This is a genomic window from Vagococcus fluvialis, from assembly GCF_003337315.1.
Taxonomy (GTDB): Bacteria; Bacillota; Bacilli; order Lactobacillales; family Vagococcaceae; genus Vagococcus; species Vagococcus fluvialis.
Genome location: NZ_QPJV01000005.1, coordinates 57672 through 115342, shown reverse-complemented (window position 1 = coordinate 115342; position 57671 = coordinate 57672). Strand labels below are relative to the sequence as shown.

Here is a 57671-nt window from a genome sequence, read left to right as displayed (position 1 = left end):
GCAAAATCGCATTGTTCGATTTACCAGTTTTAGAAGAAGTTGATGACGTCAAAAAAATGCATTTAGTAGGTCAAAGTCAGAACACCTTTAGAGAATGGAACCAAAAATGGATCGACATTTCTACCATATCTTTTGCAGAATTAGAAAGCCTCATTTTTGAAATTGAAAATTTAAATGAAACATTCCGTTTTATCAAAGTTAAAGAAGCGATTGAAGAAGCAGAAGGCACGCTTAAAAACATGGAAGCTGAGGTTGAAGAAATTCGCCAAGGTTTAAATGATTTAAAAGAAAGCGAAGTAAGAAACTCTGAAGCTGTACAACAAGCTTTAGATGCTTACGAAGCAATTAGCGAGTCTGTTACTTCTGATCCAGATAAGTATGGCGTTTCTTATAAAGAATTAGAAAAACAAATTCAAAATGTTGAACGTGATTTTACACAATTTGTTGCGCTTAATACAGCAGGTGACCCAATGGAAGCTCGCTCAGTATTAGAAAAAGCAGAAAAAAGAACATACGAGATTCAAAAAGTTATTGATCAAATACCACCATTGTTTGAAGTTTTAGACAAAGTATTTCCGAAACAGCTTAAGGAAATCAAAGAAGGTTATGCCTCATTAATCAAAGATCATTATGTCTTTGAAAATGATGTGGTACAAACTAATGTTGAAAAACTTGAAGGTAAAGTTCGCTCAACTCTAATGAACTTAGAAAAATTAGAAGTTGAAAATGTGGACAAGCTAAATGGTGAAATCGCAAAAGAAATCGATCAACTTTACGATATCATGGAAAAAGAAATTAATGCTCGCCATTATGTAAATGACAACAAAACAACTGTTGTTAATTTCTTAGAACATGCTGACAAAAACAATCACTTACTACTGATTGAATTAGATCATGTTTCTCAAAGTTATGTTTTAAATAACAATGAATTAGGTAAAGTTCGAGGCTTCCAAGCACAAATGCAAGAGATGCGTAAAGAGTTTGATGCCATTGAAGAAAAACTTAAAAACAAAGACGCAATCTTTTCACAAGTTGCTGCCTTTTATCGCGAGAGTCTAGATCAATTAAAAGATATCGAAGAAGACCAAATTGAAACAGGTCAAGCTATCAAGGACTTCGCGCCTAGAGAGCGAGATGCTATTAAGAAGATCGATGATTATGAATTAGAGTTGCGTACATTGAAACGTCATGTAGAGAAGCAACGTTTACCTGGAATCCCAAGCAGTTACTTAGAGTTCTTCTATGTAGCTGGTGAAAGAGTTGAAGAATTAAGCCGTGAGCTTAATAAGATTAGAATAGATATGAATCATATCGATCGTTTAGTTAGTCTATGTGAAGAGGATATCTCAACACTTAAAGAGAAAACTAACAACTTGATTGATAGTGCAGCTCTTACAGAGCAAATGATTCAACATGCTAACCGTTATCGCTTCTCTCATCCAGAAATTAAAAACGCGATTGATCGAAGCTTAAGCTTATTCTCAAGAGAGTATTTATACGAAGATGCACTAGATACCATCAGCGCTGGTATTGAACGCATTGAACCGGGAGTAACTGAGCGCATTAGAAACTATTATTTTGCTAATAAAGATAATATGATTTAGATTTATCTAAATCTTAAAAGAGAGTGACCCCATTCGTGTGTCACTCTTTTTTATTTGTTAAACTCTTAAGTTGAAGGTTGCGCCCTTTGACGTTATAATTAACATGAATTTTTAGAAAAGAGTGACGTGTAATGATATATTTTGATAACAGTGCAACAACGGCAATGGATAAAAGCGTCTTAGAAACATACAAACGTACTAGTGAAAGATTTATTGGTAACCCTTCAAGTTTACATCGACTAGGTGAACAGGGGGCTACTTTACTTGATAAAGCACGTGGACAAATTAGTGATGTGCTAGGTGTTTCAAAAGATGAGCTTTATTTTACAAGTGGTGGAACAGAAAGTAATAACTGGGTTTTAAAGGGAACAGCTATTGAAAAAAGAGCCTTTGGTAATCATATTATTGTCTCGTCAGTAGAACACCCTTCTATTAGTGAATCTGCTAAACAATTAGAACAATTAGGTTTTGATGTCTCATTTGCACCTGTTTTAAAAAATGGTGTGATAGATGTAGATGCTTTAGAAAAATTAATTACAGATCAAACCATTTTAGTTTCAACTGTCGTAATTAATAGTGAAGTTGGAGTAGTAGAGCCAATTAAAGCAATCAGTTCTATTTTAGAAAAGTACCCATCTATTCATTATCATGTAGATGCTGTTCAAGCAGTTGGGAAAATACCAACTGAAGATTGGTTAACAGATCGTGTGGATTTTGCTAGTTTTTCAGCTCACAAGTTTCACGGGCCGCGGGGTGTTGGGATGCTTTACTGGAAAAAAGGCAATAAATTAGCGCCTCTTTTAACAGGTGGTGGACAAGAAAATAATAAGCGTAGCACAACTGAAAATACACCAGGAATTGTGAGTATGGCTCGTGCGACTAGATTATTATTTGAAGACCGTGAGTTAAAAGAAAACTACATTAGAAGAGTCAGAAATTACTTAGAGGAAAACTTAAGCAAATTTGAAAAAGTAACCATTTTCTCTCCAACAGATGAAGAGATTAAAGCGCCTCACATTTTATGTTTTGGTATTAAAGACATCAGAGGAGAAGTTTTAGTTCATGCTTTAGAGGATAAGGAAATCTTTGTTTCAACAACAAGTGCCTGCTCAAGTAAGAAAAAAATGACAAGTAGTACTCTTCATTCAATGGGTGTTTCAAGTAAATTAGCTGAAACAGCTATTAGAGTGAGTTTAGATGAAAAAAATACCTTAGCTGAAGCTGAGCAATTTTTGATTATCTTTAAACAACTTTATGATAAATTCGAGAAAATCAACGGATAAGAAGGAGAAACCATGAATTATACAGAAATAATGGTTCGCTACGGTGAATTATCAACAAAAGGAAGAAACAGACGAATTTTTATTAGTCAATTGGCTCATAACGTTAAAAAAAGTTTACATGAGTTTGAAGAAGTAAAAATTCATTCAGACCGTGATAGAATGCACTTAGAATTGAATGGAGCAGATAGTGAGAAAGTGATGTCTCATTTATCATCTATTTTTGGTATTCAAAGTTTTTCACCAGTTATTAAAATTGAAAAAGATACAGATGTTATCTGCGAAACAGCTGTAGAGATGGTTAAAGAGATTTGGGAAAAGGGGCAAACCTTTAAAGTTCAAAGTCGTCGTTCAGATAAACAATTTGTTTGGGACAGTAATGACATGAACAGAGAAGTCGGAGCTGCCATTTATCACGGCATTCCAGGAATTGAAGTTAAAATGATTAAACCTGATATTCGTGTAGACGTAGAAGTGAGACGTGAAGCAGCATATCTTTCTTGTCTTACATTACAAGGACCAGGAGGGCTTCCTGTTGGTTCAAGTGGTAAGGGAATGTTAATGTTATCAGGTGGTATTGATTCACCAGTAGCAGGCTATCTAGCGATGAAACGTGGACTTGAAATTGAGGCTGTTCATTTCTTTAGCCCACCTTATACAAGTGAAAAAGCGTTACACAAAGCAAAAGACTTAACAGTTAAATTAACACCTTATGTAGGTAGTATTAAATTTATCACAGTACCGTTTACTGAGATTCAAGAAGAAATTAAAGCATCAGTTCCTTCAGGTTACTGGATGACTATTACAAGACGTTTTATGCTTAGATTAACAGATTTAATTAGAGAAAAACGTTATGCTTTAGCAATTATTAACGGAGAATCTTTAGGACAAGTAGCTTCTCAAACCATGCATAGTATGGTTGCGATCAATGAAGTAACAACAACACCAATTATTAGACCAGTTGTAACAATGGATAAAAATGAAATTATTGAAATTGCTGAAACCATTGATACATTTGAGTTAGCTATCCAACCTTTTGAAGACTGTTGTACAATTTTTGCGCCACCAGAGCCAAAAACACGTCCAAAATTAGAAAAAGTACTGCAATATGAATCTAGATTAGATGTTGAGGGAATGATTGAAAGAGCAATGGCTGGTTTAGTTGTTGAAGAAATTAAATCAAGCGATGACTTTTTAAATGCATCAACAAAAGAAATGGACGATTTATTTTAGAAAAAGGTTGTACCAAAAGCGCTCAGCTTCAATAAATAAGAATGGAAGCATAAAAAATGATTTGTCATTTTTTATGAATTATAGCTTATATCCGAAGAAGCTGCTTTTAAGATACCGTCTATAAAAAAGGTTGTGCCAGGAGTATTAACTTCTGTCACAGCTTTTTTATTTTTTGAAAAAAACACGAGATTGTTTTTAAATTTTAGTAACCTTGAGAGGAAATACACTTTTATTAGGCTTAGTTTTATGAGAATTAACAAAGAACACAATTCTTTTTTATAATATTTTCACAAATTCATTGAAAAGATTTTTTTTACGTGATACACTGAATGTGAAAGTTGTCACAATTTTGAAGAGGTGTTTACATGGAAAATCTAAAAAAAAATCAAGAAATCCCTAAAGCAACAGCTAAACGTATTCCATTGTATTTTCGCTACCTAAAAACTCTTGACCAAAGTGGAGTAAAACGAATTAAATCTAATGAATTTAGTCAAATGATTCAAATTCCTTCTGCGACAATCCGTCGTGATTTTTCACATTTTGGTGAGTTAGGCCGTAGTGGATACGGATACGATGTTCCCTATTTAATCGAAGTATTCAGTAATATTTTAAATACTGAAATTGAAAAGCGAATTGCATTAATCGGTGTCGGAAATCTAGGAAAAGCCTTAGTGAATAATAACTTTAGAAGAAATGCAAATCTAAATATTGTTGCGGCATTTGATTCTAATCCCGAAGTTATTGGCACTAAAGTTAATGATATCAAAGTTAACGATATCTCTGAGATTAAAGAAGTAATAAAAAAAGAAGGTATTACAACAGTTATTACGACGGTACCAAGTAACAAAGTTCAACAAGTAATCGATGAGGCTGTAGAAGCAGGAGTAACTGCGATTCTAAACTTTGCCCCAAAACGCCTGAAAGTTCCCCACAACGTTCAAGTTCAGTACATCGATTTAACAACAGAATTACAAACTTTAATCTATTATGATGAAAATTATAACAACCCGGATTTAAAAACTTTGTAATCTCAAGCAACTCCTTTGTCTTTTAAGCTTTCTTTATCTATACTAAAGAAAGAAAAAAGATAAAGGAGTGTTTTTTTATGCAAGTAACGTTAAAAGGTAATCCAGTAGAATTAGAAGGGGTTCAGCCAATTAAAGGTGACAAAGCACCAAACTTTTCTTTATTAGATTTGAATGACACATTAGTTGAGTTATCAGCTAGTATTAACAACCCATTAATTATTAGTGTGGTTCCAGATATTGATACAAGTGTTTGTGCTTTACAAACGAAACGTTTTAATCAAGAAGCTGCTACAGAAACAGGTATTAATTTTGTAACGATTTCTAACAATACAAAAGAAGAGCAAAGTAACTGGTGTGCAGCTGAAGGTGTAGAGATGACTATGCTACGTGATGCTGATTTAGAATTTGCTAAAAATTATGGTTTATTAATTCCAGCTATTGACCGTTTAGCAAGAGCTATCTTTGTTGTGGATAGCAAAGGCACGATTGTTTATGAAGAAATCGTACCAGAAGTTTCTCAAGAACCAGACTACGCTAAAGCCTTAGAAGCTGCAAAAGCTTTGATTTAAGTTTGACTCGTTGACTCTTTCATTGTAGAATGAAAGCAATAAATGATGCTTAGATTAAGAGGAGTAATACTGGTAAGAAGCAAAAAGAGAGAAAATCCATTGGCTGAAAGATTTTCCTTAAAACAGTATGAAGGTAGCTTAGGAGCAGAAAAGTTTTTTCCGAGTTGCACTCGTTAAAGTGCTTTTAAGTGACAGTACTATTGTGCTGTAATCTAGGTGGTACCGCGAGATATTCGTCCTAAAGTAGAAATACTTTAGGACTTTTTTTATTGCGAAAACAACAAGTAGGAAGGAAAGATACTATGACAGAAGAAAAAAATTTAGCACCCAAATTTGATCCGAAGCAAGTTGAGGAAGGGCGTTATCAGAAATGGTTAGATACAGATGTATTTAAACCAAATGGAAACAAAGAGGCAAAACCTTATTCAATCGTTATTCCACCACCAAACGTAACAGGAAAACTTCACTTAGGTCATGCTTGGGATACAACTTTACAGGACATGATTATTCGTCAAAAGAGAATGCAAGGTTTTGATACGTTATGGGTACCAGGAATGGACCATGCCGGTATTGCCACGCAAGCAAAAGTGGAAGAAAAATTACGTAGTGAAGGAATTACTCGTTATGACTTAGGTCGTGAAAAATTCTTAGAAACAACCATCGAATGGAAAGAAGAATATGCAGGACATATTCGTGAACAATGGGGAAAAATTGGTCTTTCTGTTGATTACTCTCGTGAAAGATTCACATTAGATCAAGGTCTTTCAGATGCAGTTAAAAAAGTATTTGTTAAATTATATGAAAAAGATTTAATTTACCGTGGAGAATATATTATTAACTGGGACCCTCAAGCAAAAACAGCTTTATCTGATATTGAAGTAATTCATAAAGATATCGAGGGCGCATTCTACCACATGTACTATCCATTAGCAGATGGTAGTGGCAAATTAGAAATTGCGACAACTCGTCCTGAAACGATGCTTGGAGATACAGCAGTTGCTGTTCACCCAGAAGACGAAAGATATAAAGATTTAATTGGTAAAAAAGTTATTTTACCTTTAGTTAATAAGGAAATTCCAATTATTGCTGATGAGTACGTTGAGATGGACTTTGGAACTGGTGTGGTTAAAATAACACCTGCCCATGATCCTAACGACTTTGAGGTAGGTAACCGTCATAACTTGCCACGTGTTAACGTAATGGATGCAAGCGCAACTATGAACGAATTAGCTGGTAAATATGCTGGAATGGATCGTTTTGAAGCACGTAAAGCAGTTATTAAAGATTTAGAAGAATTAGGTTTACTAAAAGAGATTGAAAAACATGTTCATAGCGTTGGTCACTCTGAAAGAACTGGTGTTGTTGTAGAACCTAGACTTTCAACACAGTGGTTTGTAAAAATGAAACCATTAGCTGAAATGGCAATTAAAAATCAACAAACAGAGGACAAAGTAAACTTCTTCCCACCAAGGTTTGATCAAACATTCTTAACTTGGATGGAAAATGTTCATGACTGGGTTATCTCACGTCAATTATGGTGGGGACATCAAATTCCTGCTTGGTACCACAATCAAACAGGTGAAATATATGTTGGTGAAAATGCACCAGAAGACATTGAAAACTGGACACAAGATGAGGATGTATTAGATACATGGTTCTCAAGTGCTTTATGGCCATTTTCAACTATGGGTTGGCCAGATGAAGAAAACGAAGACTTTAAACGTTATTTCCCAACAAGTACATTAGTAACTGGTTATGACATTATTTTCTTCTGGGTAAGTCGTATGATTTTCCAAAGTTTAGAATTTACAGGTCAACGTCCATTTGAAAATGTTTTAATGCATGGTTTAATTCGTGCCGAGGACGGACGTAAGATGAGTAAATCTTTAGGTAACGGAATTGACCCAATGGATGTTATTGAAAAATACGGAGCAGATGCTCTACGTTGGTTCTTATCAAATGGTTCAACACCAGGACAAGATATGCGTTTTAGCTATGAAAAAATGGACGCTTCTTGGAACTTCATTAACAAAATTTGGAATGCTTCTCGTTTTGTTATCATGAACTTAGAAGGATTTAACTACGAAGATATTAACTTAGAAGGACATAAAACAGTTGCTGATAAGTGGATTTTAACTCGCTTAAATGAAACGATTGAAAAAGTAACAGTTTTCTTCGATCGTTTTGAGTTTGGTGAAGCGGGACGTGCGTTATACAACTTTATCTGGGATGATTTCTGTGACTGGTACATTGAGATGAGTAAAGAAATTCTTTACGGTGAAGATGAAGCTCAGAAAAATATGACACGTAGTATCTTAACTTACACACTAGATAAAATCTTGAAATTACTACACCCAATTATGCCTTTTGTAACAGAAGAAATTTGGGAAAATATTCCTCATACAGGTGATTCATTAGTAACAGCTGAGTATCCAGTTGTGGTACCAGAATACACAGATGAAGCTTCAGCAAGAGGAATGGAAGTCTTGCAAGAATTAATCCGTTCAGTGCGTAATATTCGTTCAGAAGTAAATACGCCAATGTCTAAACCAATCACATTATTGATTAAAACAAATGATAAAAAAGTAAACTTGTTCTTAAATGAAAATACAAAATACATTGAACGCTTCTGTAATCCAGAAGAATTAGTAATAGCTGATTCAGTAGATGCACCAGAAACATCAATGAGTGCTGTTATTACAGGGGCTGAAATTTTCTTACCACTTGCAGATCTTATCAATATTGATGAAGAAATTGCTCGTCTTGAAAAAGAATTAGATAAATGGAGCAAAGAAGTAGAACGTGTTCAGAAAAAATTATCTAACGAAAGATTCGTCTCAAGTGCCCCAGAAGCCGTAGTAGAAGGCGAAAAAGCCAAAGAAAAAGATTACTTAGAAAAACAAACAGCCGTAACAGAAAGAATTAATCAGTTGAAAAAGGTGTAAATTTTAGCGCTATGTTCTGAGCAATTGGAGAAAATAATAAACAATCTGCGTTTTTTAGATTGCTTATTATTTTTGAAATTGCCGAAAGAACAGCTAAAATTTATCCGTTAAAAAAAGGTGCAATAAGAAGTGTTCAGCTTCAAGTAATTGGAAATTAACTCAAACAATCCGTCTTTTGGATTGATTGAGTTAACTGAAATTACCGCAGAAGCTACTTATTATTGCCCGTCAATCAAGGTGCAATAACAACTTTTCTGCTCTGAGTAGTTGGGTTTGCCCGTAAAAAGTTTTTTAGATTCAAGTGCAACACTATTTAAATAAAAAAATTGGTGGTGTCTTAATGAATGTTGAAGAAACAATCGCTTGGATACACGAGCGAACAAAATTTGGTATTCGTCCTGGTTTAATTAGAATTGATGAGATTCTAAATAGATTAGACAATCCGCAAAATAAATTAAAAACAGTTCATATTGGAGGAACAAATGGGAAAGGCTCAACAACTACTTTTCTTCGTTGTTTACTAGAAGAACAAGGGTTAAGAGTTGGAACTTTTACTTCTCCTTATGTAGAGTGTTTTAATGAGCGAATCGCTATTAATGGTGAACATATTTCAGATGAGCGATTAGTTGAGTTAGTTGCTGCAATTAAGCCGATTATTGATGATATGGATACAGTTGAGAGCTTAAAAAATGCTGTGGAATTTGAAATCTTAACAGCTATTATGTTCCAGTATTTCTTAGATGAAAAAGTCGACATTGTATTAGTTGAAGTTGGTTTAGGTGGAACTTATGACTGTACTAATGTGATTACACCACTAGTTTCAGCGATTACAACGATTGGTTATGATCATGTTGATATCTTAGGTGATACGATTGAAGAAATAGCTGCTCAAAAAGCAGGAATTATCAAAGAAAATGTGCCAGTAGTTGTCGGAAAAGTAGAAGAGGCTGCTTTTGAAGTTATTAGCGCTTATGCTAAAAAAATGAATAGCCCTGTTTTCCGTTATCAAGAAGATTTTACTAGTAAGTACATTCAACCTGATTCTGAGTGGGGAGAAGTCTTTAATTATCGTTCTAATGAACTAGATTTATCTCATGTTGTCATCTCATTACTTGGGAAACACCAAGTAGATAATGCAAGTTTAGCTATTAGAATGTATGAGTTAATTTCAAAAGAGCTTGAGTTGCCTTTATCAAGTAAAGATATTGTTAAAGGGCTCAAAAAAGCATTTTGGCCAGGACGTATGGAAAAAATATCTGATGAACCTTTAATTGTTTTAGACGGAGCTCATAATGACCACGCTATGAAAGTTATGGTTAATAATTTAAAAACGGAATTTAAAGGCCAACATATTCATGCTATTTTTGGAGCTTTATCAACTAAAGATATTTCAGCAATGGTCAAAGATTTAACATCAGTTCCTAATTTAGATTTAAGAGTAACGGCCTTTGATTATCCGAAAGCATTTACGAAAGAACAATACGAAGAACTAGGCTTAACAGCTTTTACTGATTGGCGAGAAGCTTTAGCTGAGTCTTTAAAAGAGTTAACAGGGGATGATTTAATTCTTGTTACTGGTTCACTTTATTTTATCTCTCAGGTGAGAGAAACACTTCTAGGAGGAAATTAATTGAAAAAAGTAAGCGGCGTTATTTTTGACATGGATGGATTAATTTTAGATACAGAAGCGATTTATTGTGAAAGCAATGTGTCCACTGCTCCGGATTTTGGACTAACAGGTTTTGATAAGGAATACTACAAAGAAGAAATCGGTTTAAGTGAAGAACATGCCTATGCTAAATACTTAGCAGATTATTCTAACTTGCCAAAAGAAAATATTGATGGCTTTTTTAAAGCAAGCCGTCAAAAAGTAAGAGAAACATTCGCTTCAACAGGTGCTCCGTTAAAACCAGGTATTAAAGAAATTTTAACGTATTTAAACGAAGCAGGAATTCCATGTGTCGTAGCTTCAAGCAACACAGAAGAAGCGATTGAGCAATTACTTAATAAAGCTAATTTAATGTCGTACTTTAAAGATACAGTTTCTGGGGATGATGTCACACATGCTAAACCCCATCCTGAAATTGTAGAAGTAGCCCTAGCAAAGCTTGGAACAAAAGCTGAAGAAACGCTTATGCTTGAAGATTCATTAAATGGTATTCGTGCATCTCATACAGCTGGCGTACCTGTTATCATGGTGCCAGATTTATTAGCTCCAGATGAAGAAGCATTAGCTAAATCTTATGCTGTTAAAAAAGATTTATTTGAAGTTCTTGAATTTATTAAAGAAAGATAATTAAGATTCCTTCTTTCATCGTACATTTAAAGTGTAGGTGAAAGGGGGATTTTTTTGTCAGTGGGATTAAAGCAGTATCAACCTGAAATAAAACCAAGAGAAAAAGCTAAAAAATATGGTATTGAAGCATTAAGTTACCAAGAATTAATTGCGATTATTTTAAGGACAGGTAATAAGGATAAACATGTTTTAGATTTATCCAATGAGGTATTACTAAATTTTGATAATTTATTTGAACTAAAGACAGCTACTATTGAGGAGTTAAAAGAAATAGAAGGCATAGGGCCAGCTAAAGCAATTGAAATACAAGCAGCTATTGAACTGGGAAAAAGATTAACAATTGAAGAAAGACAGAAAAAGGGACAAATTTTATCTAGTGTAGATTTAGCAGAACAATTAATTTTAGAGATGAAAGATTACGAGCAAGAACATTTTATGGTGTTATATTTAAATGCTAAAAACGAGGTCATCAAGAAGAAAACACTCTTTATTGGGTCACTAAACCAATCAGTAGCACATCCTCGCGAAATATTTAAAATTGCAGTAAAAACCTCTACTGCAAGAATGATAATCGTTCATAACCACCCGTCTGGAAATCCAAATCCTTCTAAGCAAGACATCGCTTTCACAGAAAGGATTGTTGAGTGTGGAAGATTAATGGGAATTGATATATTAGACCATTTAATTATTGGAGAAAATAGCTATATCAGTCTAAAAGAAGAAGGGATTATTTAATAAAACGTTTTCTTTGTCTACTTGCATTTCAAGATTAGTTGCGTTATGATTGATGTGTAATTTGCTTTTGGAATAAATAGAAGTTGTCAGACATATCGTTTTAAACACCTCTATCGACCGAAAACAGTTATTACAAAATATCATTTAGTGCTTTACGGCACGAGGAGGAAATAAAATGGCTCAAGGAACAGTAAAATGGTTTAACGCTGAAAAAGGATTCGGTTTCATCCAACAGGAAGAAGGAAATGACGTATTCGTACATTTCTCAGCTATCGAAGGTGAAGGATTCAAGTCTTTAGAAGAAGGTCAAGCAGTTACCTTTGAAGTCGAAGATACAGATCGTGGACCTCAAGCAGCTAACGTACAAAAAGCTTAATTTAAACCTAACTAAACAAAAGTGTAAGTAGATTTTTCTACTTACACTTTTTTTCGTTGTATATAAAAACAGGGTGGGTCAAAAGTCGTTTTGCTCTAAGCAACTGGAGGAACTAAGGAACAATTGGCTTTTCCAATTGATCCTTAGTTGTGAAGTTGTTGAAAGAGCAGACTTTTTATCCCCTGACTAGTAAAGAAAGTTCAGAACAAATAAAAAGAGACTGACATTTGAGTCAGCCTCTGATTAATTTTAAAAAATGCTTCTGTTACAACCTTAGTTAGCTTCAAGGACAACTGGTAAAATCATTGGATGGCGTTCGGTTTTTTCCACAAGGAAAGGTTGAATCGCATTAACAATAACTTCATTTAACATAGCTTCATTACAATCTTTTTGTTTTAAAGCTTTACGAATGGTGTTAAATAATAAACGTTGTGATTCTTGAATTAAGTCGCCAGATTCTCTCATGTAAATGAATCCACGAGATAAAATATCTGGACCAGCAACGATTGTTTGGGTTTTGTAATCAACAGTAGCAACTGCTAAGACTATACCATCTTCAGAAAGAATACGTCTATCTTTAAGAACAATGTTACCAATATCTCCGATACCATTACCATCTACATACACATCGTCAGCATTAAAATGACCAGCTCTTCTTGCTGAATCAGCGGTTAAAGCAAGAACATCCCCATTTTCTAAAATGAAGCAATTCTCTTTTGGGACACCTGTAGCTTGAGCAGATTGGGCATGGACGTTTAACATACGATACTCACCGTGAACAGGAATAAAGTATTTAGGTTTTAATAAACGAAGTAATAATTTTTGTTCTTGCTGCCCACCATGACCTGATGTATGGATGTTATTCACTTTACCATGAATAACATTAGCGCCAGCTTCAGATAAAAGGTTAATCAAACGGTTAACACTTGTCGTATTCCCTGGAATTGGAGAACTAGAGAAAATAACCGTATCGTCTGGTTGAATTGAAATTTGACGGTGAGTACCGTTAGCAATACGACTAAGTGCTGCCATTGGTTCACCTTGAGAGCCAGTACATAAAATCATAATTTCATTTGCTGGGTATTGATTAATTTCACGACTATCAATAAATGTATCATCAGGTACTTTGATGTAACCTAATGCACGACCATTTACCATAGCATTTTCCATACTACGACCAAAAACAGCAATCTTACGACCTGTTTTAACAGCTGCTTCAGCAGTTTGTTGTAAACGGAAAATATTAGAAGCAAAAGTAGCAAAAATTACACGACCTTCTACTTTTTCAATAATACGTAAAATAGAATCACCAATTAGTTTTTCTGATTTTGTAAATTCTGGAACTTCAGCGTTTGTACTATCTGATAGTAAACAAAGAACACCTTCTTCACCAAGTCTAGCCATTTTATGTAAGTCAGCAGGCTCTCCAACTGGTGTAAAATCAAATTTAAAATCACCAGAGTAAACCACATTACCAGAAGGTGTTTTAACGATAACACCGTTAGCTTCTGGAATACTATGAGTTGTACGGTAGAAACTAATAGATGTTTTTCTAAATTTGATAACAGAATCTTCGTTAACTTCATGTAGTTCAGCATCACGGAGTAAACCATGTTCGTCAAGCTTATTACGAATTAATGCCATAGCCAAAGGACCAGCATAAATAGGAATATTAGCTTGTTTTAAAAGAAATGGAATACCACCAATATGATCCTCATGACCATGAGTGATAACCAAAGCTTTTACTTTGTTTAGATTTTTAAGTATGTATTGATAATCAGGAATCACGTAGTCAATTCCTAATAGGTCATCCTCAGGAAATTTAATTCCCGCATCAATCATAATTATTTCATCTTGGAACTGTACACCATATGTGTTTTTTCCAATTTCACCAAGTCCACCGATGCCAAAAACACCTGTTTCATTGTTTTTTATTTGAACTTTCATAACTATTCAAACTCCACAAGTTTGAAATCAGCATTTTCTTTTTCATAGTCTAAGTGATTTCCATCTAATTCTTGGATTAATTCGATGTTGTATGGTGTGTTGTCTTCGATAATTTTTCTAGCTTCAACTGATGATGAAGCTTCCATATAAAGAGATACAGTTTTTTCTCTTTGTGGGCTACGTGCTTTGTCTTCTTGATAATATACTTTATAGATCATATAAAAATCCCCTTTAATTGTTTTTTTAGTGAGTAATTATTTTTAAACACAACAAACTGAGGTGCTTTCACACCTGAGTTTAGATATGGTTACATAAAAAATCAGCTAATTATGCAACGTGATGTCCTTTTTGTGTTTCATTAATATGATAAAAATTCACCGTCTTGAGATTGGATTTTAAATCCAACATTTAGATTTATTCTATCATAATCATAACAAGATGTATAGAAACATTCACTCAAAACAAAAACGAACAATCATGTAAATGATCATTCGTTTGTGATGTTTTTAATGTAAAATATCTTGGTATTCTGGATGACGATCAAATTCTTTTTTAGCAAAAGGACACAGGGGCATAACTTTTTTGTTATTTTCTCTGGCATAAGCGACACCTTGAGCAACAAGTTCATTAGCAATTCCTTGTCCGCGAAAAGCATTGTCAACAAAGGTGTGATCAATAATGATTAATGACTCTCCAGCGTTACTCCAAGTCATTTCTCCTGCTTCTGTGTTGTTATCAGTTAGAGCGACAAATCTTTGACCATCTAGTACATATTTCATATTTAATTCTCCTTAGAACGATATTTTAAAGCGCCTGTGGGACATTGATTAATGACAAATTCATTTTCTTCGTTTGTGCCATTGTTGGCAATAATCCATGGACGTCTGCCAACCTCAAAAACTTCTGGGTTTCCTTTAACACACTTTGCAGCATGTTCACATAAATCTTTGTTGTAGTAGATATCCATCGTGTCACCATCATACTTTCTGTAGCCTGATTCTAATAGTTCTTCTTCTGAGATAGTTGCTTTATTAGGAAATTCCATCGTTTAGTCATTTCATGTTGAGTTATTTTAATTTAATTATAACACGTTTTTTAGAATGCTATTCATAAAAATGTTATATTTGTATAGAAAAAATTATCTTAGAATAAAACAAAAAACCATAGGCAATAATGAAAAAAATATGGTATGTTTAAAGGAATTAATATTATTTTGTAGTTAGGAGATGATTGAATGAAAACAATGTGGCATTATGCCATGCGTCAAAAGGGACTCCTCTTATTAAATACAATATGTGTATTTGGTTTTGTTATTATTGAGCTTGGTCTACCAACACTTCTTGCTAAGATGTTAGACGTAGGGATTGTCAATAATGATTTTGAGTATGTAAAAAAAATAGGTGGCTATATGATTGTAACGATTGCAGTAGGGATCGTTCTTTATTTAGGACTTGCAGTAGTTGGGGCAAGATTAAATACTCGCTTAGTTCAAGATATGAGAAATGATATGATGGCAAACATTCAAGATTTTTCACATCAAGAATATGAAAAAATCGGTATGTCTTCCTTAATCACTCGTACAACCAATGATGCCTTTCAAGTAATGGTATTTATGGGAATGATTTTACGAATGGGCTTTATTACACCGATTATGTTTACTTCAAGTATTATTATGATTGTTAGAACGAGTCCATCATTAACAGCCTTTGTCATTGGAGCCTTACCATTTTTACTTGGTGGTATTTTAATTATTGGAAAACGTTCAGAACCACTATCTAATAAACAACAAAAAAATCTAGATAATATTAATATGATTTTACGGGAAAACTTAATGGGGTTACGAGTAATCAGAGCTTTTGTAAACGAACCTTTTGAAGAAGAGCGTTTTGATAAAGTCAATCAAGATTATACAGCCAGTTCTAAAAAACTATTTAAGTTAATGGCAGCAGCACAACCAGCCTTTTTCTTTCTATTTAATATTGTTATGGTGTTAGTCATTTGGTTTGGTAGTATTCAAATTAATGCAGGAGATTTGGCAGTTGGAAATTTAATTGCCTTTATCGAATATATTTTCCACGCACTTTTCTCATTTTTATTATTCTCATCAGTATTTATGATGTATCCTCGAGCTGCCGTATCTGCAAGACGTGTTCAAGAAGTTTTAGATATGGAACCAGCTATTAAAAATCCAGTAAGTGGCGTTAAAGAAACTGAAACAAGTGGTGTATTAGAGTTTAAAAATGTGTCATTTGCTTATCCAGGAAATTCAGAAAGTCCTGTGATTAGAGATGTTAGTTTTAAAGCCAGTCCTGGAGAAACTATTGCATTTATAGGTAGTACAGGTAGTGGGAAATCAACTTTGATTCAGTTAATCCCGAGATTTTATGATGTGACAAGAGGAAAGATCCTGATTGATGGTGTCGATGTTAGAGAGTATGATTTAGCGGCTCTTAGACAAAAAATTGGTTATATTCCTCAAAAAGCCTTACTATTCTCAGGAACAATAGAAGATAACTTAAAATACGGTAAACCTGATGCAACAGAAGAGGAAATGAGAAATGCTCTTGATATTGCTCAAGCAACAGAGTTTATTTCCCAAAAAGAAAAAGGATTACTTGAACCTATTTCAGAAGGTGGTTCAAACTTCTCTGGTGGACAAAAACAACGTTTAGCAATTGCCAGAGCCTTAATTAGGAAACCAGCTATTTATGTCTTTGATGATAGTTTTTCAGCACTGGATTATAAGACAGATGCAACACTTAGACAAAGATTAAAATCTGAAACAACAGAATCAACTGTTTTAATTGTGGCTCAACGAGTAAGTACAATTATGCATGCTGACAAAATTGTTGTTTTAAATGAAGGTGAAGTTCTTGGCATGGGAACTCATAGAGAGTTACTTAAATCATGTTCTATCTATTATGATATTGCTTCATCTCAATTAACAGAGGAGGAATTAGCATGAAAAAATCATTAAAAACAATGACTAGATTATATGCCTATATCTCTCCTTATAAAGGAACTTTTTTCTTTGCTATTTTAATGGCAATTACAGCGATTGCTTTAAACGCTGTGTTACCTTTTGTGACAGGTTTACCAACGACAAGAATTGCTCAAAATATTAAAAATGGTGAGTCTGTTGATTTTAATTATATTTTCAAAATTCTGGTTATTTTATTTATTATTGGTGCATTATGGAGTGCAGCAAACTTTTTATCACAATTGTTTATGACAAATGTGGTTCAACATTCGATGAGAGATTTAAGACATGACTTAGATCAAAAGATAAATCGATTACCAGTTTCTTATTTTGATAAAAATAAATTTGGAGATACCTTATCTCGTGTGACAAATGATGTCGATGCTGTCAGCAACGCTATGCAACAAGGGTTTATTGCGATTATTAACGCTGTATTAGGAATAGTAATGGCTATTACAGCCATGTTATTAATTGATACGAAATTAGCACTGATTGTGATGCTGATTATCCCGTTATCAATTATTATTTCAAAAGTTGTGGTTAATATTTCTCAAAAATATTTTAAACAACAACAAGATTCTTTGGGGAATTTAAATGGTTTTGTTCAAGAAAATTTAACCGGTTTTAGTGTGTTAAAACTCTATGGAAGAGAAGAAGAAACTTTAACAGACTTTAAAGAAGTTAATCAAAAATTAGCTCATAATGGTTTTAGAGCAGCTGCTATATCAGGTTTAATGATGCCTTTAGTAAACTTAACTGCATATAGTGCTTATATTGGAGTAGCTGTGGCAGGTTCTTACTATATTATTCAAGGAACTTTATTACTTGGTAATCTTCAAGCGTTCATTCAATATGTTTGGCAAGTCAGCCAGCCAATGGGACAAATTACTCAGTTATCCTCTGTGATTCAAAGTGCCACTGCTGCGACAAAACGTGTTTTTGAAATTTTAGATGAACCAGAAGAAATCATTAATGAAGTCGATATTCCTTTACCAGAAGTTATTGAAGGGAATGTTACTTTTGAAAATGTGTCATTTAGTTATGACCCAAATAAACCATTAATTCAAAACTTTAATGTAGAAGTTAAGGCAGGGCAAACAGTAGCCGTAGTTGGTCCAACAGGTGCTGGTAAAACAACTTTAATTAACCTCTTAATGCGTTTTTACGATGTAACTGAAGGTGCAATAAAAATTGATGGTATTGATACGAAAGAGATGAATCGTAGTGATGTGCGTTCATTATTTGGAATGGTTCTTCAAGATGCTTGGCTTTATAATGATACGATTGGTGAAAATATTCGTTTTGGTAAATTAGATGCGACAGACTATGAAGTAGTGGATGCAGCAAAGACAGCCAATGTGGATCATTTTATTCGAACAATGCCAGATGGTTATAATATGATGATTAATGAAGAAGGGGATAATGTTTCTCTAGGGCAAAAACAATTGTTAACAATTGCTCGAGCTGTTATCTCTGATCCTAAGATTTTAATATTAGATGAAGCAACTAGTTCAGTTGACACGAGACTTGAAGGATTAATTCAAAAAGCGATGGATAGAGTCATGGAAGGTAGAACAAGTTTTGTGATTGCTCACCGTTTATCTACGATTCGTGATGCAGATTTAATTTTAGTGATGGATCAAGGCCAAATCATTGAACAAGGGACACATGAAAGTTTATTAGAGAAAAAAGGTTTCTATGAAAAACTATACAATAGTCAATTCCAAGAAGAAGCAGAATAAAAGGTTTCAATATTATTTTGTAAGTTAATTTATTTACTATTTAAAATCTGTGGTATAAGCCAAAACTTATGCCACAGATTTTTTTAGTGTAATGACTCTTGACATTTTTACAATATATATATAAAGTATATATATATATTGTATTTTTAAAAGGAGAAACGAAAAGTGACTGAAATGAATAAATGGAATCAAGCTTTAGTATTTGGAGCAATAACAAGAGTAAAATTACAACATATATTAGATAAGTTAGCAGAAACAGAAGATTTAACAGGCCAACAAATGGTTGTTTTGCTAGGATTACGTAATAACGGTGTTTCTAGTGTTGGTAAAATTTCAGACACTTTTTTATTAAAACAAACTAACGTCTCATCACTAATCAAAAAAATGGAGCAAACTGGATTACTTATGAGACAAAGAAATGGAGAGGATGTCAGAATAGTTGACCTTTCTTTAACAAAAGAAGGGAATGAAAAGGTAGATCGATTGATTGAAAGAATTGAAGCAAGCTATCAGAAATTGAAAGATGATAACAGTGTTCAATTTGAATTTGAAGAACTAAGAAAAAGCTTTTTAGATATATCACAAATTATTGATTATTTTTACAAACAAGAATTTTAAGAAAGGGTCGATACTATGAATATTTTATTAGTATTTGCAGTTATTATTTTAGCTACAAAACTTTTTGATAGTATAGCAATAAGAATGGCGTTACCAGCAGTTGTAGGGAGTCTGATGGCGGGGATTTTGATAGGACCAGCGGGGCTTAATATAATTCAAACTAATAGTGGAATAGATATTTTTGCACATATTGGAGTTATATTACTTATGTTTTTAGCAGGATTAGAGTGTGACCTTGAGATATTAAGAAAATATTTCAAACCATCTTTAATTGTAGGGACACTGGGTGTGTTTGTTCCTTTTATCTTATTTAGCTTCGTTTCTATCATGTTTAATTTTCCCGCATCTGAAGCTCTAGCTATCGGATTGGTTTTTGGAGCAACTTCTTTAAGCATTACGATACAAGTTTTAAAAGAATTAAATTATGTCCAAACAAAAGAAGGAGCAGTTATTGTTGGAGCAGCTGTATTAGATGATATTATTGTCATTATACTACTAAACGTTATGTTAAATGTGTTTGCAGATGGATCAACTTTAAAAGCACTTGTACCATTAGTAATTGGTAATATTCTCTTCTTTGTTTTAATTTTCTTAATTCATAAATTAGTGATGCCTATATTAATTAAGTTAATTAAAACAATGGAAGCACCAGAAGTTCAAATGGGATTATCATTAGTCCTATGTTTAGCTTTAAGTGCATTTGCAGAAACTATTGGCATGTCTGATATTATTGGAGCATTTTTTGCAGGTATATTAATTTCTCAAACAGATGTTGCTCACATGATTGAAGAAAAAACTAATAGTTTGACACAATCAATCTTTGCTCCAGTATTCTTTGTGAGTATCGGTTTGAAATTAACGTTATCAGGTTTAAGTAATCATATCTGGTTAATAGTAGCCTTTACATTACTTGCTATTGCTTCGAAATTTATTGGTGGTTTCTTAGGGGCTAGAATGAATGGTTTTAATCCAATGAGTAGTGCCATTATTGGAACAAGTATGGAATCAAGAGGCGAGATGGCACTGATTTTACTTAGTTTAGGATTAGAAACAGGGTCCATTCAGTCTGAAATTTATGGAGCTCTAGTAATTGTTATAATTGCTAGCACAATTATAGCACCAATTATGTTGAAATCACTGATTATAAAAAGTCGTGAAACTTCAGTGTAGAAGATTTTACTACTGAGAGGCAAATCATAAAAGGAGAGGTTGTGACATATTTATGTCGTAACCTCTCCTTTTTTTATTTATTACTCTTTATGGGCTTCTACAGTAATTGTTTGGTTGCTATCTGTTGGTGTTTCTAAATAGTCATAATCAGCCGAAATCGTAATAGTTTTAAAGCCGGCTTTTTCTAATAGTAATGTAACCTCAGTTAGTCCGTACCAACGAAGTAAGAATGGTTGGAGTTCTGTTTTGATTAATTCACCATTTCTCCATTGAGAATAGGTGAGATGTGAAACAATTTGTTGTTTTAACCAATCGATCTCAACTATTTTTTTCTCTAAAGTAATTAATTCCTTGTCGCTAACTTCAAAGGTACTGATTGAAGTTTCATTAAGCTCTGGATAAAATGGTAAATCCAAATCAAAGATAAGTTTACCTTTTGAAGTTAAATGATTATAAAAGTTTGTTAAGACTTTTATAGCTAATTCTTCTGTTTCGATTAAGCAAAAAGTCGAAGTCGGCATAATAATACCTTCGAAAGTTTCATAGCCCAAATTAAAATCAATAAGGTTTCCTGTATGAAGTTCTGCTTTTAGTTGGTTAGTAACTAGGTTTTGTTGACACATAGCAAGCATATCAGAAGAGGCATCAATACCTACTACATCTAAATTTTCCTCAAGTAGTGGTATTAACATTCGTCCACTCCCAACACCGGCTTCAAGAATTTTCCCAGTTATCCCCTCTAGTCTTTCAATATAATAATCAATATCGCCATTAATTGAGGCACCGGCAGGTTTTGTCAGCTCATAAACTTTAGTGGCTAAAGAGCCGTAATTGTTATACATAGTGTGTGCTCCTTTAACAAAAGTAATTATAGTTAATCTATTCTTTATATAAATATGACACATTTAGAAGAGAAAAAACAGAGTGAGAAAGAAAAATAAAAGCATGTTATACTTACCAGTGATAAGAAATAGGGAGATTTTTATGGCAAAATATGAAGCAGTTGAAGTAGTAACTTTTAAAGAAAGACAGAATCGTTTTATTGCAACTTGTGTCAAACCAGATGGTAAAGAGATTGTAACTCATGTAAAAAACACAGGACGATGTAAGGAATTATTGATACCCGGCGTTGAAGTGGGGGTTAATTTTCAAGATAAAGCGACAAGAAAAACCAAATATGATTTAGTTGCTGTAAAAAAACAGGATGCTTGGTTTAATATTGATAGTCAATTACCTAATAAATTAGTTGAAGAAGGAATCAAGCAAAACTTGATAAAATTTGATATACTCAAAGGAACAATAAAAAGTTATAAGCGAGAGTTTACTCATGGTGATTCTCGTTTTGATTTTTTAATTGAAACAGATAAAAAAGAAAAATTATTACTAGAAGTTAAGGGAATGACTCTAGAGGAAAAAGCTCAAGGCTCTTTTCCTGATGCACCAAGTGTGAGGGCTTTGAAACATGTTTTAGGTTTAATAAAAGCTAAAGAAGAAGATTATTTAGGAGCTGTTTTATTTGTTGTCCAATTTGAAACAATCGATTATGCAACTATTAATAAAGAGATGCAGCCAGAACTTCAATTAGCTTTTGAGAAAGCAATCAACTCAGGTATTGAAGTTTGTGCTTATAATTGTATCGTCTCACCAGATACAGTAAAATTAAACAAAAAAGTTCCCTTTAAATTAATTTAGAAAAAGAAATAGGAGTAAAGAGATGACAATTGTAAAAGAATTTCCAACTAAGTGGCAAGAAAAATGGGAGCAAGAAGCTTTTAAGAACCCAACAAAAATCCAAGAGCAGATGTTTGAACCTTTAAAAAATGGAGAGAGTGTCTTGGGTATTTCTCCAACTGGTTCAGGAAAAACATTAGCTTACCTATTACCTCTTCTTTTAAATGTAAAAAAAGGTGAGGGAAATCAGTTACTAGTTTTATTACCATCACAAGAACTAGCTTCTCAAGTAGCAGATGTTGTAAGGGAATGGATTTCTCCACTGGATATTAAAATTCAAACCATTATTGGTGGGGCTAATGTTTCTCGCCAAATCGAACGATTAAAAAAACGTCCGGAAGTGTTAGTCGGAACACCGGGGCGTGTTTTAGAGTTAATTAAAACGAAAAAAATTAAAGCTCATTTAATCAATGCTTTAGTTTTAGATGAAGTAGATGACCTAGTTTCTCAAGAAGACTACAATGCAGCCAAAAGTATTATGAAAAGTGTGATGGCTGATACTCAAGTTGTTGCTGTTTCAGCTACTGGGCAAGTTATTATTCCTGAGATTGATACATTATTTAGACAAACACCTGAAATTATTGATGTTACTAAAACAGATGATACAAAAGGTGAAATCAAACATTATTATTTACTAACACCAACTAGAAAACGCTCTGATAACTTAAGAAGATTGGCACACGTGAAGGATTTCAAAGCCTTAGTGTTTTTCAATCAATTAAGTGAATTAGGTGTGGCCTCAGAAAGATTAGACTTTTTAGGCATTAGACATCGTACCTTAGCATCAGATCAGCATCAAACTGAACGAAAAAAAGCGATTGAAGATTTTGAAAACAACAAAGTGCCATTATTATTAACAACGGATATTGGAGCAAGAGGGCTTGATTTTTCAGACCTTCATTATGTTGTACAATACGATATGTCTATTAACGCTGAAAATTATGTCCACAGATCAGGTCGTGTTGGACGTATGGGGAAATCAGGGGAAGTTATTACTTTAGTGAATGACCGTGATGTTCGAGAGCTTAGAAAAATGATGCGCCAATTAGATAACCAACTAGCAGAAATTTTTGTTAGTCATGGTCAAATTGTTGAAGAAAAAATTGAAGGTGAAGAAGAAGTAATGACATTAAAAGAAAAGAAAAAATCACCTTCACCAGAAGCTAAAAAACAATCAGCAGCTCCAAAAATGGAAAAACAAGTAAAACCTAAAAAGAAAAAAAATCGAACAAATCGTAACAAAAATAAAGGAGCAAGTTGGAAATAGGCATTCATTAGGGGGAAGAGCATGTCTAGTCGAAAAAAACAAATATTTCAAATATTAGAAAATTCAAAAGAACCATTAAGTGCAACAGAAATTGCAGACCAATTAGATGTCGATAGAAGTAATGTCAGTAGGTTATTATCAGACCTACACAAAGAGAAAAAAATTGAACGTATTGAAGGGCGACCAGTACTCTATCAGGTAAAGAAAAAAGCTAAAGTTCAAAAAGAAACTAATTTGGTTTCTTTTGATCATTTAGTAGGAAAAGATGAGTCACTTAAATTATCAATCCAACAAGCAAAAGCTGCTATGTTATACCCACCACGAGGTTTACATACCATTTTATTTGGAGAAAGTGGTACTGGGAAATCTTTATTTGCAGAATGTATGTATGAATTTGGCTTAAGTTCAGAAAGCTTACCAGAATCAGCACCTTTTATTTCTTTTAACTGTGCAGACTACGCTCAGACACCACAATTACTATTTAGTCATATTTTTGGTGTCAGAAAAGGTGCTTTTACAGGTGCCGATGAAGATAAGTCTGGTTTGATTGAAAAAGCTGATGGAGGTATTTTATTCTTAGATGAAATTCACCGCTTACCACCAGAAGGTCAAGAGATGCTATTTACATTTATTGATAAAGGTGTATACAGGCCCCTTGGTGAAAGTTCTAAAACTTATGAAGCAAGTGTTCAGATTATTGGAGCAACGACTGAAAGTTCAGATGTTTTTTTGGCAACATTCAATCGTCGTATTCCTATGAGTATTACACTACCTTCATTAAGAGATAGAACTCTAGATGAAAGATTTGAAGTCGTGTCTTTATTCCTGACTCAAGAAGCAAATCGCTTAAACAATCGCATTGTCGTTGACCGAGATGTCTTACTTGCTTTTATGTTGTATGAAACAGAAGGTAATATTGGTCAAGTTAAGCGCGATTTGAAATTAGTTTGTGCTAAAGCTTTTCTACATTATAGAACCAATGAAACAACTCATTTAAGTGTTGGCATTAGTGATTTACCACTACCAGTGCAAAAGGGTCTCTTGAAAATTAAAGAGATTGGTGAGCGGACAGATCGTTTCTTTGATAGCTCTATGTCCCATTTAACTTTTGATCCAGGTGTTAATAATGTTGTTTGGACACAAGATAAAATGCAAAACATGGATGTTTATTCTACTATAGAAGATAAAGTTGCCTCACTTTCAAAAGTTGACTTAGAAGACATTGATTTAGAGAGTCTAATTGAAAATAATTTGAATCAGTATTTTGAAGTCTATGTTAATGAGTTATCACGTAATGATATTCATAAAGAATTAATCGATCCTAAAATTTGGCAATTAACAGATCGTTTGTACGATATTGCAGAAGAAAAATTAGACAGATCTTTTAATGAGCGCACTCGTTTTACTTTTTCAATGCATCTTCAAAGTACCATTGAACGTATTAAAAATAATAAAACTATTGTTCATCCAAACTTAAATGAAGTTAGAAAAAAATACTTAGCAGAATTTCAAGTAGCCATCGAACTCTCAAGTTTAATTGAAAAAGAATTTGCTATTGAAATTCCTTTTGATGAAATAGGCTTTTTAACGATGTTTTTAACTTTAGATATTAGTGATGATATTGAAAAACAAGATAACAAAGTAAAAGTCTTCCTTCTAATGCACGGTAAATCAACTGCCTCAAGTATGTTAGAAGCAGTTCAAGATTTATTAGGCATAGAGTCAGGTGTTGCATTTAATATGCCATTAACTATGGAAGTTACTCAAATGTATGAAATTGTTAAGAATTATGTGAATCAAAATAAAGAAGAGCTATCTAGTGGTGTTCTGATTTTAACAGATATGGGTTCACTGAATTCATTTAGTCACATGTTAACTGAAGAAACAGGGATTGTAACTAAAACAATATCTATGGTAACCACATTAGTCGTATTAGAATCAGTGCGTATGGCAAGTGTTGGAAGAAGCTTGAAAGAAATTTACCAAAATATTCAATTATCATTTGAGTCAGCTGTACATGCTCAATTTAGAAAATCAGGAACCTTGAAAAAGGCTGTTGTTGTTACCTGTTTTACAGGAGAGGGCGTTTCAAATAAATTAGCAGAACGTATCAAACCTGTTATGGACACAGAGAATATTCAAATTATTCAAATGCAGTTTTTAGAAAAATCAGCCTTTAGATTAAGAATTGATGATTTAATGGATACCTATGAAATTAAAGCAATCGTAGGAACAGTAGATATTGAGTATCAAAATATTCCGTTCTTTTCAGCCTATGATATTTTTAAAGATGAGCAATTAACAAGGTTAAGACAACTTGTTAGTAAAGAAATTTCCATTGATGAGCTTTCAGCTTCTCTAGATGGGGCTATTAAAAGTGTGCCATCTCTTTACGAATTGTTATCTGAAACAAAAAAAATAACAGAAAAGATTGAGAATGATTTATCTCTTGTCTTAGAACCTGGTGTTGATATGGGAATTATTCTCCATCTAAGTTTTTTAGTAGACAATTTATTAACAGATAAACATCCAAGACTCTTTAATGAGCTAGCAGAATTTAAGAAAACATATCGCTATGAGATGGATATTGTTAAAATGAATTTAATTATTATCGAAAAAAAATACAATATCGAATTACCAGAAGACGAAGTAGCCTACGTAACCGAAATGTATTTAAAGAATAAAATTATGAATTAAAAGTATTTTTTTAGACGTTTTGCTCTAAGCTACTGTAGAAGTTGCTTTTTGACACTTTCATTACTAAAATTAATAAGATAACAAACATTACGAAGGTTGTAACGTTTGTTATCTTATTTTATTTAACTTAATAAAACTTAAGAAATAAAACATATCTTATTAATAATATCGTGACATTCATTTTGTATAATAGCATTAACTTAAACAAATGGATGTGAATAAAAATGATCAATCGAAAAGTGAAGACCAAATGGAAAACAGAACTCAGTGATATTATCTTAGTGATTGCTTTAGTCATAACTATGATTGCTATCATTTTTTCTAATAAAGATTTAGCCTTTGTCTTACTGATGCTCTTAATAATTGTCTTACCAGGGAGTTGTTTCTTATATTGGTTAGATTTTAGAAAGCAAAATAAGGATTAACTTTTCCTATCATAGAAACTATAAAGCCATTAAACACACAGAACAAATTATTGTTTTGGTGATTAATGGCTTTATTTATTTTTTAATAAAGGATTAATGAACAGAATCAGTATATACTGTACGAAACAAGTTACACACTAATAAAGTGTGTAACTACAAAATGACACAAGATTATCTTGTTATAACATTATAATGTAAGGGTTTTACAGAGATTGAAAGTTGGCACAGCACTTGCTTATATAAAAGTAAGTCAGCGTAAAGGAGGACAGAGTCAGTTGGTTTTTAGGTTAAAATTAAAAGGGGGAAATTAAGGAATGAATGGTTTAGCAAATTGGATGGAGAAGTACATTTTGCCAACAGCAGCAAAAATAGGTTCAGAGAAACATTTGGTAGCATTAAGAGATGCGTTTATCAGCATGATGCCAGCAACAATGGCAGGAGCAATCGCAACATTATTAAATGCCTTTATGCGTGATTTTCCAAATACATACATGGGGCCGGATAATGCTATTACAACATTTTTCCAACCAGTAATTGGAGTTAATGGAATTGTTTGGACAGGTACCTTAGCTATTATGGCAGTTGTGTTCTCTGCTTCATTTGGTTACAACTTAGCGAAAGCTTATGATGTGGATCCTTTATCTGGAGCAATTGTGTCTTTAGTATCATTTTTCATGGGAATTCCACAATCAGCTTCATTAGCAATGACTCTTGAAGGAACATTAGCAAAAGATGCTGTTAAAGTATTAACAGACTCAGGAGCTACAGTAACAACAGCAGATGGTGTTCAAACATTAAACACTGCTGGCTGGGGATATTTCAAATTTAGCCAGTACATGGGAGCATCAAGTTTATTTACAGCAATTATCTTTGGTTTTATTTCAGTATTAATCTTTGCTTTCTTAATGAAAAAAAATATTATTATCAAAATGCCTGAAAGTGTGCCACCTGCAGTATCAAAAGCATTTGCTGCGATTATTCCAGGAGCTGTAGCACTTTATGTTTCAGGAACAGTTTACTTCTTATTTGAGAAATTTGTAGGAATGCCAATTATTGACTGGGTATCAGAAAGTATCCAAAAACCATTAATCGGTCTTTCTCAAGGTTACGGTGCCGTATTTATTATCGTATTATTAGTTCACGTGTTATGGTTCTTTGGTTTACATGGTACAAATATTATGGGGCCCGTGTTACAATCAGTATATGGTACAGCAATGGTTGAAAACAGTAATGCTTTCCAACAAGGTTTAGAAATTCCTTACAAATGGGTAGCAGGATCATTTGAAGCCTTTGTATGGCCTGGTGGAGCTGGTGTAACTTTAGTATTATTAATTACAATTTTAATCTTCTCAAAACGAGCAGATTACAAAACAGTTGGTAAACTTGGAATTGGACCTGGTTTATTTAACATTAACGAGCCAGTAATGTTTGGTTTACCAGTTGTATTAAACCCAATCTTAGGTATTCCATTTATCTTAGCACCACTTGCAACAGCAACAATTGCTTACTTTGCAACAATGGCAGGATTAGTTAAACCTGTAGTAGTTAACGTTATTTGGGTAATGCCTACAATGATTAGTGGTTTCTTAGCAACAGCTGGAGACTGGAGAGCAATCGTATTAACAGCTGTTAACTTAGTTGTTGCCTTTGTTATCTGGGCACCATTTGTTATTGCAGCAAACAAAACACAAATTGATGAGTAGAAGAGGTTTTATTAATGATTGAAATTAGTTCAGCAATGCAACAAGATGCTATCAAAGAATTACTAGATGGTAAGGAACTTGATGGTGTGACATTTAACTTTGAAAAGAAACAAGGAATTAAATTATTATTTAACGTAAGTACAGATGATGCTGACGCGGCAGCAAAAATTGCAAAAGAAGCAATTAAAGAAGAAGCTTGGGGAAAAGTGTTATACTTCCAAGCAATCGGCAAATAAATAAGTAAGTAAGTAAGAAGGGAAGAGGCATCATGGAGAAGAATGGACTACTATTAGTTAGTATCGGCTTAATTGTTTTTGTACTAAGTGCCAATGCGCGACTAGGTACTTATGACTTTCTAAGTATGATCACAGCATTTTCATTAATGGCTGCAGGGGGATTCATATATAGAAAAGGAAAAAAGAAAAGAGGCGTGAACAATGAAGATAAGTAAAGAGTTAAATATTCCGGCCACTTATTTTTATAATAAATTAGTAGAATCTGTTCTTTATGATGTGAGAAAAAATACTGGAGAAGGAATTAATGAGACTGATTTAGAAGGAGTGGAATATGTAAAGCAATTTGGTAGCAAAGATTTTGCCAGAGTCACCATCGAAAAACTCGTGCCAAATACAGCATATGCTTATTCAACATCAACTAATCGTAATAACTTCAACGCTTCCTATGAAATTAAGCAAACTGGTGAGCAGAGTTGTTTAGTTGAGTATGAAGAAAAAATGATTTCTCACGGAACACTTCAAAAATTTAATGATAGCCTCTTCCAATTTGTTTTAGGTAAAATTAAGAAAAAACGTTTCATAAAAATGTTAGAACAAATGGAAGAATCTTACTAAAAGTTACACACTAGTGCAAGTGTGTAACTTTTGCACTTGCTAGTGGGTAACAATAAAGGTTGATATCTCGCAATTGTGTCAAAAATAAAGTTGGCACGTTAATTGCTTATATATAAGTGTAAATAAAATTAGGAGTGATTAATATGTCAAAAAAAACAATCATGTTAGTATGTTCAGCTGGAATGAGTACTAGTTTATTAGTGACAAAAATGGAAAAAGCTGCTGCAGATAAAGGTATGGACGCAGAAATTTTTGCAGTATCAGCTTCTGAAGCAGATTCTCATATCGCTAAAGGTGAAATCGACGTTTTATTATTAGGACCACAAATCAGATTCATGAAATCTCAATTTGAGAAAAAATTAGAAGGAAAAGATATTCCTTTTGAAGTTATCAACATGGCTGACTACGGAATGATGAACGGCGAGAACGTTTTAAATGCAGCAATCAAATTAATGGGTGAGTAATCACCAAAAATTTTATTTTTAAAGGGCAAGGGGTAATACGAAATGGATGAACAAAATTTAGAAGCAATCATGGGCTTAATCATGAACTCAGGTAACGCAAAAAGTGACGCTATGGAAGCTATCCAAGCAGCTAAAGATGGAGATTTTGAATTAGCCGATGCAAAAATCGTATCTGCTGGTGAATCATTAACTTTAGCTCACCAATCACAAACAGGTCTTTTAACAAAAGAAGCTCAAGGTGACAACATGACAGTTACTTTATTAACAGTACACTCTCAAGACCACTTAATGACATCTATTGCTTTTAAAGATATCGCGGTTGAAATCATCGAATTACACCGTCGCTTAAGTGCAAAATAAAAAAGGTTATCACAAGAGCTTTTAGCTTTAAGAAATAAGAAGGAAATCACGAAAATTACTTTTCAAATTTTTGTGGTTTTTTCTTATTTTTGAAAAGCTACTCTTGTTATACTGTCTATTAAACAAGAGATTATTTTAGTCTCTTGTTTTTTTTATTCAAAGGAGTAAAATAATAAAGGTATATGTCCCCTTAGTTTAATGGATAGAACAAGGGCCTCCTAAGCTCTAGATGTAGGTTCGATTCCTACAGGGGACGTAAATTGACTTTTGTTAATTTTTTTAATAAAATTAGATAAATAAATTAATTCATGTTAAATGAAAATAAAATAAGTGAGTGATCTTCATATGCTTCGAGGTATTTCTAAATAGCACATTTTAATAAGACTTGAAAAAACAAAGGCTTATTTGGTGTGCTCTAAAAGAAATACTCTCGAACTATAATTAGAAGGTTGTGAACAAGAGACTTCTATGGTATTTGCGATGAGTATTTTTGCGAACACAAATCCATAGAAGTCTTTTTTTAATGAAAAAAATTATTAATGTAGGAATTGTTGCTCATGTTGATGCTGGAAAAACATCTCTAACAGAAAGTTTATATAGTAAAACCCATTCTAATTATAAACAAGGAAGTATTAAAAAAGGAGATACTATTACTGACACGCTTGAATTGGAAAAAGAGCGAGGTATTACAATTAAAACTTCTTCTGTCTCTTTAGAGTGGAATGAAACGAAAATCAACTTAATTGATATGCCTGGTCATATTGAATTTTACGGTGAGGTAGTTAGGTCATTAAATGTGATAGATGTTGCTGTGCTAGTTGTTTCAAGTTTAGGTGAGTTACCAACTCAAACAAGAAGAATCTTTGATACCTTACAGGAGGCAAAGATTCCAACAATCTTTTTCTTAAATAAAATAGATTTAGAAACAGCAAGACCAGCACATATGATATCAGAAATTGAGAACAAATTAAGTTCTCAATTAGTTCAAGTGACGTTTCCTTTTAGTCAAAATAGTCGAGATATTCTAATTGAAAGTAGTTCTGAATTATTTGATAAATTTATGTCAGAGGAACTCATTATTGAAGAGGAGTTAGTTGAGCAACTAAATCAGTTAACAATCAGGAATAAATATTACCCTCTTATTTTAGGGTCAGCTGTAACAGGTGTGGGTGTTGAAACCTTATTAAATGTATTAAGTAATTTTGAATTAGAGAATAAAGGTGAGGGTAAGTTATCAGCTTATTTATATAAAATCACTTTTGTAAATGGCCAAAAACAAGCTTTCTTTAGATTGTTATCAGGCAGTTTATCCAAAAATCAAAGCTATTTGTTAAATAACCTAGAAGAAAGGAAAATGCCGCGATTTTTAATCTTACAAGATAACGAATTTGTTTTAGGAGACACGGTTCAAACAGGTGATATTTTTATGTTTCCAAAAGCTGACGATTTAAAGATTCAGGATTTTTTAGGAGAGCCGTTAAAGAATGAATTGACATTGCCGAGTCCAACTTTAAAAATTACATTTAAAATTAAGGATGAAGAACGCATGACCTTATTAGATTTATTAACAGAATTAGCAGAGGAGGATCCTTTACTTGATTTTGTTATTGATAAGGAACATTCAGAAATCTCAATGAAAATATTTGGACGAGTTCAAAGAGAATACATTGAAGAAACTTTACGTCGCCGCTATCCTTTTAAATCACTTAGTTTATCTTTACCAACAATTGTTTATAAAGAAGTAGTAAAAGAAATAGGCGAGGGGACAATTGAAGTAGATGAAGACTTAAATCCCTACTGGGCAACTATGACGTTAAAAGTTGAACCAAGTGATGTAGCAGGTATCCAATTTGATAGTCTGGTGACAACTGGTTATTTGAAACAATCATTTCAAAATGCTATTAGAGAAAGTGTTTTTGAATCAACTAAAACAGGTATTTATGATTTTGAGTTAACTAATGTGAAAGTGACTCTAACAGATGCTGAGTTTTTTAGCCCAGTCAGTACGCCTTCTGAATTTAGAAAGTTAACTCCTTATGCTCTATATAGAGGTTTGTTAAAAGCTAAAACAGTCATCGTAGAACCAGTAGTTGAGATAAGTGTCTCAGCTAATATTGAGTACTTAGGTAAAGCAATAAGTGAACTAGGAAAATTAAAGGGAAATATTTTAAATGTATCTGAGGTAGGAAACGAGTTTAACTTAATAGCGAAATTACCTCAATCACTGTTTTTGATTTTTGAAGAAAATAGTAATGAACTGTTTAATGGTCAAGCATATATTAAAAATAAAATTGTGTCTTATGAAGAAGTTTCAGATAACACTCTATACAACCGTGGAAAAGTTGATAGAGTGAAATCTCTTCTAATAAAAGAAGAAAATTAAAATGATTTTTTTATTTCTAATTGTTAATTATAGGAAAGATTTGGGTGAAGGCCCAAATCTTTTTATTTTCCTATAGATACAATTTAGATACATTTTAATGGTAAACTAATTAAAAAATTATTGTTATTTCGGGGGAAGGCTTATGATTAAGAAGATACTCTTAGGTGTGTTACTTGTTTTTTCAGTCACAACTATCTCTGTTTTTGGTTATGGTTACTATAAAATAAATCAAACAGTTGAAAAAATACAAGAACCAAAATTTTCGACAGAAACGAAAGCAACAACTAGAAAAAATTTAAAACCCTTTAATCAAAAAATGAATGTTCTTATATTAGGTATTGACTCTGGCGACTTAGGCAGAGACGAGCAAGGACGCTCTGATTCAATGTTTTTAGGGAACTTTAACTTTAAAGCCAATGAACATCTACTTTTAGGCTTAGAAAGAGATACGTTAGTAGAGATTGTAGGGCAAGGAACTGAAGAAAAATTAAATGCAGCTTATAGTTACGGTGGAGAAGAGATGGCTCTTCAAACTGTTGAAAATCTTTTTAATATTGAAATACCTTATTATATTACGATTAATATGAAAGGGTTCAAATCAGTTTTAGAGGTTGTAGGGAAAATAAAAGTAAATAATCCTTTTGAATTTAGTTATGATGGCCAAGTTTTTAAAGAAGGAGAAATAGAGCTAGAACCTGAAGCAGCTTTAGCTTGGGTTAGAATGCGCTATGATGATCCAGAAGGAAACCTAGGGCGTCAAAAAAGACAACAAGAATTAATCGAACAAGTTAGTGAGCATTTACTTAAATTGGAGAATATCTATAAAATACCTAAGCTAATTGATGTGTTAGGAGATAATTTAGAGACTAATATTCCCGTTGAAGAATTAGTTAAAACCGTTGATTTTACGACACTAAAAGCAGATATTCAGATGGACCAATTAAAAACAGAAAATTCTTACATTGATGGTATCTCTTATGAATTAGTTCAGGAAACTGAAATTATGCGTCTTAATACATTAATGGAAGAAAATGCAGCAAAGGAGTAGCGTATGACTATTAAAACAATAAAATTGTTATTTTGGCTTTTGTGGCATATTGCTTACTTCTTTTTACTTGCCTCTAATGATTTAACCCAATTTCTAGAGCAAATCATCTTATTAATAACAGCATTTGAGCTAACTCGTTATTATCAGAAGCAGCATTCTCTTTTAATAATGAGTAGCGTTTTTTTAGGTTGGTTTATAGTATTACAGACTAATCTTTCTTTATTAATCGATTTATATGAAAAAATAAGTTTTAGCCAGTATAATTTAAGAGAAGGATTATCCTTAGCGTTCTTAGTTGTATTGACCATCATTCAATTAATAAACTTTGAAAAAATGATGTCTATCACTCAAAATAAACTATATAATCATTTTCATTTATTTATTTTAGCTAGTGCCACACTTTTTGTGCAATCAGTATTTACTTATCTAAGTTGGTTTAACTTAACTAAAATTAGTTTTGAACAGGTTAATGTGTTAAAAGGGATGAGACAAGTAGTGACGGAAAGTGGGAGTCGAGCGATTTTTTCTACTTATTTCGTATTAATGATTTGTTTTGGAACCTATTATTTATTTAAAAAGATTTTCTTAAAGGGAGAGGTTATTCATGAAAATACTTATCGTGGAAGATGATTTAAGTATTAATAATTTACTCAAAAAAAGCCTAACTAAATATGGTTATGACACCATTTCTGCTTTTGACGGAGAAGAGGCAGCCGGCCTTGTTGAATCAGAAAAAATTGAATTTGCCATTGTTGATGTGATGCTTCCAAAAGTTGATGGTTGGGAACTATCCAAATATTTAAAAGAATATAATATTCCAATGATTTTTCTAACAGCGAAGGATCAGCAAAAAGATAAGTTAAAAGGTCTTCATTTAGGTGCAGATGATTATATGACTAAGCCTTTTGATATTTTAGAATTAATCGCACGAATTGAAGTGATTAAACGTCGTGTTTATGGAACTCAAATTCAGGATAATCTGATAAAACGTGGCACTCTTGAAATTAATCCAACCAATAAACAAGTAATGAACCAAGGTGAAAAAGTATTGCTCACACCAAAAGAATTTGATTTATTACTTGAGTTAGTCATTAATAATAATATTATCTTAACAAGAGAATATTTGTATAAGGCTGTTTGGGATAAAGAATTTAGTGATGAAAGTAGAACTCTCGATTTACATATTCAACGAATTCGCAATAAGTTATTTCAATCAGGAGAGCTGAAAACAGTTTATGGAACAGGTTATTTATTGGAGATATCAGAATGAAGTATTTCTTTAAAATTTATTTATATATCTTCTTTAGTATCATTTTATTATTTGGTGTCATTAGTGTATTTTTCTTATATTCGGTTTATCACAACACGCTGAGTCAGGAAAAAAAAACAGCTCTCTCAAGAGAACATGTTATTTATTTGTTAATAAATGCTAGATTAAATAAAGTAGATGAAGAGCTTGATTATGAGGAAATCGGTAGTTTTGTTGACCAAGCTACAACCGATGATTTTATGCTTTTAGACCGAAAAGGTGAAATCTTATATGGTTCAAATAAAGATTATCAAGCTGATACTTTTGAGTTGAAAGTACCAAAAGAATCTGAAAAAGTTTTAATTAGTAATGTGCAACTATTAAATAAAAATAAGTACTTAGTTTTAACAGAAAAATTAGCCGATACAGACTTAGTCTTAGTTTATGTAGATCCCTTAGTTGAGCTGAATCAAAGTACAACTCAACTAACCTTTAGCTACTATTTACTGGTTGTAATCATTATTTTACTCAGTGCGATTGTGTCTTTAGTATTAGCTAATATGCTAATAAAACCAATTAAGCAGCTAATTAAAACAACAGAGGCAATTACAAAAGGAGATACAGATACTAGAGTAAGTGTGTCCACAAAGGATGAGCTAGGTGATTTAGGTAATAGTTTAAATGCTATGGCAGATAAATTTAATCAAGATATCGACCACATCCAAGAAGCCAAAGACACACAAGATTTATTTTTAGCCAATCTTGCTCACGAAATAAGAACGCCATTAACTTCAATTAGTGGTTATTCTCAAATGCTTAAATGGAGCGAGTTAAGTGAGGAAGATTTAGAATCAGTAGAGTATATTCATAGTGAAAGTGAACGCTTGTCACATCTATCAAAAGATATTTTAAAACTCACACAGTTAAATAATTATGAGCTTGAATTAAGAGATATCTCAACAAATGAAATCACCTCAGATTTACATTTATTTATGAAGGTTAATTCACCAGAAACCTTATTGTCAGTCAATCTAGATGAAAGTAATCTAACTCTAGATTACAATCTATTTAAACTAATGACTTATAACATAATGACTAATAGTTTAAATGCCTCGAAAAACCTTGGAGAGATGAGTATTACTGGGAAAAATAATCAAGATGACTATGAGTTAATTTTTGAAGATAATGGCCCAGGAATTCCAGAAGATTTATTAACTCGTGTAACGGAAGCTTTCGTTACAAGTGATGCCTCAAGAAATGATCATCACCTTGGCTTAGGGTTATCTATTGTAAAAAAAGTAGCTGAATTACATCAAGGAACTCTTGAGATAAATAATAAAGAGTCAAGTGGCGTTATTGTTAAAATAACTTTAGCAAAGGAGATTAACTAATGAAGAAAAAAACAACTTTATTTGTTCTCCTAAGCCTTTTTTTACTATTATTAGCTTTATTTATTGCGCCTAAATTGATTGAGTTGAGTATCTATCAATCAAAGGAAATTGTCAGTGTTAATCGAACTAAAAACGAGCCATCTAAAGAGAAAAAATTAAGTTCTAAGCTAGAGTTAGTTAATAGGGAATACCGAAGTTCAGAAGAACACTATTTAGAGAAGGAAAAACTAACTGTTGCTGATAAAGAACTTAGAAAACTATTCAGCACCTTAGAGTTGCCAACTCAAAATATCATACCTGTTTTTATTGAACCAGTTATTTATGAAGGTACTGTCTTTTGGCGTGGTCAGTTTATTATTCCAGAGATGCCTTATTTTTACGGGAATTACATCATTGATGATGAAACCGAAAAAATAGTCCAGTTATCATTCCACGATTATCAACCAATTAATGAAGTTAATCAGAAGGAATTAATCAAAAAACATTTGAACTATTTAGGATTAGAGGAAAAAGAAACTAAGGAACACCAAGGCTCATATGAAGTAGTTTTAAAAGATGGGGAGAAAGTTGATTTTACCTTTGAAAAAGGAATGTACTATTTTAATACCTCGGTGGTTATTGATGCTACTGAGCCACAAGCAATCAGAAGAAAGTAATTCTTACTTTTTTCTGATTTTTTTATTTTACCTGCTATTTGATACAAACTAGATACAATTAGTTGTTATCTTTTCTTTAGTAAAGAAAATTATTAAAGGTAGGTAGAAAAAATGGGGAAAAATCAAAAGATAATTATCTTGAGTTTGTTGGCAATTACGATTGCCTCAGTTGGCTTAAGTAAGTTTTATTTGCAAGTAGTAGGAGAGTTGTTACCAGAAACAAAAGAATCAACAGAAGGGCTGGTAAAAAGCAGCCTTATTAAGGAATCAGAAACTACTACAAATTTAGAAAATTCAACAAAAGAGACAATTAGAAAAGTGTCAGAGACGACAGAGAGTGTGACGACAGAAACTATCAATAAAGAAAAAAGACGAGCTGTGGCTCTAACCTTTGATGATGGGCCGCACGGGGAATATACACCGCAAATATTAAATATATTAGAAGAACAGCAAGTATCAGCAACATTTTTCTTATTAGGTCAAAATGTACCAAAACATCCTAATATTGTAAAAGAGATCCAAAAAAGAAATCACGAAATTGGTAGTCATACACACAATCATCAAGAGCTAACAAAAGCCAGTAGAAAAGAACTGGAAAAAGATATCAAAGAAAGTGATGAGGCAATTGAAAAAGTGACAGGTGAGAAGCCAAAATATGTTAGACCACCTTATGGAGCTGCTAATAAGGCAGTGGCTGAAGTTGTGAATCGTCCGCTGATTGAGTGGTCAGTGGATACACAAGACTGGGTTTCAAAAGATAAACATAATATTATTAAACAGGTCAAACAAGGTGTTTATCCAGGTTCAATTATTTTAATGCATGATATTCACCCAGCGACGATTGACGCTTTGCCAGAAATTATTACATTTCTAAAAGGTCAAAATTATGAAATTGTAACCATTAGTAATTTACTTAATTCGCCAACAAAACCTCATAATTATTACGGTATAGGAGATAATCGTCCTGTTGATTAAAAAAGAAGCTAACTTTTTATAGTTAGCTTCTTTTTTATGAGAACTTTTATAACAACTTGTATTTAAGCCCATTCACCATTTCTAAAAATAGGAACACGTGAGCCATCTTTTTTAATACCATCAATGTTCATTTCTTTTGAACCAATCATGAAATCAACGTGAGTTTGGCTACGGTTTAATCCAGCAGCTTTTAACTCTTCCTCACTCATTTCAGTTCCACCTTGTAAACTAAAGGCATAAGCAGAACCTAAAGCTAAATGGTTAGAGGCATTTTCGTCAAATAAAGTATTGAAGAATGTAATACCTGATTGAGAGATAGGAGAGCTGTCAGGTACTAATGCAACTTCACCTAAACTTTTAGCTCCTTCATCTGTATCTAATAATTTTTTAAGAACATCTTCGCCTTTTTCAGCTTTTACATCAACAACACGGCCATCTTTAAATGTAAAGGTCATGTTTTCGATTGTGTTTCCAGAGTAGCTAAGTGGTTTAGTACTCGTAACAACTCCGTCAATACGACGGTTATCTGGAGCAGTGAAAACTTCCTCAGTTGGCATGTTGGCAATAAAACGTTCCCCGCGAGCGTTAATACTTCCAGCGCCTTCCCAGTTGTGGTTTTCAGGTAAACCGATAATTAAATCAGTACCTGGAGCTGTATAATGTAGAGAATCAAATTGCTCAGCATTTAATTCATTTGCCTTATCTGTTAATAATTTGTCATGTGCATGCCATGTAGCAACTGGATCAGTTTCATACATACGAGTAGCTTTAAAAATAGCATCCCATAATGCATCTACTTGTTCGTCTGATGATTTTAGTTCTGGGAATACTTTTTTAGCCCAATCACTTCCAGCAGCAGCAACTACTAACCAACTAACTTTGTTTGATTGAGTTGCTTGGCGAAGTGGCATCATAGCTTTACCCATAGCTAATTGATAAGTAGATAAACGGTCATTATCCACACCAGCATAGGCATCAGGGTTTTGTGAAACAACACTAATACGACTTGCACCAGCTTCAACCCACTCATTCATTTCCATGATTTTTGATTCGGGAACTGTTTCTAAAACACTGTCATCAGCATTGATGAATGTTTCGCGACTAACAATATCGTCAGTCCATTGAACAATCACTTGCTTAGCTCCTAATTTGTAGGCCTCTTTAACGATGTAGCGAGCTAAAGGCGCTTGCTCTACTTGAATTTGAACAACAACTGTGTGAGATTTTTGGACATTTACCCCAATCTCAGTAATAAGTTGTGCATATTTTTTTAATAACGTATCAAAATTTGACAATACCATTTTTTTCCCCCTAATAATAAGTTATTTTCTATAAATACTAGCATAAGAATAGCATTATAGCAATGAAGACAAATTTAGCATATCCGACCTTAAAGTATGAAAAAAAACTTAAAAAATTACAAAATTCTCTTAAAATAATTGGTATTATTTGAAAATCATGATACAATAACTTGTAAATAGAAGAACAAAAAAGTTTTTTTATTATAAATATTGTGGATAAAATAGGAAGGTGAATCAATTGGCTAGACGGAAAACAATTACAAGAGAACATATTTTAAATGCAGCTCATGAAGTCGTTTCCACAGAAGGATTTTCTGGTTTTACAGCAAGAAATATTGCAAGTAAGATGAAAAGCTCAACACAACCGATTTATTTAGAATTTAAAAACATGGATGAACTAAGAGAAGCTTTTTTTGAAGAAGTAGAGACTTATCTTAGAGATGAAATTTTCAGTAGAGAAATTTCAGGCGATTCAATAATTGATTTAACTCTTAATTACGTAGATTTTGCTAAGAAAGAGAAAATGTTATTTAGAGCACTTTTTGTTGAAGATCATGCTGATGGTAAGTTACTTAACGAATTTGGATTCCAAATGTTCTCAGAAAGAGCTAAAGAACGTGAAGAGTATAAGGATATGAATGATGAGTCACTTCATACGGCTTTTTTAAGCAACTGGATTACAGCTACAGGTCTTGCTTCATTAGCAACAAGTGGACGTATGAATGCAACAAATGAAGAAATCATCCAAATCGTTAAATTAGTGAACAAATCGCTTAAAAACAATCCAAACTTTACTATTACAATGTAATATCTAATTTTTGGCATAGAAATGTTCAAGTAATGCAGTATTATCTAATCTTATAGATATACTTGCTACAACTAATACAAATAAAAAAAGCCTCAATTTTGTAGCTATCTCTAAAAGGTTAATTTTTAGAGGTTACTACATTTTAGGTAGGCTTTTTTTGTGCTTATTGATTGTTATGAGTTTCAATTAAAGATTTAGTAAAAACTTCTAAAGCTACAATATCATCTTCTTCAGCAGCTAGCTCTATTTTGACTGATTCAGCACCTTTAGTGGCATTAACAGAAGCAAAGGCTTTATCAAATTGATCTACAACTTGACAGAAGTATTCATAAAAAGTATCACCACTACCAACAACACCATATGTTTTACCAGATAGATCTAGTTCTAATAATTCTTCATGGAAATCGATAATTTCATCAGGTAGTTCAAAATCATCATATGTATAAGAAGCAACAATACAAATATCAGCATCTAAAAAATCAGAGGCGTCAACTTGAGTACATTCATTAATTTCTACTTCGATACCTTGATCTTCTAAACTTTCAGCAACAATATCGGCTATTTCTTCAGTATTACCTGTTAAGCTAGCATAAACTATTTTAGCAAGAGTCATTAAAAAAGCTCCCTTCGTATTTTTAAGACTATCAAAATTATATCAAAATAATGATAATTTTCAATTCAATTTGTTTGTGATAATTTGTTGTCCAGTAAGCATTGTGCTAAAATGGGATTGCTATTTAAGAGAAAGTGGGGAATAAAAATATGATTACATTAAAATCACCAAGAGAAATTGATATGATGGCTGATTCTGGAGCTGTCTTAGCTAGTGTACACCGCGCATTACGTGATTTTATTAAACCAGGAATTACAAGTTGGGACATTGAATTATTTGTTCATGACATGATTAAGAAAAATGATGCTATTGCAGCGCAAATTGGCTTTGAAGGATATAAATATGCAACATGTTGTAGTATTAATGACGAAATTTGTCATGGTTTCCCAAGAAAAGAAGTCCTGAAAGACGGAGATTTAATTAAAGTTGATATGTGTGTTGAATATAAAGGCGCAATGTCTGACTCATGTTGGTCTTACGTTGTAGGAAAATCAACACCTGAAATTGACCGTTTAATGGAAGTAACAGAAAAAGCTTTATACTTAGGTATCGAGCAAGCTCAAGTTGGAAATAGAATTGGTGACATCGGTCATGCCATTCAAACTTATGTTGAAGGTGAAAATTTAGCAGTTGTTAGAGATTTTATTGGACACGGTATTGGACCAACAATCCACGAAGCACCTCAAGTACCTCATTACGGCGAAAAAGGAAAAGGCCTACGCTTAAAAGAAGGTATGGTTATTACAATCGAGCCAATGGTAAACACAGGTACATGGCAAATGAAAATGGATAATAATGGTTGGACAGCTAGAACTCGTGATGGAGGACTTTCATGCCAATATGAGCACACTTTAGCAATTACAAAAGAAGGTCCAAGAATCCTAACATTACAGGACTAATCAAGGAGTAAGAATATGCAAGAAGAGCAAGCAGAAAAAAGACCTAGTTGGAAAGAGTCTTTTAAAATATTTATAGATACATTTCAACAGGCAGAAGTAAATATCTATGCGATTGTTATTACTTATTATTTACTACTATCCTTTTTTCCCTTGCTGATTGCATTGGGAAACATTTTACCCTATTTAAATTTAAATGATCAAAATGTGTTACCCTACATTCAAGAGTTACTACCGCCTTATGTTTATAATACGGTTAGTGAGACAGTTAGTAGTTTACTTAAAACAAGTAGTGGTGGGCTTTTATCTATTTCTGCTATTGGTACCTTTTGGGCAGTAAGTAAAGGGATTAATGGTATTAGAATAAGTCTTGATAAAGCTTATGGCGTGGAAAAAGAAAAATTACAATTTTTAAGAAGATTATTTTCTTTCTTAATGGTTTTTCTACTGATGCTTAGTATTTTCTTCTTATTACTAATTATGGGATTTGGTCAAACTGTATTAGAATATGTTTTACCTATCTTTGGTTTGCCAGAGGAAATATTAACAACGTTTAAAACCTTAAGATGGCCATTAACCTCATCTGTATTACTAGTTATTTTAATTATGCTGTATTATTTTGTACCTAGTGCGAAAGTTCATTTTAGAACTATTTTACCAGGAGCTGTTTTTACAACAATTGGTTGGATGTTAGTAACACAATTTTATAGTATCTATATTAGTTATTTTTCTAAAAGAATCAATAGTTATGGGGCTATTGGGAGTGTTATCTTCTTTATCTTATGGCTAAATATCGCAGCTACCTTAATCATTGTAGGTGGTGTCATTAATGTCACTATTGAAAAGCTAGTTTACGGCGGAATTTGCTCGAAGAGAAGTGTCCTAGGAGATTTTATAGAATCTAAAATGGCAACAAAAGAAGAAAAGAAGTCTTAATGAATTACTAAAAATTCATTAAGACTTCTTTTCTATTTTACAGACAACGCACTAACTTTTTCTAAATAGTTAAAGATGCTGTTTGTTCTACTTCATTGAAAGAACGGATAGTAGCAAAATGTTGTTTCTCAATTCCTTTAAGTAGTTTTAGATGGGCTTGAAAAATAGCATCGTCTTGAATTATAACCTTTTAGCAACTTGGGAAATACCACCACGTGTGACATTTAATTCATTAGCAATATCAGCAGCACTTTGATTATTATTTCTAGCAATCTCATTTAATACTTGACTGCTTAAAATAGAAAGTTTTTCAGCTAACTCTTGTAATTCAGGTGTATCTATTTTCTTTAATAACCATTTCTGATTTCTTTCTAAAGGATCTCCGTATCTTAAATAGGTCATTGTATCAAAGATATTTGCTTCTAGCACATTCATCAAATCACCTTCCTTAAAATGTTGCCGCAAGCAGTGTAGTTTGAACTTTAGCTGTGTTTAAAATATCAATAGCTTTTTCAGATTGTTTCATTTTTATTCACGCCTCAAAAGTTAAATCATTAATCGGTGGCACGCCATCTGTAAAGACATTTCTAATCGTGACAGTGTCTGTTGGGTTGTGTGTTAGATAAGAGTCAATAAAAGTCTGCGTTACGTCTAAAGAATATGAAAAGCATCTGTTTTAGGCTGTGCTTGAATAATTAATAATTTTGCCATGTTACGCCTCCTGTTTATTCACTGAGAATAAATCTCAATAAATTGTTAACATGTCAACAAAAAATACAAATAAAAAAGATTAGCCATGTAGACTAATCTTTCTTTTTCTTCTCTTTTCTTTTTTGTTTGACACTATTGCGATAAGCTTTATTTCCTAAATATTTCAGAGAGTTTAAAAGGGGCTGTTTATCAACACCTGTTAAACCGATTAACTCAATAAACATTTGAAGTCCAAATAAACAAGCAATGGTTAATAAAATCGTCGCCAGTGTATTAGTAAACATGTACAACATCGCAATAACTGAAAAAATAATTGCCATAGAATAAATAGTCAACACAGCACCGCGATGGGTAAAGCCGAGTGAAATTAAGCGATGATGTAAATGCATCTTATCAGCTGATGAGATGGGTCTGTTATTTAGCTTTCTTCTTATCATGGCAAACAGAGTATCAGTAATAGGAACACCTAAAATAACTAAAGGTGTAATTAAAGTAATCAACGTTGCATTTTTAAGACCTTGTATCGAGAGCACTGAAATTAAAAATCCAAGAAGCAAGGCTCCTGTGTCTCCAAGGAAAATTTTAGCTGGATAAAAGTTAAAAGGGAAAAATCCTAGCACACTCATTAATAGAATAAAAATAGTTAGTGGTACTTGAAGTTTCACTGCATCAGTTGCAGAAGCCACATATCCTATAATACCAATTGTTGTTAAGGCGATGATTGAAATCCCAGATGCTAAACCATCTAAACCATCTACTAAGTTAATCGCATTGGTTAAACCAGCAATCCAAAGTATGGTGAAGGGATAACTTAACCACTGAAGGGGAATAGCACCTATGTGAGGCAAGCTAATCGTACTTACAGTGACATCAAAAACAAAACAAACATAAAGAGCAGCAAGAGTAACTCCTAGTAATTTTTGTCTAGGTTTTAATTCAAAGATATCATCAATTAGTCCAGTGACTACGACGATTCCAGAAGAAACAACTAAATGAATAGCGTATTTCATTGGAATAAGATCTGGGAAGAAAAATAAGACTGAAATGGAAAAGGCAATATAAATAGCTAAGCCACCAGCAGTGGGCATAGCTACCTTGTTGACTCTTCTAGAGTTTGGTTTATCTACTGCACCTATTTTAAAGGCTAATTTTTTTATTAAAGGAGTTAGTAAAAAAGCTAGGATCATTGTTAAAAATAAACGAAAAGCAATTTTTAAAATGAAATCCATAATGTATACCTACTTTCACAATTCAAAGAACATTATACACTTTTTTAAAGGTACGAACAACGTCAAACTTATTAAGGTTTTCTTTAAACTATTTAAAATTTAATAGATTTACTATTTTTGAAAGATTCTCTATGTTATACTAACGGAGATAATTGAAAACTAGGAGTTTTGACATTGGCAAAAAGTAAAAAAAATAGTCGAAAAAATCGAGAAAACTTATATGAAGACGAGTATTCAGAGTACTCATCAAGAAGAAATAAAAGAAATCAGAAAAAAAGCAAATCAATACTTGGGGTAATCGGGAAAAGTATTGTTATTGTATTACTGTTAGCAATCCTATCTGGAATGGTTTATTTTGTAAAAGGATTAATGGATACTAACAACTTTTTAAATAACTCTTACCAACCTAGAAAATCATCTAGTATTGAAAATGATAAGATAGATGTTCAAAAAGATCCTATTTCTGTTTTGATATTAGGTTTGGATGACAATAGTGAAAGAGAGCTAGGAAGTGCAAGGACTGACTCTATGTTACTTCTTACTATTAATCCGAAAGATGAGTTAGTTAATATTGTGAGTATTCCTCGCGATACTTACACAGATATTGTTTCTGATTCATTCACTGGCAAAGATAAAATCAATGCTGCCTTCTCTTATGGAGGAATTGATTCTACTATTGATTCAGTAGAAAAACTATTAAATATTCCAATTAATTACTATGCAACAGCAGATTTCAAAGCTTTTGAAGATATTGTTGATGCGTTAGGTGGCGTTGAGATTGACGTTCCATTTACCTTGACTGAGCAAAATGCTCAAGGTAAAAAAGTAGTGGACTTAAAAGAAGGTCGCCATAATTTAAGTGGCGAGGAAGCTTTAGCCTTCTCAAGAACTCGCTATATTGATAATGATATTGAGCGTGGTAAACGTCAGCAACAAGTCTTAACAGCTATTGCTCAAAAAGCAATGGATATTGGTACAATTGCCAAATATAAGAGCATATTAGATGCGTTAGATGGTCATATTACAACAGACATGCCATCAAATAAAATTCTTTCAATTGCTCAGTCAGGATTAACTAAAAATTATAAATTTGAGTCATATGCTTTCTCATGGATGAGTTACGATTACGCACCTTACGGAGAATCAGTTAGTATGGTAGGCTTACATCAAGATAGCCTAGACTATATCTCACATAAGTTAAGAGTATCTTTAGGATTAGATGCAACTGATGAGCGCGATGTAGCAGGTTATGAGTTCGAAACAAATGGAATAGTTGCACCGCAAACATTCCCACAAGATGGAATGGCTATTATTAATTAAATAAGTAAGGAAGAGGGTGGCGAAATGATTGTCTACCCTCTTTTTCTAAGAAAAAATCCAATTAAAAGACTAAGAATCTTATAAAAATGTTAGAGAATTTTGAAAAAAAGTGTAAATTAGTGTAAAATCGCTATGAGGTTTCAATGAAAGAAAGATAGGATGAGACAATTTTGAAACAACAAGAAGAGAATGTAAAAGTTCAACTAAATATGATTACAAAAGAATATGACCTATACAAGAAAAAATCAGATAAAATCAAAGCATTATTTAAGTTTTCTGAAAAAAGCATTCCACATTTTTGGGGACTTAAAGGGATTGATTTAACAGTTTATTCTGGTGAAGCTGTTGGTTTAATCGGAATTAATGGTTCAGGTAAATCAACCTTATCTAATATACTAGCAGGAATTATTCCTCAAACAACAGGTCAAATGACAATTAATGGTGAAACATCAATTATTGCTATTGGAGCAGGATTAAAACCTCAGTTAACAGGTTTAGAAAATATTCGCTTAAAATGTTTAATGGGTGGTTTCACTAACGAAGAAATTGATGACATGCTAGAAGATATTAAAGCGTTTGCTGACTTAGGTGATTTTATTACTCAGCCAGTAAAAAACTATTCAAGTGGTATGAGATCAAGACTTGGTTTTGCTATTGCTGTCCATCAAAATCCAGATGTATTGATTATTGACGAGGCATTATCAGTTGGAGATGATACTTTCTACCAAAAATGTGTGGAGCGTATTTTAAGCTTTAAGGAACAAGGGAAAACTATTTTCTTCGTTTCTCACTCACTTGCACAAATTGAAAAATTATGTGATAAAGTTGCTTGGATTCATTACGGTGAATTAAGAGAGTATGGACCAACTGAAGAAGTCGTAAAAAATTACCGTGACTTCATTGCTTGGTTTAAAAAACAAAGTGCTAAAGACAAAAAAGAATACCAAGATAAGTTTAAAGAAGCTCAAAAAGACTTCTCAGAAGAAAAGTTAAAAGAAATTGCTATAGAAAGAGGCCATGACGAAGCTGCCTTAAAAGGCCCTGATATTGGTAAAATGTCAGTTCTGACTAAGATTTGTTTAATCGGAATGGTTATTGGTATTATGTTCTTTGGTTATCTACAAATTAGTGGTAAAGCTTTTTCATCGCTTTTTGCAAGTAGTGACTTAGATAAGAGCAAAACTGAGACAGTTGTGAAAGAGGCAAGTCCTGTAAGGTTAATTGATGATGAAATCATTATTCATTGATTTACTAAAGACAGTTTACGCCCTATATGTTAAGACGGTTTCGCGAGTGTATACAAAAGCTGAAAAGAAAAAACAAGTTGTGTATTTGCTTAGTTTTCCTAATAATGATCACGGTTTGATTGAAGCCTTAAATAAGCAAGAACATTTAAGTATTTGTTATACGAAGCAAGTGTCACATGAAGCGTTGGCTTATGCTGAAAAAGGCATTGATACGTGGTGTATTAATACGGTTCAGGGATTGTTTATGACCATTAAATTAATTACTGAAAGTAAAATAGTAATTGCTGACAATTATTTTCCTTTATTAGGGGATATTGTTGTCGATAGTCGAAGAGAAATTATCCAATTATGGCATGCAACTGGTGCGATTAAGCAATTTGGCTTAGAAGAGAAAAGTGCAACTAATCGAACAAAAACGGATCATGACAGATTCAATCGTGTCTATCAATCTTTTACACGCTTTTTAGTAGGTTCAAAAGCTATGGGTGATGTCTTTAAGAAAAGTTACGGAGCAACAGAAGAAGAAATACTGTATCTTGGTTTTCCAAGAACAGATTACCTCTTAAAAGCTTCTAAAGAAGAGCAACAAACACAAAAAATTGTTTACTTACCAACTTATCGAAAAAATAATATGCCTAATTTAGTAGCTGATGTTTTATTTTTAAGAGAAAAATTACCAGCAACTACTGAATTAATTATCAAAATTCATCCAACAACAACTTTACTTGAGGCTGAAAAATTAACAGCTGTTAAGGGTGTTCGTTTGGTACAGCAAAATCAAGGAGCAGATGATTTATTATTAGCAGCAGATTGCTTAATAACAGATTACTCATCAGTAGCTTTTGATTACGCGCTGATTAACAAACAAGGAAAACTTGTTTTCTATTGGTTTGATGAAGAAGAATACGAAAAAGAAACAGGTATTCAACAGATATTTAAAGAAACACTGCCCTACAAAGTAGTCTCTACAATAGAAGAAGTTGTTCTTAGCATTGAAGAAAGCCAAGATGATTTATCTGCTTTTAACGAAGTCTGGAACACTTACAACGACGGGGAATCAACAAAACGTTTATTACAATGGATAAAAGAAAAAATGGATGGAAACTAATGAGAAATTATGAAGTGGAAAAAATATTGGATGTTCCTGTTGATATACTGACAATGTCAGACATTTTAAGTGATGTCGAGGAATGTTTTAAAGAGAACACTAAACTAACAATTGCCAGTGTCAACCCGCAGATTATTTTGATGTCTGAACAAAATAAAGCAGTCAAAGACTTTATTGATCAGTCAACTCACAGAATAGCTGATGGAATTGGTATTATAAAAGTGTCTCATTGGACAAAAGGAAAAGTGACAGAGCGAGTAGCAGGATTTGATACAATGGAAGAATTACTCCGCTTTTGTAACACTCATAAAAAAAGAATTTTTCTTTATGGAGCAAAACCAGAAGTAGTAAAATTAGCTGGGGAAAATATCGCTACAACTTATCCTAATTTAGAAGTAGCAGGAATGATTGATGGTTACACTAAATTAAGTGATGACAAAATAGTTGAGCAAATCAATGAAGCTCAAGTAGATATGGTCTTTGTAGCCCTGGGAAGTCCAAAACAAGAAGAGTGGCTTAAAAAAAATATTAACTTAATATCAGCCAACGTTTTTCAGACAATTGGTGGGAGTTTAGATGTTTTAAGTGGCACAGCTAAAAGGGCACCAAAAATTTTTATTACATTAAATCTAGAGTGGCTATATCGTTCCATTAGTAATCCAAAACGATTTTATCGTATTTTTCAGCTGCCAGTCTTTGTTTTAAAATCAATTAACTGGCATCGAAAACAAGGGAAACATTAAGGAGAGTTTGCAACGTGAATGACGTAAAAACAATAATTTTAGAGCAAATAAATAGTTATGGTATTATTCGACGAATATCAAAATATGAAGAAAAAGCAACTTACCAAAGTCATTATTTAGGACTTATTTGGCAGTTTTTAAACCCAGCTATCCAAATCGGGATTTATTACTTAGTTTTCGGACTAGGGGTAAACCAAGGAAAAGAAGTAGATGGTGTGCCATTTATCGTTTGGATGTTAATCGGGATTATCGCATGGTTCTTTATTAATAGCTCGATTTTAGGTGGGTCAAATAGTATCTACAAACAAATCGGTATGGTATCGAAAATGAAATTCCCAGTCAGTATCTTACCAATGGTTAACATTAGAAGTAACTTTGTTAGTTACCGTGCTATGATGATTTTATTACTTGCTTCAATGTTTGGTTTTGGTATCTATCCAACAATCTACTGGTTACAGTATTTATACTATTTCTTCTGTATGATTGCCTTTTTATTTGCTTTTGGTGTCTTAAACTCAACTATTACGATTTTAGTACGAGACTACCATATTATGCTGCAGTCTATTTTAAGATTACTATTTTATTTATCAGGCCCAATTTGGAACTTTGAATCTATGTTTAAAGGTCACCCAATAATAGTGAGATTATTAGCTTTAAATCCAATCTACTATATTATTGATGGCTTTAGAGATTCTTTCCTTTCAAAACAATGGTTCTGGGAAAAAGGAACTCAAACAATGTTTTTCTGGTTAGTAACAGGCGTTTTACTAATTGTGGGCTCTCATATTCATATGAAATTTAGAGCACGATTTGTTGATTTTATTTAATAAAGGAGTTTTAGCATGAAAGCTTTAGTAGAAAAGTTTATAGGCATTATCTTTAAAGGCATTGGTCTCTTTCATAGTTCTAAAACTATTTACTTTGAAAGTTTTCATGGCACACAATTTAGTGACAATCCAAAAGCCATTTATGAATGGATGAAACAAGAATATCCTGAATACCATTTAGTATGGGGAGTTAACAAAGGACAAGAGAAACCTTTTCGTGATGAAAAGGTTTCTTACGTCCTCCGCTTCTCTATTAAATGGTTTTTAACTATGCCTAGAGCAGCTGTCTGGGTGATTAATACAAGAACACCTTTGTGGCTTACAAAGAACAAAAAAACAACTTATTTACAAACTTGGCATGGTACTCCGCTTAAAAAAATTGGTCAAGATATTGAAACAGTGAATATTCCAGGCTATACAAAAGAAAGTTATGATAATTCCTTTTCAGAAGAATCAAAGAGATGGGACTATTTAGTGTCACCTAATCCATATAGTACGGAGATATTCAAAAGAGCATTTGCTTATCAAGGAACAGTTCTTGAAACAGGATATCCACGAAATGATCTTTTAGTTAAGACAACTAAAGATGAATCTACTAAAAATATGATTAAAGAAAAATTGGATTTGCCAGAAGATAAAAAGCTGATTCTTTATGCCCCAACTTGGCGGGAAAAAGAAGCGAGACAAAATGGTAAATACACCTTTACTATTGATTTTCCTTTTGATGACTTAGTTGAGAAAATAGCTGATGATAGTTTGTTGCTAGTGAGGATGCACTATTTGGTGGCTGGACAATTTGATTTTTCTAAATATCAAGGGAAAGTTGTTAATGTTTCAGGAAATATTGATATGGCAGAGTTACTTGCAATTAGTGATTTATTAATAACTGATTATTCTTCATGTATGTTTGATTTTGCCATTACAGAAAAGCCGATGATTTTCTACATTCCAGATGAAGAAGAGTATGCTAATGAGATGAGAGGTTTTTATTTCCCTATGGCAGAAGAAATACCAGGCCGACTGGTTACAACGAAAAATGAATTACTTGAAGAGGTTATGAGATGGAAATCAACTAACAAGACATATAAATCAGAAAAATATGAGTTATTTAAAGAGAAATTTACGTCCCTTGAAGATGGAAAAGCATCGGAAAAAATAATGAAAACAATTATAAAAGAGAAAGGGGAATAAAGGATGAGTATCATTAGTCATGGAGCTCGTTTAGTGGGAGCAACTATTTTACCAAAAGTTTCATATTACCGTGGATTAGTCGATAAGTACACCAAGTTTTTTATTAATGAAACAGTAGAAAAAAATACGATTCTTTATGAAAGTCGTGATGGAAAATCAATGACTGATTCCCCCTTGGCGATTTTTGAGTATTTACTTAAAGTAGATAAAGAACAATCTTACACTCATATTTGGAGTGTAACTAAAAATGAAGAGTTAGAAAAAATTAAGTCTTTATATAAAGACCATAAAAATGTCATCTTTGTGACACGAAACTCAGAAAGCTATTTAAAATGGTTAGCAAAAGCAGAATATTTGATTAATAACTCTACTTTTCAACCTTTTGTAACGATTAAAAAAGATCAAACTTATATTAATACTTGGCACGGAACACCTTTAAAAACAATGGGCTTTGATATCCCAGGAAACCCGGCTAATGCTAAAAATGTCGTCAGAAATTTTTACATGGCTGATTTTTTAATTAGCCCGAATCATCACACGACTAATATGTTTTTAAAGAGTTACCGCTTAAATGATAATTACAGTGGAAAAATCATCGAATCAGGCTACCCAAGAATCGATCAAACCTTTGATAAAAATAAAGACGAACTTTTAAAACTGTTATTTGATTTTGACATAACTTTAGACTTAAGCAAAAAAATAATGCTATATACACCAACCTGTAAATTAAATGATCCAGCAACTTTCTCTGATGAAGTTAAACAAATTCAAAGTGAGATGGAACTCGTTAGAGAAAAATTTGATGATAGCTACAATGTTTTAGTCAAAGTTCATCCATTTCTTTACGATGAAGCTAAAAAAAATGTCGCATTAAGACCATTTTTAATTCCAGATGTGATTGATACAAATAAACTCTTAGGTATCACTGATTTGTTAATCACAGATTACTCCAGTATATTCTTTGATTACTTAGTAACTGATAAGCCAATCCTATTTTATTGTTGGGATGATGATTTGTATTCAAATCAACGTGGTAAATATTTTGAATATGAAGAGTTACCAGGAGCAGTGGCATTTAACATTGATGAATTATTAGTTAATATTGAAAATCTGGAAAATGATGTTACTAACTATCAAGCTAATTATGACAAATGTAAAGAAAAATTTGTTTGTTATGATGATGGTTTTGTGACAGAAAGAATTGTTAATATTATCTTTAATAAAAAAAGCTTACCTAATGTAGTAGTCATTGGACCAGATACAACTAAAAAAAGTCTACTGATTTATCCAGGTGGCCTAAGAAATAATGGAATCACAAGTAGCTTCCTTAATTTAATGCAGACAATTGATTATAGTCAGTACAGAGTAGTTTTATTACTAGATAATCTATCAATGCCAGAACAAATAAAAAATGTTGCCAGTGTTCCGGAGAATGTGACTTTACTTTTTCGTTATGATGTTCCTTTATTTACCATTAAGGAGCATTATAGAGACTTAAAAATTCATTTTAATGGTGTCAAAAAAGGAAAAGAAGAACAGTATCCTGAGGAAATCTATAAGCGTGAGTTAAATAGATTAATGGGAACACCTAATTTTGATGTTGCGATTGATTTTAGTGGTTACAGTCTACATTGGAGTAAGCTGATTTTAGCATCACAGACAAAACATTATGTTTGTTATCTACATAGTGATATGAAATTAGACCAAGAGAGAACTGTTAATGGCAAAAAAATCCATAAAATTAATTTGTTGGGCCAATTTAGTGTCTATGACCGTTATGATAAATTAGTTTCTGTTTCAGAATCAATTATGGAAATTAATAAAGAACAATTAAAAGAATATGCAGCTGCTGAAAAATTTACTTATGCAACGAATACAATAAACATAAAGAAAATCTTAACAATTAATGAACAAAGACCGATAGTAAAAGAAGTGGCTCAAACGATAATGTTTGTTCGTTCTGGGAGACTGAACAGACCAGAAAAAAAATTACTAATTAAGTCAACAAGACCAGATATGACCTTAGGAAGTATTAAGGAAAAATATTTAACTTCTGATGAGGTGTCTGTTTTAGGTAAATTTGTTTATCAGGATGAAACCTACTATAAAATTAGTCAAGACCATATATACCTAGGATGGATAAAAGCCAAAGAGGTAAGTGTATCTCCAGTTAGTATCTTATCTGAAAAATCAGTTTCAAACTTTGGTAAGTTAAATACGTATACCGATGATGATTTTTATTCAGAACCAATAGGATTAGAAAAAAGTGTGCCACTAAGTACAGCAGCAGAGTTACGGAATGTTTATGTGGATATTACCAAAGAAGTTGTTACTGAAGAGGGGACTTCTGTCTTAGTTACTTTAAAAGGGAAAGACTTAGGTTGGGTACCTAAAAATAAAATTACCTGGTCTAAAAAGTTATCTCCCAATAAAAAAGCGAGTCTTATTGTTAAAATCTTGCGACAGCTAGTGAAAGTTCCAAATCACTTACAGCACAAAGATAAGTTGAAAGAAATAGCTATTAGACCGCTGAAAAAAGAAATCTTATCAGGCTACTATAGACAGGCTGAGGTTAAAGCTTTAACAGCCTATGAAAAGCCAATGGAAACAATAAACCCTATCCAGTTAGGTGAAGTAGAAGTCTTGTATGTTAAGTCTTTAAGTACAACATCTAATGGTAGATGGTTTGAAATTCTCACTGAGAACCATAAAACATTATGGATTAAAGAAGAGAACTTAAAATTAACTAGTTTAAAGGATGAAGAGATTATCTTTGAGAAAGAGGCAATGTATATAGCAACTAGTAAAGAGTTACTGATAACTGTCTATCCAACTCTTTCAGATTGTATCAAAAATAAAGGTCAAGAAATTAAAGCTTTAACTCAGTATCAAGTGATAAAAGAAGCTAAAACGTCACTAGAAAGAGACTTTTTACTTGTTAGTTATGAAGGAAAAGAGCTATGGGTAGGAAAAGAAGATTTAGTTTTTGAAGAGGTTACAGGAATTACAAATGCAGAAGGACAAGTTTTCTCTTATCCAAATCCTGATGTAAGCAATATTGTAACTGTAGGTAGACTTTCACCTGAGAAAAACCAGATTGTTTTAATTCAAGCTTTTAGCGAGTATCAAAAAACATATCCAAAAAGTCATCTATATGTTATAGGAGCAGGGGTTGAAGCCGCTAAACTAGAAAAAGAAATCAGCACACTAGGCTTAAAAGAGAAAGTAACATTGCTTGGTCAAGTCTACAATCCTTTTGAGTTTATGAAACAGTGTGATATATTTGCTCTGACTTCTCTTTACGAAGGGCAATCTTTAGTTTTAGTAGAGGCTTTAACATTACAAATGAAATGTGTCTCAACAGATATCCCGGCTTGTCGCGATGTTTTACAAAACGGTGAGTATGGTTTACTAACTAAAACAAATGATGTTAAGGGTGTAACTGACGGTTTAATCAGTATGATGTCTAAAGAACAATCTGATTTTAAAAACTTTGATCCATATGAATACAACGAATTAGCTTTAAAAGAATTTTATAAACAATTAGAGGGTTAATTTATTTAACCCTCGATTTGTTTGTGAATATTTTGGGCATTTTCACATGCCAAATATCTATATCTGATTATTAAATTAGATAATTATATAAAATAAGAAAATAAGTGTGTTTTTAATAGAAAAAACTATTGAATTAACCATAGTTTACCTCTATTATAAAGAGGAGCGACTATTAGCTCCTTTTTTTGTGGTTCTAAGATAAGGAACTATGAAAAAAAGGATGAAAATAGACTACAATACAAAATTAAGAATAGATACTATTTGGAGGAAATGATGGAAGAAACAGTAAGTTTACAAGAGATTTTCAGTTTATTAAAAAAGAAAGCAACATTGATTGTTTCAATGTTTTTTGTTGGAATTGGGATTGCTGCTATTTTAACGTTATTTGTCATAACACCAAAATACAATGCCACATCTCAATTAATCGCAACATCAGCTAATAAAGATAGTAATGTAAGTACTGATAACATTAATAGTAACTTAATGATGATTAATACTTATAAAGACTTTATTAAAGGGAAAGTCGTAACAGATGCAGCAAGAGAACAATTAGAAAAAGAAATTGGTTTTAAAGGAACATCTGAAGATGTGAAAAATATGATTAACGTAGAGCAAACGCAAAGCTCTCAAATGTTCTCAATTGTAGCGACTTCAGAAAATCCAAATGAAGCCGCAACAGTGGCTAATGTAGTATCAGCTATTTTTAAACAAGAAGCTAAAGAGTACACAGAAGCCGATAAAGTTTCGATTATTTCAGAAGCCTCACCTTCAACTAATCCAGTATCACCTAATAAAAAAGTCAATCTTGCTATTGGTGGGATTTTAGGCTTAATCATTGGTGTTGGGTTAGCACTTTTAAGCCAATTATTTAATCGCACAGTAAAATCTGTTGAGTATGTAACAGAAACCTTAAATATTCCAGTATTAGGTCATATTCCATTATTAGCTTCAAAAGAACTTAAAGATATTCAAAAACACCAAAAATCAGCCTTAAAATCAGTTAACTTAACAACTGAGACTATTGATGATGTCTTTAATTTAGATGACGGAGTAGATGGATTAGATCAAGACTTATCAAGAATTAAAGATGGTCGTGATTTAGATCAGACGATTGATTTATCAGAAATTAAAATTAATCGTATAGAGTTAGATGACACACCAGTTATAGATGGTCGCAAAAATCGTCATTCAGTCGCTGGATTAAGCCGCGTGAAAAGATAAGTTTAGTGAAGTTAAGAGGAGAGTACTAATGGCAAAAAATAAACAGACTAAATTGGCAGCTCCAGAACAAGCAACCTTGTTTACGGTAGTTGACCCAATGTCAAATATATCTGAGCAATTTAGAACAATTAGAACGAATATTTTATATTCAAGTGTTGAAAATCAAACTCAAAGTATTATCGTGACATCAGCTGGACCTTCAGAAGGTAAGTCAACCACATCAGCTAACTTAGCAATTGCTTTTGCTCAATCAGGCATGAAAACTGTACTAGTAGATGCAGACTTAAGAAGACCAACTGTTCATAGAAGTTTCTATATGGAAAATACAAAAGGATTGAGTAGTTTATTAAGTATTCGTCGTATGTCACTTGGCGAAGTAATCCAACCTAGTGATGTGCGTAACCTAGATTTAATTACAAGTGGGCCAATCTCACCAAATCCATCAGAGTTACTTGCATCTAGTCGAATGAGAAAAGTCTTACATATTTTAAAACAAGAGTATGACTTTATTATCTTTGATGTACCTCCTGTAGGAACAGTAACAGATGCACAGTTAATCGCCTCTCAAGTAGATGGGGCCCTACTTGTAGTAAGAGAAGATCAAACAGAAAAATCTGGTTTAGAGCGAGCTGTAAAATTATTAGATCAAGTAGATGCTAATATTATTGGATCTATCTACACAGGTGAAATTACAGAACAAAATTATGGTTATTATCAGTCTTAAAAAAGAAAGGAAATTTGCGTATGTTAGTCGATATACATTGTCATATATTACCTGGCGTTGACGATGGGGCGCAAACCTTGGAGGCTTCTCTAGAGATGGCACGAGCTGCTGTCTCTGAGGGAATCACTCATATTCTTTGTACACCCCATCATAACAATGGGGTGTATTTAAATCCTAAACATGAAGTCATTTTGAAAGTAGCCGAACTTCAAGCAGTACTTGATGAAAAGGAAATCCCTTTGACTCTCTTTGAAGGTCAAGAGGTAAGGATGTCACCAGATTTATTAAGAAGAATCTCTCAAAATGATATTCTTTTTACAGATTTAGATGACACATATATATTAATCGAGTTTCCATCTATGGAAGTCCCAATATACGCCCACCGCGTATTATTTGAATTATGTACTAATGGATATACACCGATTATTGTCCATCCTGAGAGAAATGCTCAAATTATGAAGAATCCTAATTTAATGATTCCTCTAATTGAAATGGGCTGTCTATCTCAAGTGACTTGTGGGAGTTACGTCGGACAGTTTGGTAAAGAAATCCAAAGAGTAGCTAAAGGGATGATTGAGTGCAATTTAGCTCATATGTTAGCCTCAGATGCACATAATCTCAAAGGGCGTAACTTTTATACAAAAGAAGCATACGCTAAATTAGAAAAAGAATTTGGTATAAACAAAGTGGAAAAATATCAGCAAGTTGTTAAAGACATTGTTAATGGGGAAAAGGTAACAAAAAGTCCACCTGAAGAGTATAAAAAGAAATTTAGCTTTTTTGGTTAAATTTCAGTTAAAAAAGGAAGGTTAAAAATTACTATTGTTGGTTAGGTGGAAAAGTTATGAGTAGAAGAACAAAAATTACTATCATATTATCAATCGATTCATTAATTATTATTTTTGCGGGGTTAATTAGTAATATCTATTTAAATTCAATGATGCCAGTTTCAAGAAGGTATATGGTGCTCTCACTGATTATTCAGTGGACTCTGTATACCTTATTTGGCTATCTATTTAATGTGTTTAATCGGATTAATCGCTATACAGGAATTAGCTCGATTATTTCTATCTTTTTTGCAGTCACTTTAGCAAGTGGCTTTGAGTTATTATTTTTTGTTTGGCAAAAAAGTACCTTTGCAGATTTGAACCAAACAATCTCATCTTATTTTATTTCTTTAGTTTTGATTATAAGCAGTCGAATAATTTGGCGAATAATTGTCGAAAATCAAATAAGAAAAGGATTTACAAAAGAAGATGCGGACGAGAATGCTTTTATTATTGGGGCAGGAAAAGCTGGTGAGTTACTTTATAATTCTATGAAAAATAATAGTAACAAAACACATTTAGATATTATGGGATTTATTGATGATGATATTAACAAATATAAAACAGTTTTATTAGATAAAAAAGTATTAGGCTGTATTGATGACTTACCAAGGTTAGTTAAAGAGTATGATGTGACTACTCTGACTGTGGCAATCCCTTCAATGACGGCTGAGCAGTATGAGCATTTATT

The 57671-nt window shown here is 32.7% G+C and carries 54 protein-coding genes, 1 tRNA gene and 1 other annotated feature (2 of these 56 cut by a window edge); of the genes, 46 read left to right on the top strand and 9 right to left on the bottom strand.

Translation table 11 applies throughout. The features are described from left to right. From DFR54_RS06805 to DFR54_RS06760, 10 genes are all read left to right on the top strand, one after another. Positions 1 to 1604, top strand: the 3' portion of a protein-coding gene (locus DFR54_RS06805; RefSeq protein ID WP_114289589.1) for a septation ring formation regulator EzrA. The gene continues 121 nt to the left of window position 1, outside the view; 1604 of the gene's 1725 nt are visible here — the last part of the coding sequence; the start codon falls outside the window, past its left edge; its stop codon occupies positions 1602 to 1604. A 131-nt stretch (positions 1605 to 1735) separates the two neighbouring features. After that, entirely contained in the window at positions 1736 to 2887 is a 1152-nt protein-coding gene (locus DFR54_RS06800) for a cysteine desulfurase family protein (RefSeq protein ID WP_114289588.1), read from the top strand. Positions 2888 to 2899: 12 nt separating this feature from the next. After that, positions 2900 to 4117 (top strand): tRNA uracil 4-sulfurtransferase ThiI, encoded by a 1218-nt coding sequence (thiI, locus tag DFR54_RS06795; protein ID WP_114289587.1) that lies wholly within the window; start codon positions 2900 to 2902, stop codon positions 4115 to 4117. Positions 4118 to 4482: 365 nt separating this feature from the next. Beyond that, complete coding sequence (locus DFR54_RS06790) at positions 4483 to 5145, top strand: redox-sensing transcriptional repressor Rex (RefSeq protein WP_086341314.1); 663 nt, start codon at positions 4483 to 4485, stop codon at positions 5143 to 5145. Positions 5146 to 5222: 77 nt separating this feature from the next. After that, on the top strand, positions 5223 to 5714 hold the full coding sequence (gene tpx / locus DFR54_RS06785) for a thiol peroxidase (protein WP_114289586.1): 492 nt from the start codon (positions 5223 to 5225) through the stop codon (positions 5712 to 5714). 41 nt (positions 5715 to 5755) lie between these two features. Continuing rightward, positions 5756 to 5958, top strand: a binding site (T-box leader). Between the two features lie 58 nt (positions 5959 to 6016). Then, a complete protein-coding gene (locus tag DFR54_RS06780) occupies positions 6017 to 8659 on the top strand; it encodes a valine--tRNA ligase (protein ID WP_114289585.1) in 2643 nt (880 codons plus the stop codon). 340 nt (positions 8660 to 8999) lie between these two features. Further along, the gene (locus DFR54_RS06775) at positions 9000 to 10289 is read left to right on the top strand and encodes a bifunctional folylpolyglutamate synthase/dihydrofolate synthase (protein ID WP_114289584.1); all 1290 of its coding nucleotides are present in this window, start codon (positions 9000 to 9002) and stop codon (positions 10287 to 10289) included. Then, the gene (locus DFR54_RS06770) at positions 10290 to 10955 is read left to right on the top strand and encodes an HAD family hydrolase (RefSeq protein ID WP_086341318.1); all 666 of its coding nucleotides are present in this window, start codon (positions 10290 to 10292) and stop codon (positions 10953 to 10955) included. Between the two features lie 60 nt (positions 10956 to 11015). Beyond that, positions 11016 to 11690 carry a RadC family protein gene (radC, locus tag DFR54_RS06765; protein ID WP_086341746.1) on the top strand — a complete coding sequence of 225 codons (675 nt, stop codon included), beginning with the start codon at positions 11016 to 11018 and terminating at the stop codon, positions 11688 to 11690. Positions 11691 to 11865: 175 nt separating this feature from the next. Further along, positions 11866 to 12066: a cold-shock protein gene (locus tag DFR54_RS06760; RefSeq protein ID WP_086341319.1), complete on the top strand. Its 201-nt coding sequence runs from the start codon at positions 11866 to 11868 to the stop codon at positions 12064 to 12066. Positions 12067 to 12339: 273 nt separating this feature from the next. Here DFR54_RS06760 and rnjA read toward each other — a convergent pair whose 3' ends face one another. The 4 genes from rnjA to DFR54_RS06740 all read right to left on the bottom strand — a co-directional run bounded on the left by rnjA (position 12340) and on the right by DFR54_RS06740 (position 15058). Beyond that, positions 12340 to 14013 (bottom strand): ribonuclease J1, encoded by a 1674-nt coding sequence (gene rnjA / locus DFR54_RS06755; protein ID WP_114289583.1) that lies wholly within the window; start codon positions 14011 to 14013, stop codon positions 12340 to 12342. A gap of 2 nt (positions 14014 to 14015) precedes the next feature. Next, positions 14016 to 14231 (bottom strand): DNA-dependent RNA polymerase subunit epsilon, encoded by a 216-nt coding sequence (locus tag DFR54_RS06750; protein ID WP_086341321.1) that lies wholly within the window; start codon positions 14229 to 14231, stop codon positions 14016 to 14018. A 288-nt stretch (positions 14232 to 14519) separates the two neighbouring features. Continuing rightward, the gene (locus DFR54_RS06745) at positions 14520 to 14792 is read right to left on the bottom strand and encodes a GNAT family N-acetyltransferase (RefSeq protein ID WP_086341322.1); all 273 of its coding nucleotides are present in this window, start codon (positions 14790 to 14792) and stop codon (positions 14520 to 14522) included. Positions 14793 to 14794: 2 nt separating this feature from the next. Then, a complete protein-coding gene (locus tag DFR54_RS06740) occupies positions 14795 to 15058 on the bottom strand; it encodes a (4Fe-4S)-binding protein (protein ID WP_114289582.1) in 264 nt (87 codons plus the stop codon). A 189-nt stretch (positions 15059 to 15247) separates the two neighbouring features. Between DFR54_RS06740 and DFR54_RS06735 the strand changes: the two genes are divergently transcribed. The 4 genes from DFR54_RS06735 to DFR54_RS06720 all read left to right on the top strand — a co-directional run bounded on the left by DFR54_RS06735 (position 15248) and on the right by DFR54_RS06720 (position 20523). Beyond that, a complete protein-coding gene (locus DFR54_RS06735; RefSeq protein ID WP_114289581.1) occupies positions 15248 to 16978 on the top strand; it encodes an ABC transporter ATP-binding protein in 1731 nt (576 codons plus the stop codon). After that, on the top strand, positions 16975 to 18735 hold the full coding sequence (locus tag DFR54_RS06730; protein WP_114289580.1) for an ABC transporter ATP-binding protein: 1761 nt from the start codon (positions 16975 to 16977) through the stop codon (positions 18733 to 18735). The genes DFR54_RS06735 and DFR54_RS06730 overlap by 4 nt, the downstream gene beginning before the upstream one ends. Before the next feature lie 174 nt (positions 18736 to 18909). Next, on the top strand, positions 18910 to 19353 hold the full coding sequence (locus DFR54_RS06725) for a MarR family winged helix-turn-helix transcriptional regulator (protein ID WP_227259510.1): 444 nt from the start codon (positions 18910 to 18912) through the stop codon (positions 19351 to 19353). A 15-nt stretch (positions 19354 to 19368) separates the two neighbouring features. Then, positions 19369 to 20523: a cation:proton antiporter gene (locus tag DFR54_RS06720; RefSeq protein ID WP_114289578.1), complete on the top strand. Its 1155-nt coding sequence runs from the start codon at positions 19369 to 19371 to the stop codon at positions 20521 to 20523. Between the two features lie 80 nt (positions 20524 to 20603). On the opposite strand, the gene DFR54_RS06715 is transcribed toward DFR54_RS06720, so the two are convergent. Then, positions 20604 to 21365, bottom strand: a complete 762-nt coding sequence (locus tag DFR54_RS06715) for a class I SAM-dependent methyltransferase (RefSeq protein WP_114289577.1) — start codon at positions 21363 to 21365, stop codon at positions 20604 to 20606. Positions 21366 to 21507: 142 nt separating this feature from the next. Between DFR54_RS06715 and sfsA the strand changes: the two genes are divergently transcribed. The 18 genes from sfsA (at position 21508) to DFR54_RS06625 (ending at position 37723) form a co-directional block, all read left to right on the top strand. After that, the gene (gene sfsA, locus DFR54_RS06710) at positions 21508 to 22215 is read left to right on the top strand and encodes a DNA/RNA nuclease SfsA (protein WP_114289576.1); all 708 of its coding nucleotides are present in this window, start codon (positions 21508 to 21510) and stop codon (positions 22213 to 22215) included. A gap of 22 nt (positions 22216 to 22237) precedes the next feature. Then, on the top strand, positions 22238 to 23521 hold the full coding sequence (locus DFR54_RS06705; RefSeq protein ID WP_114289575.1) for a DEAD/DEAH box helicase: 1284 nt from the start codon (positions 22238 to 22240) through the stop codon (positions 23519 to 23521). A 21-nt stretch (positions 23522 to 23542) separates the two neighbouring features. Next, positions 23543 to 26218 carry a sigma-54-dependent transcriptional regulator gene (locus DFR54_RS06700; RefSeq protein ID WP_086341331.1) on the top strand — a complete coding sequence of 892 codons (2676 nt, stop codon included), beginning with the start codon at positions 23543 to 23545 and terminating at the stop codon, positions 26216 to 26218. Between the two features lie 224 nt (positions 26219 to 26442). After that, entirely contained in the window at positions 26443 to 26643 is a 201-nt protein-coding gene (locus DFR54_RS06695; RefSeq protein WP_086341332.1) for a hypothetical protein, read from the top strand. A gap of 314 nt (positions 26644 to 26957) precedes the next feature. Further along, positions 26958 to 28346, top strand: coding sequence for a PTS sugar transporter subunit IIC (locus DFR54_RS06690; protein ID WP_114289574.1), 1389 nt, complete (start codon positions 26958 to 26960; stop codon positions 28344 to 28346). 14 nt (positions 28347 to 28360) lie between these two features. Further along, a complete protein-coding gene (locus DFR54_RS06685) occupies positions 28361 to 28582 on the top strand; it encodes a hypothetical protein (RefSeq protein ID WP_086341334.1) in 222 nt (73 codons plus the stop codon). A 32-nt stretch (positions 28583 to 28614) separates the two neighbouring features. Beyond that, positions 28615 to 28797 (top strand): DUF3188 domain-containing protein, encoded by a 183-nt coding sequence (locus tag DFR54_RS06680; RefSeq protein ID WP_114289573.1) that lies wholly within the window; start codon positions 28615 to 28617, stop codon positions 28795 to 28797. Further along, positions 28784 to 29197, top strand: a complete 414-nt coding sequence (locus DFR54_RS06675) for a DUF3284 domain-containing protein (protein WP_114289572.1) — start codon at positions 28784 to 28786, stop codon at positions 29195 to 29197. Before DFR54_RS06680 ends, DFR54_RS06675 begins: the two co-directional genes overlap by 14 nt. A gap of 143 nt (positions 29198 to 29340) precedes the next feature. Next, on the top strand, positions 29341 to 29661 hold the full coding sequence (locus tag DFR54_RS06670) for a PTS sugar transporter subunit IIB (protein WP_086341337.1): 321 nt from the start codon (positions 29341 to 29343) through the stop codon (positions 29659 to 29661). Positions 29662 to 29703: 42 nt separating this feature from the next. Beyond that, a complete protein-coding gene (locus DFR54_RS06665) occupies positions 29704 to 30021 on the top strand; it encodes a PTS lactose/cellobiose transporter subunit IIA (RefSeq protein ID WP_086341338.1) in 318 nt (105 codons plus the stop codon). 184 nt (positions 30022 to 30205) lie between these two features. Continuing rightward, positions 30206 to 30277, top strand: a tRNA-Arg gene (locus DFR54_RS06660). A 267-nt stretch (positions 30278 to 30544) separates the two neighbouring features. Beyond that, positions 30545 to 32404, top strand: coding sequence for an elongation factor G (locus DFR54_RS06655; protein ID WP_114289571.1), 1860 nt, complete (start codon positions 30545 to 30547; stop codon positions 32402 to 32404). 142 nt (positions 32405 to 32546) lie between these two features. Continuing rightward, complete coding sequence (locus DFR54_RS06650) at positions 32547 to 33452, top strand: LCP family protein (protein ID WP_114289570.1); 906 nt, start codon at positions 32547 to 32549, stop codon at positions 33450 to 33452. Positions 33453 to 33455: 3 nt separating this feature from the next. Continuing rightward, positions 33456 to 34082 (top strand): hypothetical protein, encoded by a 627-nt coding sequence (locus tag DFR54_RS06645; protein WP_114289569.1) that lies wholly within the window; start codon positions 33456 to 33458, stop codon positions 34080 to 34082. Further along, positions 34057 to 34722: a response regulator transcription factor gene (locus DFR54_RS06640; RefSeq protein WP_114289568.1), complete on the top strand. Its 666-nt coding sequence runs from the start codon at positions 34057 to 34059 to the stop codon at positions 34720 to 34722. Before DFR54_RS06645 ends, DFR54_RS06640 begins: the two co-directional genes overlap by 26 nt. Then, positions 34719 to 36092 (top strand): HAMP domain-containing sensor histidine kinase, encoded by a 1374-nt coding sequence (locus DFR54_RS06635; RefSeq protein ID WP_114289567.1) that lies wholly within the window; start codon positions 34719 to 34721, stop codon positions 36090 to 36092. Before DFR54_RS06640 ends, DFR54_RS06635 begins: the two co-directional genes overlap by 4 nt. Then, positions 36092 to 36748, top strand: a complete 657-nt coding sequence (locus DFR54_RS06630) for a hypothetical protein (protein ID WP_114289566.1) — start codon at positions 36092 to 36094, stop codon at positions 36746 to 36748. Before DFR54_RS06635 ends, DFR54_RS06630 begins: the two co-directional genes overlap by 1 nt. A gap of 111 nt (positions 36749 to 36859) precedes the next feature. Beyond that, positions 36860 to 37723, top strand: coding sequence for a polysaccharide deacetylase family protein (locus DFR54_RS06625; RefSeq protein WP_114289565.1), 864 nt, complete (start codon positions 36860 to 36862; stop codon positions 37721 to 37723). 62 nt (positions 37724 to 37785) lie between these two features. Here DFR54_RS06625 and DFR54_RS06620 read toward each other — a convergent pair whose 3' ends face one another. Next, on the bottom strand, positions 37786 to 39024 hold the full coding sequence (locus tag DFR54_RS06620) for an aminopeptidase (RefSeq protein ID WP_114289564.1): 1239 nt from the start codon (positions 39022 to 39024) through the stop codon (positions 37786 to 37788). A 238-nt stretch (positions 39025 to 39262) separates the two neighbouring features. Here DFR54_RS06620 and DFR54_RS06615 point away from each other — a divergent pair, with 238 nt between their 5' ends. After that, on the top strand, positions 39263 to 39832 hold the full coding sequence (locus DFR54_RS06615; RefSeq protein WP_114289563.1) for a TetR/AcrR family transcriptional regulator: 570 nt from the start codon (positions 39263 to 39265) through the stop codon (positions 39830 to 39832). 163 nt (positions 39833 to 39995) lie between these two features. Here the strand turns inward: DFR54_RS06615 and DFR54_RS06610 are convergent, their stop codons facing one another. Beyond that, a complete protein-coding gene (locus tag DFR54_RS06610) occupies positions 39996 to 40445 on the bottom strand; it encodes a flavodoxin (RefSeq protein WP_114289562.1) in 450 nt (149 codons plus the stop codon). 149 nt (positions 40446 to 40594) lie between these two features. On the opposite strand from DFR54_RS06610, the gene map reads away from it, so the two are divergent. Next, entirely contained in the window at positions 40595 to 41344 is a 750-nt protein-coding gene (gene map, locus DFR54_RS06605; protein ID WP_086341349.1) for a type I methionyl aminopeptidase, read from the top strand. Between the two features lie 15 nt (positions 41345 to 41359). After that, positions 41360 to 42277, top strand: coding sequence for a YihY/virulence factor BrkB family protein (locus DFR54_RS06600; protein WP_114289561.1), 918 nt, complete (start codon positions 41360 to 41362; stop codon positions 42275 to 42277). A 180-nt stretch (positions 42278 to 42457) separates the two neighbouring features. Here the strand turns inward: DFR54_RS06600 and DFR54_RS06595 are convergent, their stop codons facing one another. Both DFR54_RS06595 and DFR54_RS06590 read right to left on the bottom strand, forming a co-directional pair. Beyond that, positions 42458 to 42712: a MarR family transcriptional regulator gene (locus tag DFR54_RS06595; RefSeq protein ID WP_114289560.1), complete on the bottom strand. Its 255-nt coding sequence runs from the start codon at positions 42710 to 42712 to the stop codon at positions 42458 to 42460. A 368-nt stretch (positions 42713 to 43080) separates the two neighbouring features. Further along, complete coding sequence (locus DFR54_RS06590) at positions 43081 to 44217, bottom strand: glycosyltransferase family 4 protein (RefSeq protein WP_114289559.1); 1137 nt, start codon at positions 44215 to 44217, stop codon at positions 43081 to 43083. A 174-nt stretch (positions 44218 to 44391) separates the two neighbouring features. Here DFR54_RS06590 and DFR54_RS06585 point away from each other — a divergent pair, with 174 nt between their 5' ends. From DFR54_RS06585 to DFR54_RS06535, 11 genes are all read left to right on the top strand, one after another. Further along, positions 44392 to 45537, top strand: coding sequence for an LCP family protein (locus DFR54_RS06585; protein ID WP_114289558.1), 1146 nt, complete (start codon positions 44392 to 44394; stop codon positions 45535 to 45537). Between the two features lie 170 nt (positions 45538 to 45707). Beyond that, positions 45708 to 46784 carry an ABC transporter ATP-binding protein gene (locus DFR54_RS06580; protein ID WP_249033376.1) on the top strand — a complete coding sequence of 359 codons (1077 nt, stop codon included), beginning with the start codon at positions 45708 to 45710 and terminating at the stop codon, positions 46782 to 46784. Beyond that, a complete protein-coding gene (locus tag DFR54_RS06575; RefSeq protein WP_170126931.1) occupies positions 46765 to 47892 on the top strand; it encodes a CDP-glycerol glycerophosphotransferase family protein in 1128 nt (375 codons plus the stop codon). The genes DFR54_RS06580 and DFR54_RS06575 overlap by 20 nt, the downstream gene beginning before the upstream one ends. Then, positions 47892 to 48635 (top strand): WecB/TagA/CpsF family glycosyltransferase, encoded by a 744-nt coding sequence (locus DFR54_RS06570; RefSeq protein WP_114289556.1) that lies wholly within the window; start codon positions 47892 to 47894, stop codon positions 48633 to 48635. Before DFR54_RS06575 ends, DFR54_RS06570 begins: the two co-directional genes overlap by 1 nt. 14 nt (positions 48636 to 48649) lie before the next feature. Next, positions 48650 to 49462, top strand: a complete 813-nt coding sequence (locus DFR54_RS06565) for an ABC transporter permease (protein ID WP_114289555.1) — start codon at positions 48650 to 48652, stop codon at positions 49460 to 49462. Positions 49463 to 49477: 15 nt separating this feature from the next. Beyond that, positions 49478 to 50653: a CDP-glycerol glycerophosphotransferase family protein gene (locus DFR54_RS06560; RefSeq protein WP_114289554.1), complete on the top strand. Its 1176-nt coding sequence runs from the start codon at positions 49478 to 49480 to the stop codon at positions 50651 to 50653. 3 nt (positions 50654 to 50656) lie between these two features. After that, positions 50657 to 54208, top strand: a complete 3552-nt coding sequence (locus tag DFR54_RS06555; RefSeq protein WP_114289553.1) for a CDP-glycerol glycerophosphotransferase family protein — start codon at positions 50657 to 50659, stop codon at positions 54206 to 54208. 273 nt (positions 54209 to 54481) lie between these two features. Beyond that, a complete protein-coding gene (locus DFR54_RS06550; RefSeq protein WP_167799916.1) occupies positions 54482 to 55429 on the top strand; it encodes a YveK family protein in 948 nt (315 codons plus the stop codon). Positions 55430 to 55457: 28 nt separating this feature from the next. Further along, positions 55458 to 56153: a CpsD/CapB family tyrosine-protein kinase gene (locus tag DFR54_RS06545; RefSeq protein ID WP_114289551.1), complete on the top strand. Its 696-nt coding sequence runs from the start codon at positions 55458 to 55460 to the stop codon at positions 56151 to 56153. Positions 56154 to 56173: 20 nt separating this feature from the next. Beyond that, on the top strand, positions 56174 to 56941 hold the full coding sequence (locus DFR54_RS06540; protein WP_114289550.1) for a tyrosine-protein phosphatase: 768 nt from the start codon (positions 56174 to 56176) through the stop codon (positions 56939 to 56941). Positions 56942 to 56997: 56 nt separating this feature from the next. Then, a protein-coding gene (locus DFR54_RS06535) for a polysaccharide biosynthesis protein (protein ID WP_114289549.1) crosses the window boundary here: on the top strand, positions 56998 to 57671 show its 5' end (the start). The gene runs 1144 nt beyond the window's last position; only the first 674 of its 1818 coding nucleotides appear in the window; its start codon is at positions 56998 to 57000; the stop codon falls past the right edge of the window.

Coding starts and splice junctions, on each gene's coding strand:
- DFR54_RS06620 (WP_114289564.1), bottom strand. CDS start 39,024: ATGGTATTGTCAAATTTTGATACGTTATTAAAAAAATATGCACAACTT.
- DFR54_RS06625 (WP_114289565.1), top strand. CDS start 36,860: ATGGGGAAAAATCAAAAGATAATTATCTTGAGTTTGTTGGCAATTACG.
- thiI (WP_114289587.1), top strand. CDS start 2,900: ATGAATTATACAGAAATAATGGTTCGCTACGGTGAATTATCAACAAAA.
- DFR54_RS06790 (WP_086341314.1), top strand. CDS start 4,483: ATGGAAAATCTAAAAAAAAATCAAGAAATCCCTAAAGCAACAGCTAAA.
- DFR54_RS06590 (WP_114289559.1), bottom strand. CDS start 44,217: ATGGATTTCATTTTAAAAATTGCTTTTCGTTTATTTTTAACAATGATC.
- DFR54_RS06630 (WP_114289566.1), top strand. CDS start 36,092: ATGAAGAAAAAAACAACTTTATTTGTTCTCCTAAGCCTTTTTTTACTA.
- DFR54_RS06730 (WP_114289580.1), top strand. CDS start 16,975: ATGAAAAAATCATTAAAAACAATGACTAGATTATATGCCTATATCTCT.
- DFR54_RS06650 (WP_114289570.1), top strand. CDS start 32,547: ATGATTAAGAAGATACTCTTAGGTGTGTTACTTGTTTTTTCAGTCACA.
- DFR54_RS06695 (WP_086341332.1), top strand. CDS start 26,443: ATGATCAATCGAAAAGTGAAGACCAAATGGAAAACAGAACTCAGTGAT.
- DFR54_RS06645 (WP_114289569.1), top strand. CDS start 33,456: ATGACTATTAAAACAATAAAATTGTTATTTTGGCTTTTGTGGCATATT.
- DFR54_RS06775 (WP_114289584.1), top strand. CDS start 9,000: ATGAATGTTGAAGAAACAATCGCTTGGATACACGAGCGAACAAAATTT.
- DFR54_RS06800 (WP_114289588.1), top strand. CDS start 1,736: ATGATATATTTTGATAACAGTGCAACAACGGCAATGGATAAAAGCGTC.
- DFR54_RS06560 (WP_114289554.1), top strand. CDS start 49,478: ATGAAAGCTTTAGTAGAAAAGTTTATAGGCATTATCTTTAAAGGCATT.
- DFR54_RS06570 (WP_114289556.1), top strand. CDS start 47,892: ATGAGAAATTATGAAGTGGAAAAAATATTGGATGTTCCTGTTGATATA.
- DFR54_RS06715 (WP_114289577.1), bottom strand. CDS start 21,365: ATGTATAACAATTACGGCTCTTTAGCCACTAAAGTTTATGAGCTGACA.
- sfsA (WP_114289576.1), top strand. CDS start 21,508: ATGGCAAAATATGAAGCAGTTGAAGTAGTAACTTTTAAAGAAAGACAG.
- DFR54_RS06735 (WP_114289581.1), top strand. CDS start 15,248: ATGAAAACAATGTGGCATTATGCCATGCGTCAAAAGGGACTCCTCTTA.
- DFR54_RS06550 (WP_167799916.1), top strand. CDS start 54,482: ATGGAAGAAACAGTAAGTTTACAAGAGATTTTCAGTTTATTAAAAAAG.
- DFR54_RS06745 (WP_086341322.1), bottom strand. CDS start 14,792: ATGAAATATGTACTAGATGGTCAAAGATTTGTCGCTCTAACTGATAAC.
- DFR54_RS06640 (WP_114289568.1), top strand. CDS start 34,057: ATGAAAATACTTATCGTGGAAGATGATTTAAGTATTAATAATTTACTC.
- DFR54_RS06750 (WP_086341321.1), bottom strand. CDS start 14,231: ATGATCTATAAAGTATATTATCAAGAAGACAAAGCACGTAGCCCACAA.
- DFR54_RS06780 (WP_114289585.1), top strand. CDS start 6,017: ATGACAGAAGAAAAAAATTTAGCACCCAAATTTGATCCGAAGCAAGTT.
- DFR54_RS06720 (WP_114289578.1), top strand. CDS start 19,369: ATGAATATTTTATTAGTATTTGCAGTTATTATTTTAGCTACAAAACTT.
- map (WP_086341349.1), top strand. CDS start 40,595: ATGATTACATTAAAATCACCAAGAGAAATTGATATGATGGCTGATTCT.
- DFR54_RS06700 (WP_086341331.1), top strand. CDS start 23,543: ATGTCTAGTCGAAAAAAACAAATATTTCAAATATTAGAAAATTCAAAA.
- DFR54_RS06540 (WP_114289550.1), top strand. CDS start 56,174: ATGTTAGTCGATATACATTGTCATATATTACCTGGCGTTGACGATGGG.
- DFR54_RS06635 (WP_114289567.1), top strand. CDS start 34,719: ATGAAGTATTTCTTTAAAATTTATTTATATATCTTCTTTAGTATCATT.
- DFR54_RS06705 (WP_114289575.1), top strand. CDS start 22,238: ATGACAATTGTAAAAGAATTTCCAACTAAGTGGCAAGAAAAATGGGAG.
- DFR54_RS06725 (WP_227259510.1), top strand. CDS start 18,910: ATGAATAAATGGAATCAAGCTTTAGTATTTGGAGCAATAACAAGAGTA.
- DFR54_RS06680 (WP_114289573.1), top strand. CDS start 28,615: ATGGAGAAGAATGGACTACTATTAGTTAGTATCGGCTTAATTGTTTTT.
- DFR54_RS06685 (WP_086341334.1), top strand. CDS start 28,361: ATGATTGAAATTAGTTCAGCAATGCAACAAGATGCTATCAAAGAATTA.
- rnjA (WP_114289583.1), bottom strand. CDS start 14,013: ATGAAAGTTCAAATAAAAAACAATGAAACAGGTGTTTTTGGCATCGGT.
- DFR54_RS06575 (WP_170126931.1), top strand. CDS start 46,765: ATGAAATCATTATTCATTGATTTACTAAAGACAGTTTACGCCCTATAT.
- DFR54_RS06690 (WP_114289574.1), top strand. CDS start 26,958: ATGAATGGTTTAGCAAATTGGATGGAGAAGTACATTTTGCCAACAGCA.
- DFR54_RS06670 (WP_086341337.1), top strand. CDS start 29,341: ATGTCAAAAAAAACAATCATGTTAGTATGTTCAGCTGGAATGAGTACT.
- DFR54_RS06665 (WP_086341338.1), top strand. CDS start 29,704: ATGGATGAACAAAATTTAGAAGCAATCATGGGCTTAATCATGAACTCA.
- DFR54_RS06740 (WP_114289582.1), bottom strand. CDS start 15,058: ATGGAATTTCCTAATAAAGCAACTATCTCAGAAGAAGAACTATTAGAA.
- DFR54_RS06675 (WP_114289572.1), top strand. CDS start 28,784: ATGAAGATAAGTAAAGAGTTAAATATTCCGGCCACTTATTTTTATAAT.
- DFR54_RS06760 (WP_086341319.1), top strand. CDS start 11,866: ATGGCTCAAGGAACAGTAAAATGGTTTAACGCTGAAAAAGGATTCGGT.
- DFR54_RS06610 (WP_114289562.1), bottom strand. CDS start 40,445: ATGACTCTTGCTAAAATAGTTTATGCTAGCTTAACAGGTAATACTGAA.
- DFR54_RS06595 (WP_114289560.1), bottom strand. CDS start 42,712: ATGAATGTGCTAGAAGCAAATATCTTTGATACAATGACCTATTTAAGA.
- DFR54_RS06545 (WP_114289551.1), top strand. CDS start 55,458: ATGGCAAAAAATAAACAGACTAAATTGGCAGCTCCAGAACAAGCAACC.
- DFR54_RS06600 (WP_114289561.1), top strand. CDS start 41,360: ATGCAAGAAGAGCAAGCAGAAAAAAGACCTAGTTGGAAAGAGTCTTTT.
- tpx (WP_114289586.1), top strand. CDS start 5,223: ATGCAAGTAACGTTAAAAGGTAATCCAGTAGAATTAGAAGGGGTTCAG.
- DFR54_RS06655 (WP_114289571.1), top strand. CDS start 30,545: ATGAAAAAAATTATTAATGTAGGAATTGTTGCTCATGTTGATGCTGGA.
- DFR54_RS06555 (WP_114289553.1), top strand. CDS start 50,657: ATGAGTATCATTAGTCATGGAGCTCGTTTAGTGGGAGCAACTATTTTA.